52 protein-coding genes and 1 pseudogene (1 of these 53 running past the window's edge) are annotated in these 56,915 nt (G+C 58.5%); 25 read left to right on the top strand and 28 right to left on the bottom strand.

Annotated elements, in window-relative coordinates; genetic code table 11:
* The 3 genes in view from REA38_RS21475 to pstB are tightly spaced (at most 28 nt apart) and all read left to right on the top strand, a layout consistent with a single transcriptional unit that may run on beyond the window.
* Positions 1-1,536, top strand: partial view of an ABC transporter permease subunit gene (locus tag REA38_RS21475; RefSeq protein ID WP_033654570.1) — the 3' portion only. 636 nt of this gene lie to the left of the window's left edge; only the last 1,536 of its 2,172 coding nucleotides appear in the window; its start codon lies off the left edge, out of view; it ends in the stop codon at positions 1,534-1,536.
* Complete coding sequence (gene pstA, locus REA38_RS21470; protein WP_033648825.1) at positions 1,533-3,182, top strand: phosphate ABC transporter permease PstA; 1,650 nt, start codon at positions 1,533-1,535, stop codon at positions 3,180-3,182. Before REA38_RS21475 ends, pstA begins: the two co-directional genes overlap by 4 nt.
* Before the next feature lie 28 nt (positions 3,183-3,210).
* On the top strand, positions 3,211-4,023 hold the full coding sequence (gene pstB, locus REA38_RS21465; RefSeq protein ID WP_019452422.1) for a phosphate ABC transporter ATP-binding protein PstB: 813 nt from the start codon (positions 3,211-3,213) through the stop codon (positions 4,021-4,023).
* 69 nt (positions 4,024-4,092) lie between these two features.
* Here pstB and REA38_RS21460 read toward each other — a convergent pair whose 3' ends face one another.
* Positions 4,093-4,584, bottom strand: a complete 492-nt coding sequence (locus tag REA38_RS21460; RefSeq protein ID WP_033635524.1) for a TIR domain-containing protein — start codon at positions 4,582-4,584, stop codon at positions 4,093-4,095.
* On the bottom strand, positions 4,581-6,035 hold the full coding sequence (locus REA38_RS21455) for an SIR2 family protein (RefSeq protein ID WP_308886589.1): 1,455 nt from the start codon (positions 6,033-6,035) through the stop codon (positions 4,581-4,583). The genes REA38_RS21460 and REA38_RS21455 overlap by 4 nt, the downstream gene beginning before the upstream one ends.
* 376 nt (positions 6,036-6,411) lie before the next feature.
* Here REA38_RS21455 and REA38_RS21450 point away from each other — a divergent pair, with 376 nt between their 5' ends.
* From REA38_RS21450 to REA38_RS21440, 3 genes are read left to right on the top strand one after another with little or no spacing between them, the layout of a single operon-like run.
* Positions 6,412-8,079 carry a ShlB/FhaC/HecB family hemolysin secretion/activation protein gene (locus tag REA38_RS21450; RefSeq protein WP_308886587.1) on the top strand — a complete coding sequence of 556 codons (1,668 nt, stop codon included), beginning with the start codon at positions 6,412-6,414 and terminating at the stop codon, positions 8,077-8,079.
* Between the two features lie 60 nt (positions 8,080-8,139).
* The gene (locus tag REA38_RS21445; protein WP_308886586.1) at positions 8,140-14,112 is read left to right on the top strand and encodes a DUF637 domain-containing protein; all 5,973 of its coding nucleotides are present in this window, start codon (positions 8,140-8,142) and stop codon (positions 14,110-14,112) included.
* Between the two features lie 9 nt (positions 14,113-14,121).
* On the top strand, positions 14,122-14,487 hold the full coding sequence (locus tag REA38_RS21440) for a DUF596 domain-containing protein (RefSeq protein WP_033654575.1): 366 nt from the start codon (positions 14,122-14,124) through the stop codon (positions 14,485-14,487).
* 41 nt (positions 14,488-14,528) lie between these two features.
* Here REA38_RS21440 and REA38_RS21435 read toward each other — a convergent pair whose 3' ends face one another.
* From REA38_RS21435 to purM, 4 genes are all read right to left on the bottom strand, one after another.
* Entirely contained in the window at positions 14,529-14,744 is a 216-nt protein-coding gene (locus REA38_RS21435; protein ID WP_039568432.1) for a hypothetical protein, read from the bottom strand.
* A 202-nt stretch (positions 14,745-14,946) separates the two neighbouring features.
* Positions 14,947-15,498, bottom strand: a complete 552-nt coding sequence (speG, locus tag REA38_RS21430; protein WP_004941631.1) for a spermidine N1-acetyltransferase — start codon at positions 15,496-15,498, stop codon at positions 14,947-14,949.
* Positions 15,499-15,613: 115 nt separating this feature from the next.
* A complete protein-coding gene (gene purN / locus REA38_RS21425) occupies positions 15,614-16,252 on the bottom strand; it encodes a phosphoribosylglycinamide formyltransferase (protein ID WP_033654578.1) in 639 nt (212 codons plus the stop codon).
* Complete coding sequence (gene purM / locus REA38_RS21420) at positions 16,252-17,289, bottom strand: phosphoribosylformylglycinamidine cyclo-ligase (RefSeq protein ID WP_025303843.1); 1,038 nt, start codon at positions 17,287-17,289, stop codon at positions 16,252-16,254. The genes purN and purM overlap by 1 nt, the downstream gene beginning before the upstream one ends.
* A 255-nt stretch (positions 17,290-17,544) precedes the next feature.
* Between purM and upp the strand changes: the two genes are divergently transcribed.
* The 3 genes from upp to REA38_RS21405 all read left to right on the top strand — a co-directional run bounded on the left by upp (position 17,545) and on the right by REA38_RS21405 (position 20,285).
* Positions 17,545-18,171 carry a uracil phosphoribosyltransferase gene (gene upp / locus REA38_RS21415; RefSeq protein ID WP_004941642.1) on the top strand — a complete coding sequence of 209 codons (627 nt, stop codon included), beginning with the start codon at positions 17,545-17,547 and terminating at the stop codon, positions 18,169-18,171.
* 76 nt (positions 18,172-18,247) lie between these two features.
* Complete coding sequence (gene uraA, locus REA38_RS21410) at positions 18,248-19,537, top strand: uracil permease (protein ID WP_021504398.1); 1,290 nt, start codon at positions 18,248-18,250, stop codon at positions 19,535-19,537.
* Between the two features lie 97 nt (positions 19,538-19,634).
* On the top strand, positions 19,635-20,285 hold the full coding sequence (locus tag REA38_RS21405) for a DUF421 domain-containing protein (protein WP_033648818.1): 651 nt from the start codon (positions 19,635-19,637) through the stop codon (positions 20,283-20,285).
* Between the two features lie 36 nt (positions 20,286-20,321).
* On the opposite strand, the gene REA38_RS21400 is transcribed toward REA38_RS21405, so the two are convergent.
* The gene (locus tag REA38_RS21400; protein WP_033635514.1) at positions 20,322-20,570 is read right to left on the bottom strand and encodes a GlsB/YeaQ/YmgE family stress response membrane protein; all 249 of its coding nucleotides are present in this window, start codon (positions 20,568-20,570) and stop codon (positions 20,322-20,324) included.
* A gap of 33 nt (positions 20,571-20,603) precedes the next feature.
* The gene (locus REA38_RS21395) at positions 20,604-21,119 is read right to left on the bottom strand and encodes an E3 ubiquitin--protein ligase (protein WP_308886585.1); all 516 of its coding nucleotides are present in this window, start codon (positions 21,117-21,119) and stop codon (positions 20,604-20,606) included.
* 272 nt (positions 21,120-21,391) lie between these two features.
* Between REA38_RS21395 and hda the strand changes: the two genes are divergently transcribed.
* Positions 21,392-22,093, top strand: coding sequence for a DnaA inactivator Hda (gene hda / locus REA38_RS21390; RefSeq protein ID WP_025159568.1), 702 nt, complete (start codon positions 21,392-21,394; stop codon positions 22,091-22,093).
* 7 nt (positions 22,094-22,100) lie between these two features.
* Here hda and REA38_RS21385 read toward each other — a convergent pair whose 3' ends face one another.
* From REA38_RS21385 to REA38_RS21370, 4 genes are all read right to left on the bottom strand, one after another.
* Positions 22,101-22,646 carry a DNA-binding protein gene (locus REA38_RS21385; RefSeq protein WP_308886584.1) on the bottom strand — a complete coding sequence of 182 codons (546 nt, stop codon included), beginning with the start codon at positions 22,644-22,646 and terminating at the stop codon, positions 22,101-22,103.
* 13 nt (positions 22,647-22,659) lie between these two features.
* The gene (locus tag REA38_RS21380) at positions 22,660-22,890 is read right to left on the bottom strand and encodes a hypothetical protein (RefSeq protein WP_033644019.1); all 231 of its coding nucleotides are present in this window, start codon (positions 22,888-22,890) and stop codon (positions 22,660-22,662) included.
* A 200-nt stretch (positions 22,891-23,090) separates the two neighbouring features.
* Positions 23,091-23,444: an arsenate reductase (glutaredoxin) gene (gene arsC, locus REA38_RS21375; RefSeq protein ID WP_033648817.1), complete on the bottom strand. Its 354-nt coding sequence runs from the start codon at positions 23,442-23,444 to the stop codon at positions 23,091-23,093.
* Between the two features lie 20 nt (positions 23,445-23,464).
* Entirely contained in the window at positions 23,465-24,934 is a 1,470-nt protein-coding gene (locus REA38_RS21370) for a M48 family metallopeptidase (protein WP_033635508.1), read from the bottom strand.
* A gap of 340 nt (positions 24,935-25,274) precedes the next feature.
* On the opposite strand from REA38_RS21370, the gene REA38_RS21365 reads away from it, so the two are divergent.
* Positions 25,275-25,814, top strand: coding sequence for an Rrf2 family transcriptional regulator (locus REA38_RS21365; RefSeq protein WP_025303838.1), 540 nt, complete (start codon positions 25,275-25,277; stop codon positions 25,812-25,814).
* Between the two features lie 159 nt (positions 25,815-25,973).
* Positions 25,974-27,182 (top strand): FAD-dependent oxidoreductase, encoded by a 1,209-nt coding sequence (locus REA38_RS21360; RefSeq protein ID WP_308886583.1) that lies wholly within the window; start codon positions 25,974-25,976, stop codon positions 27,180-27,182.
* A 34-nt stretch (positions 27,183-27,216) separates the two neighbouring features.
* Here REA38_RS21360 and REA38_RS21355 read toward each other — a convergent pair.
* A pseudogene (locus REA38_RS21355) lies at positions 27,217-27,678 on the bottom strand (Lrp/AsnC family transcriptional regulator).
* 193 nt (positions 27,679-27,871) lie between these two features.
* On the opposite strand from REA38_RS21355, the gene REA38_RS21350 reads away from it, so the two are divergent.
* A complete protein-coding gene (locus REA38_RS21350) occupies positions 27,872-28,489 on the top strand; it encodes a LysE family translocator (protein ID WP_308886582.1) in 618 nt (205 codons plus the stop codon).
* A gap of 20 nt (positions 28,490-28,509) precedes the next feature.
* Here the strand turns inward: REA38_RS21350 and REA38_RS21345 are convergent, their stop codons facing one another.
* On the bottom strand, positions 28,510-28,962 hold the full coding sequence (locus REA38_RS21345; RefSeq protein ID WP_033635504.1) for a GNAT family N-acetyltransferase: 453 nt from the start codon (positions 28,960-28,962) through the stop codon (positions 28,510-28,512).
* Positions 28,963-29,354: 392 nt separating this feature from the next.
* Between REA38_RS21345 and REA38_RS21340 the strand changes: the two genes are divergently transcribed.
* A complete protein-coding gene (locus tag REA38_RS21340; protein ID WP_049233876.1) occupies positions 29,355-30,437 on the top strand; it encodes a YncE family protein in 1,083 nt (360 codons plus the stop codon).
* A 56-nt stretch (positions 30,438-30,493) separates the two neighbouring features.
* Positions 30,494-32,689, top strand: coding sequence for a TonB-dependent siderophore receptor (locus REA38_RS21335; RefSeq protein WP_033654586.1), 2,196 nt, complete (start codon positions 30,494-30,496; stop codon positions 32,687-32,689).
* Positions 32,690-32,761: 72 nt separating this feature from the next.
* Here REA38_RS21335 and REA38_RS21330 read toward each other — a convergent pair whose 3' ends face one another.
* Positions 32,762-32,974: a hypothetical protein gene (locus REA38_RS21330; RefSeq protein ID WP_033648813.1), complete on the bottom strand. Its 213-nt coding sequence runs from the start codon at positions 32,972-32,974 to the stop codon at positions 32,762-32,764.
* Between the two features lie 854 nt (positions 32,975-33,828).
* Between REA38_RS21330 and REA38_RS21325 the strand changes: the two genes are divergently transcribed.
* The gene (locus REA38_RS21325; RefSeq protein WP_033635501.1) at positions 33,829-34,905 is read left to right on the top strand and encodes an AI-2E family transporter; all 1,077 of its coding nucleotides are present in this window, start codon (positions 33,829-33,831) and stop codon (positions 34,903-34,905) included.
* A 43-nt stretch (positions 34,906-34,948) separates the two neighbouring features.
* Here REA38_RS21325 and bcp read toward each other — a convergent pair whose 3' ends face one another.
* Both bcp and REA38_RS21315 read right to left on the bottom strand, forming a co-directional pair.
* On the bottom strand, positions 34,949-35,413 hold the full coding sequence (bcp, locus tag REA38_RS21320; RefSeq protein WP_033635500.1) for a thioredoxin-dependent thiol peroxidase: 465 nt from the start codon (positions 35,411-35,413) through the stop codon (positions 34,949-34,951).
* Positions 35,414-35,415: 2 nt separating this feature from the next.
* Positions 35,416-36,021, bottom strand: a complete 606-nt coding sequence (locus REA38_RS21315; RefSeq protein ID WP_369783268.1) for a glycine cleavage system transcriptional repressor — start codon at positions 36,019-36,021, stop codon at positions 35,416-35,418.
* A 110-nt stretch (positions 36,022-36,131) separates the two neighbouring features.
* Between REA38_RS21315 and dapA the strand changes: the two genes are divergently transcribed.
* From dapA to ypfH, 6 genes are all read left to right on the top strand, one after another.
* Complete coding sequence (gene dapA / locus REA38_RS21310) at positions 36,132-37,013, top strand: 4-hydroxy-tetrahydrodipicolinate synthase (RefSeq protein WP_033635499.1); 882 nt, start codon at positions 36,132-36,134, stop codon at positions 37,011-37,013.
* Positions 37,014-37,029: 16 nt separating this feature from the next.
* Complete coding sequence (gene bamC / locus REA38_RS21305) at positions 37,030-38,082, top strand: outer membrane protein assembly factor BamC (protein ID WP_308886581.1); 1,053 nt, start codon at positions 37,030-37,032, stop codon at positions 38,080-38,082.
* 170 nt (positions 38,083-38,252) lie between these two features.
* A complete protein-coding gene (gene purC / locus REA38_RS21300; protein WP_033635498.1) occupies positions 38,253-38,966 on the top strand; it encodes a phosphoribosylaminoimidazolesuccinocarboxamide synthase in 714 nt (237 codons plus the stop codon).
* Positions 38,967-39,175: 209 nt separating this feature from the next.
* On the top strand, positions 39,176-40,039 hold the full coding sequence (locus REA38_RS21295) for a neutral zinc metallopeptidase (RefSeq protein ID WP_033635497.1): 864 nt from the start codon (positions 39,176-39,178) through the stop codon (positions 40,037-40,039).
* A 56-nt stretch (positions 40,040-40,095) separates the two neighbouring features.
* Entirely contained in the window at positions 40,096-42,108 is a 2,013-nt protein-coding gene (locus REA38_RS21290) for a GNAT family N-acetyltransferase (RefSeq protein ID WP_308886580.1), read from the top strand.
* Between the two features lie 120 nt (positions 42,109-42,228).
* Positions 42,229-42,918 carry an esterase gene (gene ypfH, locus REA38_RS21285; protein WP_103773004.1) on the top strand — a complete coding sequence of 230 codons (690 nt, stop codon included), beginning with the start codon at positions 42,229-42,231 and terminating at the stop codon, positions 42,916-42,918.
* A gap of 30 nt (positions 42,919-42,948) precedes the next feature.
* Here ypfH and REA38_RS21280 read toward each other — a convergent pair whose 3' ends face one another.
* The 6 genes from REA38_RS21280 to REA38_RS21255 all read right to left on the bottom strand — a co-directional run bounded on the left by REA38_RS21280 (position 42,949) and on the right by REA38_RS21255 (position 47,087).
* Positions 42,949-43,134, bottom strand: a complete 186-nt coding sequence (locus tag REA38_RS21280) for a YpfN family protein (RefSeq protein WP_004941720.1) — start codon at positions 43,132-43,134, stop codon at positions 42,949-42,951.
* Positions 43,135-43,136: 2 nt separating this feature from the next.
* Entirely contained in the window at positions 43,137-43,811 is a 675-nt protein-coding gene (locus REA38_RS21275) for a M15 family metallopeptidase (RefSeq protein WP_033648808.1), read from the bottom strand.
* A complete protein-coding gene (gene dapE, locus REA38_RS21270) occupies positions 43,808-44,935 on the bottom strand; it encodes a succinyl-diaminopimelate desuccinylase (RefSeq protein WP_033648807.1) in 1,128 nt (375 codons plus the stop codon). Before dapE ends, REA38_RS21275 begins: the two co-directional genes overlap by 4 nt.
* A complete protein-coding gene (locus REA38_RS21265) occupies positions 44,932-45,318 on the bottom strand; it encodes an ArsC family reductase (protein ID WP_033654592.1) in 387 nt (128 codons plus the stop codon). The genes dapE and REA38_RS21265 overlap by 4 nt, the downstream gene beginning before the upstream one ends.
* A gap of 254 nt (positions 45,319-45,572) precedes the next feature.
* Positions 45,573-46,124 (bottom strand): LuxR C-terminal-related transcriptional regulator, encoded by a 552-nt coding sequence (locus tag REA38_RS21260; protein ID WP_033648805.1) that lies wholly within the window; start codon positions 46,122-46,124, stop codon positions 45,573-45,575.
* A 531-nt stretch (positions 46,125-46,655) separates the two neighbouring features.
* A complete protein-coding gene (locus tag REA38_RS21255; protein ID WP_033635490.1) occupies positions 46,656-47,087 on the bottom strand; it encodes a GNAT family N-acetyltransferase in 432 nt (143 codons plus the stop codon).
* A 284-nt stretch (positions 47,088-47,371) separates the two neighbouring features.
* On the opposite strand from REA38_RS21255, the gene ypfM reads away from it, so the two are divergent.
* Positions 47,372-47,431 (top strand): protein YpfM, encoded by a 60-nt coding sequence (gene ypfM / locus REA38_RS21250; protein WP_100396732.1) that lies wholly within the window; start codon positions 47,372-47,374, stop codon positions 47,429-47,431.
* A gap of 126 nt (positions 47,432-47,557) precedes the next feature.
* Here ypfM and acrD read toward each other — a convergent pair whose 3' ends face one another.
* The gene (gene acrD, locus REA38_RS21245) at positions 47,558-50,695 is read right to left on the bottom strand and encodes a multidrug efflux RND transporter permease AcrD (protein ID WP_033635489.1); all 3,138 of its coding nucleotides are present in this window, start codon (positions 50,693-50,695) and stop codon (positions 47,558-47,560) included.
* A gap of 293 nt (positions 50,696-50,988) precedes the next feature.
* On the opposite strand from acrD, the gene REA38_RS21240 reads away from it, so the two are divergent.
* Positions 50,989-51,267 (top strand): helix-turn-helix domain-containing protein, encoded by a 279-nt coding sequence (locus REA38_RS21240; RefSeq protein ID WP_004941750.1) that lies wholly within the window; start codon positions 50,989-50,991, stop codon positions 51,265-51,267.
* Between the two features lie 32 nt (positions 51,268-51,299).
* Here the strand turns inward: REA38_RS21240 and REA38_RS21235 are convergent, their stop codons facing one another.
* The 3 genes from REA38_RS21235 to REA38_RS21225 form a co-directional block, all read right to left on the bottom strand.
* Complete coding sequence (locus REA38_RS21235; RefSeq protein WP_172905329.1) at positions 51,300-51,932, bottom strand: response regulator; 633 nt, start codon at positions 51,930-51,932, stop codon at positions 51,300-51,302.
* Between the two features lie 161 nt (positions 51,933-52,093).
* A complete protein-coding gene (gene narQ, locus REA38_RS21230; protein WP_308886579.1) occupies positions 52,094-53,770 on the bottom strand; it encodes a nitrate/nitrite two-component system sensor histidine kinase NarQ in 1,677 nt (558 codons plus the stop codon).
* Between the two features lie 259 nt (positions 53,771-54,029).
* Positions 54,030-55,676, bottom strand: coding sequence for a M60 family metallopeptidase (locus tag REA38_RS21225; RefSeq protein ID WP_308886578.1), 1,647 nt, complete (start codon positions 55,674-55,676; stop codon positions 54,030-54,032).
* A 234-nt stretch (positions 55,677-55,910) separates the two neighbouring features.
* On the opposite strand from REA38_RS21225, the gene nudK reads away from it, so the two are divergent.
* Positions 55,911-56,486, top strand: a complete 576-nt coding sequence (gene nudK / locus REA38_RS21220) for a GDP-mannose pyrophosphatase NudK (RefSeq protein ID WP_308886577.1) — start codon at positions 55,911-55,913, stop codon at positions 56,484-56,486.
* 50 nt (positions 56,487-56,536) lie between these two features.
* Here the strand turns inward: nudK and REA38_RS21215 are convergent.
* The coding region (locus tag REA38_RS21215; RefSeq protein ID WP_277350629.1) for a transketolase C-terminal domain-containing protein at positions 56,537-56,915 on the bottom strand (379 nt) is incomplete at its 5' end.

Below are 56,915 nucleotides of genomic sequence, written 5' to 3'. Positions count from 1 at the left end.
AGCGAGCGCCCGCTGGAACATGATGCTGAGCAACTGGTGCTGACGCCGGATGGCCGCCAGCTTTACCTGCTGACCGGCAACCGGCTGGCGCGTTATCAGATCGACGGCGCGCAGCTGCAGCTGCGTGAAACGCGTACCCTTGGCGAACATGCCCCGTATCAGATGACGGCGCTGCCTGGCGGCAGCGCGCTGCTGATCAAGGGCGCCGACGGCAATCTGCGCGAGTGGTTTGAGGTGGAAAAAGATCGGCGCTGGCGCCTGACGGCAGTGCAGCATTTCGACCACGGCGCCGACGGGCGGGAGCTGACGGTGGCCGAGCCTTACCGCCGGGTGTTCGCCACTCTGCGGCCCGACGGCGGTTTTTCGCTGTTCTCCGCCATTCAGCCGCAGCCGCTGCTGAATGCCCGTTTGGGTGCCGAGGTGCGGCAGATGGCGTTCGCGCCGCGCGGCGATGGCCTGCTGCTGGAGAGCGCGCAGGGCTGGCAGCGCTATGCGCTCGACAATCCGTATCCGGACGTCACCTGGCGTTCGCTGTGGGGCAAGGTGTGGTATGAGAACTACCCGCAGCCGGCCTACGTCTGGCAGTCCACCTCCGGTGAAGACAGCTACCAACCCAAATTCAGTTTGATGCCGGTAATCTTCGGCACCTTCAAGGCGGCGGCTTACGCGATGCTGTTCGCCATTCCCCTGGCGCTGGCCGGCGCTATCTATACCGCTTATTTTATGACGCCGGGGCTGCGGCGGGTGATCAAACCGGCTATCGAAGTGATGGGCGCGTTGCCGACGGTGGTGATCGGGCTGGTGGCCGGCATTTGGCTGGCGCCGATCATCGAGCAATACCTGTTGGCGGTGCTGGCGTTGCCGCTGCTGCTGGCGGCGGCGGTGCTGCTGTGTGGCGCATTGACCCACCGCTTTATGCCGCGTTGCCGGCCGGGTGTCGATCTGCTGTTGCTGTTGCCGCTGCTGGCGTTGACGGTGTGGCTGGCGCTCAGCCTCGGGCCGCGGCTGGAGGTGGCGCTGTTCGGTGAGCCGCTGCATTTCTGGCTGGGGGATAATTACGACCAACGCAATGCGCTGGTGGTGGGCGTGGCGATGGGCTTCGCGCTGGTGCCGATCATCTTCTCGCTGGCGGAGGATGCGCTGTTCAGCGTGCCGGCTACCCTGAGCCAGGGCTCTTTGGCGCTGGGTGCCACCCAATGGCAGACGGTGATCAAGGTGGTGCTGCCTTCCGCCAGCGCCGGGATTTTCTCCGCGCTGATGATCGGCTTTGGCCGCGCGGTGGGGGAAACCATGATCGTGCTGATGGCCACCGGCAATACGCCAATTATCGACGGCAGCCTGTTCCAGGGGCTGCGGGCGCTGGCGGCCAATATCGCCATTGAAATGCCGGAGGCGGTCTCCGGCAGCAGCCATTACCGCGTGCTGTTCCTGACCGCATTGGTGCTGTTTATCTTCACCTTCGTGTTCAACACGCTGGCGGAGGCGGTGCGCCTGCGGCTGCGCAAGCGTTACACGCCAAATCAGGAGGCGCCATGAAGAACTGGGTGAAGAGCGGGTCGCCGTGGATTTGGCTCACCGCCGGTTCGGTCGCCGTCAGCCTGTTGGCGCTGATCGGCATCCTGTTGCTGCTGGCCGGGCAGGGGATGCGCTATTTCTGGCCGAGCCCGGTTTATCAGTTCGAGCTGAATCAGAACGGCGCCGGGCCGGTGACGGTGATCGGCGAGCTGTACCAGCAGCAAAGCATTTCGCGCCGCCAGCTGACGGAGGCGGGTGTGACGCCGCCGGGCGAGGCGCAAAGCGTCGAACGTTATCTGATCAAGGTCGGTAACCGCGAGCGCGAGGGGCAGGATTTCCGCACGCTGCTGGCCAGCGACATCGGCAGCCAAAGCACGCCGCGCAGCCTGCTGGTGCTGGAGCGCGACAGCCACGGCACCGCTTACGGCTATCTGGCGGGGCTGCTGGAGGACGGGCAACCGCTGACCGGCCGCAATCTGGGGCAGGCGTTGCAGCAGCGGCTGCCGCAAATCGCCGCGCTCTCGCGCCAGGCGCACGACATTCAATTTCGCGATATGGCGCGCATCAATCAGCAGTTTGACGCGCTGCGGCTGCGGGAAAAGCGCCTGCAGCGCGACGATAAGCTGGACGCCCGCGCGCAGGACGCCATCAAGGCCGAGCGGCTGGAGTTGCAGCGGCAATACCAGCTGCTGTCCGAACGCCTGGCGGGGCTGAACCGCGATCGCCAGCGTGATGCGCTGCTGCTGCGCGATATGCATGGCCAGACGTTGACCATTCCGCTCAGCCAGGTACGCGATGCCTGGTACCCGAACGCCATGAACACCAGCGAGAAGTTGGCGCATTGGGGCGAGCAGGTGAAGAAGTTCCTCACCGACAGCCCGCGTGAGGCGAATACCGAAGGCGGGGTGTTCCCGGCCATTTTCGGCACGGTGTTGATGGTGATCCTGATGTCGATCGTGGTGATGCCGTTTGGCGTGATCGCGGCGGTATATCTGCACGAGTATGCCGGCAACAATCTGCTGACGCGGGTGATTCGCATCGCGGTGGTCAACCTGGCCGGCGTGCCCTCGATCGTCTACGGCGTCTTCGGCCTCGGCTTTTTCGTTTATATGATAGGCGGCACGCTCGACCAGCTGTTCTATCCTGAATCCTTGCCCAACCCGACCTTCGGCACGCCCGGCGTGCTGTGGGCGGCGCTGACGCTGGCGCTGCTGACGCTGCCGGTGGTGATCGTCGCCACTGAGGAAGGGCTGTCGCGCATTCCCACCTCGCTGCGGCAGGGCTCGATGGCGCTGGGCGCCAGCCGGGCCGAGACGCTGTGGCGCATCGTGCTGCCGATGGCGGCACCGGCGATGATGACCGGCCTGATTCTGGCGGTGGCGCGCGCCGCCGGGGAGACCGCGCCGCTGATGCTGGTGGGGGTAGTGAAATCGGTGCCGGTGCTGCCGGTGGACGAGATTTTCCCGTATCTGCACCTGGAGCGGAAGTTTATGCATTTGAGCTTCCAGATCTACGATATGGCATTCCAGAGCCCGAGCGTAGAGGCGGCGCGACCGCTGGTGTTCGCCACCGCCTTCCTGCTGGTGACGATCGTGGTGAGTTTGAATCTGGCGGCGATGGGTATCCGCCATTCGCTGAGGGAGCGGTACCGAGCATGGTCGCAGTAACAATGACGCTATTTTTGGGGAGTGCGTAATGGGTTTGATGACGCCAGGCAGTTTGCCCCGGCTGGATGTCCAGCATCTCGACGATGAACAGACCGCGCTGGCGGTCAACGGACTGAACCTGTTTTATGGTGACAAACAGGTGCTGCACGACATTTCGCTGCGCATTCCGAAGCACCGGGTGACGGCCCTGATCGGCCCTTCGGGCTGCGGCAAATCGACGCTGCTGCGCTGTTTCAACCGCATGAACGATCTGGTGGACAACTGCCGCATCGAGGGCGATCTGCAGCTGAACGGCGCGGCGATCTCCGGCGCGCAGATTGACGTGGCGGCGCTGCGGCGGCGGGTGGGCATGGTGTTCCAGCGGCCGAACCCGTTCCCGAAATCGATCTATGAAAACGTGGTGTACGGCCTGCGCTTGCAGGGCGTGCGCGACCGGCGCTTGCTGGATGAAGCGGTGGAGCGTTCGCTGCGCGCCGCCGCGCTGTGGCATGAGGTGAAGGATCGGCTGCGTGAAAATGCGTTCCGCTTGTCCAGCGGCCAGCAGCAGCGCCTGGTGATCGCGCGCGCCATCGCCATCGAGCCGGAAGTGTTGCTGCTCGACGAGCCGACCTCGGCGCTGGATCCGATCTCCACGCTGACCATCGAGGAGCTGATTTCTGCGCTGAAACAGCGTTACAGCGTGGTGCTGGTGACGCACAACATGCAGCAGGCAGCGCGCGTCTCCGACTACACCGCTTTTATTCATCAGGGGCGGCTGGTGGAGTACAACGATACCGACGCCATCTTCACCTCGCCGCGCCAGCGCCGCACCGAAGATTATATTACCGGGCGGTATGGGTGAGCGACGTGCCGCACCCCTAGCGAACGAAAGGCTGCAGGATAATGCAGCCTTTCGTCTTTAGGGCGGCCGTCAGTAATTTTCGCGAATGCGGATCGCTTCTTCTACCCACTCCGCCAGATTTTCCTTGATGTGATTATAGACATTGGCGCTGGTCAAATAAGGCGGGTCATAGGCTTTGGCGATTCCGGAAAGCTTTCTATCCCCCAGCTTGATATGATCCAACGGGTTGTTGCCTTTTCGGGCTTGTTCGCCGGCGCTGTCTTTCAGGTTATGGATATACACCACCAGCACGCCCATGCCTTTCTTCCAGGCTTCGCAGATTTCGAAGTTGATCCACTTGCGATTGGCGGTATCTTTACCCGCGAGAATCACGGCGCAGCTCCGATTGTCCAACTGGCCTTTGATCCAAGCGGCGATGGCGTCGTCACCGCCTTTTTTCACTTCCTCCCAATCGTTATCCGTGGCCGGCCGGTTACCTTCCAGCGAGCCCATTTCGCGTATCTGAGAAGCGCGCCAGTTGTCCGGCTCATAATGGAAACTGTAAAAACATTTTCTGGTCATCGAGGATTATCCTTAGTAATGATATCGATAAGTGCCAACAGGCATGTTTTCTTCTCCGCCAGGCTGCCCGGCTCGTTAAGTTGATCCAGCAGGTTCATGGCGACGGGATGGCGGTGATAGAGGGTGTCTTTCATCTCCTCCTTGATTTTTCGGTAGATCTCGGTGGATGCGCCGCCGGTACAACCGATAGGAATGCAGACGCAGCCTTGTTCCGCAGCGATGTGGAACTCTTTCAATAAACCGTCGGCCAGCACGCATTCGCCTTCGGCGTTACGCTTGTTGCCGAACAAAAAAACCGCGATGCCGCTGAGCGAAATCATGTTCTGGCGGTATTCGTGCCAAAGTGCCGGCAGCGTAATGCTCCCGCTGGCGAATTGGGGGAAAGGGCGCAATACCAGCTGGCTTTCGCTGATTTTCCCCCCGCTGGCGTAAATGGCTTCCAATGCGCCGTTGATCACCGCCGTGCCCACGCCCCAACCGAAGCCGTTGACGATGCGGTACTGTTTGCGGATAAGCAGGCGCGCCAGGCGGTGTATGAACTGGATGGACTCTTCACGGGCATAGGGGTGGTAGTTGTCGGCGCTGCCGGAGATAAACACCGTGCTTTTCTTGAATTGCGTTTCGATGGCATACAGCAGGTCGGTGATTTGCCGATAGTCCTCCACCAGCAGCGTTTGAATGCCGTAACGGCGCAGATCGTTGACCATCAGGCTTTGTTTTCGGCTGTTGTAATCATAAGACGCCTGATCCTCGCTGCCGCTGTCGCCAGGCTGAACGCGCCGCATGATGCAGTAGTGGTTTCTTTTCCCTTCGCCGTACTGCGCGTAAAGGCGACTCAATACGTATTGCAGGTTGGGGTCTTCAAAGCTGAAACCGATAAACAGGAAGGTTTTGGCGGTCAACTCCGCCATCAGCATGTTGATAAAAGGAAGGTGTGTACGGGAGTAAGTTTCGTATTGTTCGCGGGTGATAATCGCCTGGTTGGGGGTTCTATAATCACCATGCATTTTATATAAGACAACATCGCGTTTGTGAATATTGTTGGTCAGACTTTCCGGCGTGGTTTTAACGTCGCAGACGCGATTATAACGGGCATAGGTTTTTTCAATCAGATCGTCGTAGTTGGTTGTCCAGAGTGACGCTATCGGCAATCTGGCAATGATCCGATGATTTTCAGTTTCTTCCGCTTGCTCAGCGAATTCTGTAATTATTTTTTGATTTATCTTATGCCTGTTGCCTTTTTCATTGAGATGATATTGAGCCAGAGAAATAAGGTCGCTTTCTTTTTCTATATCCAGCCCCAATTCATAAGCGATATCACCGATAAGCTCTTTCCAGCTGACGAAACCGGCGGGTATGGACAGCCCGGCGCCGGCAAACAGCGCGGCGCTGCCGGCTTTGATATCATTAACGTAATCACGAATAAACAGTTCTATATCACGTACTGGCATTAGGAAATCCTGATATTTTCCGAGGTTCTTGATTGGTTAGTTATAAATTATGGCTTTCATGAATAATTGCATTAAACAAAATATCACGGTAAGACGGCGGGTTAATTTTGTAAACTTTATTTTTTATTTTTAGCGATATTGTGCGTGTTATTTAACTCTTGAATTTATTATTGGTAATTATTTGGGTTTTTAATTCATGTGTTAATAATATCCGCCATCAGGAAATGTGGCGGCAAGCTCGACAAAATATATTCCTGATGTTTAACCACGTTGTGAACCCGATCAAACAAAAACAATTCTCATTATCATTGATCGTCGACGTAAAATGTATATACTTCGATAATCTATGTAAACTAACGTAAATGGATGTGTTTAAATGTGTGCATGGAAGCCCGGGATTTGGCCTGCACTCTTGGCGCTCTGCGCTCCGGCGTGGTGTGCGGAGATCGCCAGCCCTGCTGACCGCGACAGCATTACCCAACAGCAGAAAACGTTGCTGGAACAGGCGCAACAACAGCGCGAGGCGCTGCAAAATAACGTTGAGTTGCCGGCCTTGCCGCTGCCTGTGTCGGCCGCCGCAGGGGCGGTTTGCCAACCGGTGCGGCAAATCGTTTTTCAGGGCGCCGAACATCTTTCCTGGTCGGTAAAAGAAAGCCTGGCGCGCCCGTATCAGGGGCGCTGCCTGACGCTAGAGCACATCAACCGTCTGGTGCGCGAAACCACCAATGCTTATCTGCAACGCGGCTATGTCACCTCGCAGGCCTGGCTACAGGAGCAGGATATCTCCCGCGGCGTGTTGACCGTGAGCGCCAGCGAAGGGCGAATCGAGTCCATCACGCAGAACGGCGAGCAGACGCTGGCGCTGAAAATGGCGTTTCCCGGCCTGGTTGGCGACGTATTGAATCTGCGCGATATTGAGCAGGGCATGGAGCAGCTCAACCGCCTGCCATCGCAACAGGTGGCTATCGATATTCAACCCGGCGAACAACCCGGCTTTTCCAACGTGGTTTTGCTGCGTGGCGCCCGGCGCGCGCCGGTCTCTTTCTCTTTCGGCGCCGATAACAGCGGCCAGAGAAGCACCGGCACCGGGCAGATGAACGCCGCCTTCACGCTGGATAACCCACTGCGCCTCGCCGATCAATGGTCGCTTTCCGCAGCGCGCAATAACGATTTCAGCCCGCATTACCGCAGCCGCAGCCTGAACGGCGGCGTCACCTTACCCTACGGCTATTGGCTGTTCAGTTACCAGTACGCCTGGAACGATTTTTTCCAGCGGGTGCCGTTCAACGGCGCGGCTTACCGCTATCAGGGCAACAACCAGACCCAGCGTCTGGGCGCCAACCGCACGTTGCTGCGGGATGGCAAACGCAAGCTGGCCGTCGATATCGGGCTGGCGCGGCGTACCACGGAAAATAAGCTGGCGGGGGAACGGTTGGGCGTCAGCAGCCCGACGCTCAGCGTCGCCAGCCTGGGCCTCAATTACAGTGCGGCTGCGGGCGGCGGCTATATGACGCTGAACCCGACGGTAAGCCGCGGGCTGCGCATGCTGGGCGCCACCGCCGACGATCCTGAGCGCGACGGGGCGCCGCGCAGCGAGTTCCGCAAGCTTGGCCTCAGCGCCAGCTACTTTTATCCGCTCGCCCTCTCTCTCTATTACCTGACCTCGGCCTATGGGCAAACCAGCGCAGACAACCTGTATGCCGGCGAGCGCATTTCCATTGGCGGGCAATACTCGGTGCGTGGCTTTAAAGAGCAGTACCTGACCGGAAATCGCGGCGCCTACTGGCGCAATGAACTCAACTGGCAATGGCAGACGTTGCCGGGGCTGGGAGAGCTTTCTTTCACCGGCGCGTTAGACGCCGGTTGGTTGCAGGGGCGCGCCGGTCTGATAGACGGCGGCAGCGTCGCCGGCGCGGCGCTGAGCGCGACGTTAAACGGCCGCTGGTTCAATCAGGCGGTCACCGTCGGTAAATCGCTGACGCACCCAGGCAGCCTGCAACCGGATCGTTGGGTGGCCTACTGGCAAGCCACCGTCACGTTATAACGCCAGCACACAGCAGGAGCGCCTCGGCGTTCAAAACAACATCCTTTCGAAGGAATGAATATGGATAAGTCCACTTCCCCTTTGGCGCGGGGCGCCAGCTATTTGCTGATCTACCTGACGGCTTTCCAGCCGTTGCACCCGGCGTTCGCCGCCGGCATTACCGCCGCTAACGGCAATACGCAGGTGGTTATCAAGCCGGGCAACGTACCGGTGGTGAATATCGCCACGCCGAACGGCGCGGGGATTTCACACAATACCTACAAGGACTTTAACGTCGGTACGCCCGGTGCGGTGCTGAATAATGCCATCCAGGGTGGCAAGACCCAACTGGGCGTGACTATTGAGAATGCAAAGGGCAACCCGAATCTGAAAGGGAAGCCAGCAGAACTTATCATCAACGAAGTCACCGGAGGCAGTCGTTCCGAGCTGCAGGGCAAGCTCGAGGTGTTCGGCAACAAAGCCAACGTGATGATCGCCAACCCGAATGGCATCACCTGCAACGGCTGCGGCTTTATCAACGCGCCGGGCGTGACGTTAACCACCGGCAAACCGCAGTTCGACAAGCAGGGCGCGCTGGAGGCGCTGGAGGTGAAAAAAGGCGGCGTCACCATCGGCGGTAAAGGGCTGGACGGCAGCGGCGCCGACTATGTTGACATCATCAGCCGCGCCACCGAGCTGAACGGCAAAATCAACGCGCAAAACCTGTCGCTGACCCAGGGCGCTAACCGCATCAGTTTTAAAGACGGCACCATCAAGCCGATCGCTGGCGAAGGCGCCAAACCAGTGTTGGCGGTGGACACCAAGGCACTGGGCGGCATGTACGCCAACAAAATCCGCCTGGTGGCCAATGAGGATGGGGTAGGGGTGAACCTGAAAGACCTCACCAGCAAACAGCGGGATATTACGCTGAGCGTTAGCGGGCGGATTGAGTTGGGCAATACACAGGCAGCGACAGACTTGAACGCCAGCGCCAGGGAAATTCATATCTCATCGGGCGTTAAGGTGCGCGGTGAACGTGACGTGACAATGGCTGCCGATACGCTCAATAACAACGGCAATGTTACGGCGCATCGCGATATGCGGGTGTTTGCCGATACGGTACGCAATGTGGCACTACGTGATGGCGACAACACCGCATTGCATAGCAACAATAATCTCTGGATTCAGAAAGACGCTCAGGGGAATAAAGCCAAACAGATAGAAAACCGCTCTGCACGCATTCAGACCAACAGCGGTGATTTGGTTATACGCACGGAGAATTTGAACAATGTCAGGCAAGAGGTTCAAGCCGTTTGGAAAAATACTCCCGCTAACTCTAAAGCGTTCAATAAATCCTTGGTAGGAAGTTATTACGACTCACGGCAAGGTGTTGACGCTATTGTGCTGCTGGAGCCTGAACTGAAGGACTTTGGCATCGGCAGTTGGTTTGGCGAAATCAACCTGTCGAAAGGCGACAAGGTTAATGTGGGGAAAGACGAGTATCTTCTGGTGAAATCGCAGGCGCCGGGGGTGATAAATTCAGGCAACAACGCTTATATCAACGCGACAACGTTATGGAACGATCAGTCGAATATCAGCGCGGCCAAAGATCTGATCCTGACGGGGAACGATTTTACCGTAAAGAGCATTCAACTCGGCCAGAAAGATCGGTACTGGCGTCTGGGAACGAACACGTTTGGCGTTGGGGCGTTTGCCCGTGACGAAGATGCGCCTCCCGGAGATTGGGATCTGCTGTATGTCACGGAAAAAGCGCCTTATACCAAGCAGCAGGAACTTGTCGTCTGGCGAGCAAAGGGGCAGCAAAAATCATCGATTACCGCCGGCAATAATCTCACTGCGGATTTTAAAAATAAGATAGAGATCAGTACGCCGACGCCTCATGAAAATCAGCTGAATGAAGTGGTCACCTCCGGCAGGCCAGAGTCGCTAAAGGCACGGAATGTTCTGCTGCATGCCAAAAACATCGTCGGTACTGATGCGATTCGTGCCGACGGCAATATCACCGCGATTGCCGAAGATCGGATTGTTCTTGGGCAAGGTATTTTGGCCGCCGGAAAAGAGCTGTCTCTGACGGCGGTCAACGCCATCGACGCCTGGCAAAGTGAGCTGAAAGGGCAGGACGTCACGCTAAACGCCAAAAACGGTGAGATAAAGATACATTCCAGCGAGAAACCTCACTACTTCCGCCCTGACGGTTCGCGTTGGTTGGGCAGCCTTGAGGCTTCACGCGATTTGTCTCTCACGGCTGGCAGTACCATTACGTTGCTGAATACGCTGCTGGCGCCGCAAAGTCGCAATATCGCCATGACGGCTAACGGCAGCATTGCAATCGTAAAAAACAGCGCGTTGTTGGAGGGGCCGCTATTGGGGGGGCCGGTTTCTCCGGCTAAACGGCAGGAATACTTCAACCAGCTGTTGGCCAGTGGCCAAATGAGGGCAACGGGTTCGGTTCTGCTCAATAGCGGTGGCTATCTGGCGCTCCGCGGCGCCAAGATTAATGCGGATAAGGACGTTACGCTGTTAGCCGCCCATAACGCCGATCTTAACTACCGTGAACTTGACGGCCGATTCAATGCGGTTTTCCCTGTGTCCCGCACGCCTGAACTGGGCAGCCGGGTACACGCCGGCGGCAATTTGCTGATTAACTCGGCCCGCGACATCGGCACCCAGGGCGGCGCGCTCTCCGCTAACGGCAATATCACGCTGCTGGCCGGGCAGAATCTATGGTTGTCGAACCTGGCCTATTCCGCCATTGATGCCGCCAACGACAACAACAAAGACGACCGCCATGTGGTCACTGCACTCAGCGCGGGTAAAAACCTGACCGCGTCGGCGAATAACCAACTGCTGACTTACGGCGCCAGGCTGACCTCCGGCGCCAACATGACGCTGACCTCCGGCGGCGATATGCGTTTCGAGGCGGTGCAAAATCACACTTACCGCGAGGGCGGCAACGAGTTCACCGAAACTCGCACCCAGCAAGGCACCGAGCTGAATGCCGGCGGTCTGATGACGGTGATTTCCGGCGGCAGCATTCTGTTCCAGGCGACCAAGCTGGTGGTTAAAGGATTAGGGGCGAACTGGAAACCGTCGGTGGCGGTGACGGATTGGGGAAGCCGGATAGCGGCGGCGGAGCAGGCGGTTAGAAATGCAGAGCAAAATGTTAATCAAAAACAGAATGTACTGAACAACGTTAGAAATACGCCTGAAGGTTTGTTACTCGATAATCCTGCTCAGCATCCTATTTCATACAAGCACAGTAGTTCTGTAATGATACCGGGTACGGGGACTTATCACCTCGATATGGGGAATATTGAAATAAAAACCCGTTCAGATCTGGATAGATTGCTTAATGAGGGAGGGAAGGCATTTGACCCATTCCCTTATGGTGTCGATCCTGCGGAAACATCCGGTGATGGTTATGAGATTGCGCTGGCAATTCGAAAAAAGACGATAGATGAATATGAAAATTTGCGTCAACGCATAATCAAAAAAAAGAATGAGATACACGCCGCCCAACAAGCGTTGAATTCTGTTGATAGTGAAAAGGTAAACGCAAATAGGAAATTAGTTAGCGTCCGACAGGAAGCCCAAGCTAAACATGCGGAAGAAACAAGGCTGAAAGCCCAGGTCGATGCCCACAACCAGGCAGAGGCCATGCGTGTCGGCAATATGGATATTGCCGCCAAGGGCGGCTATCTCTACGCCCAGGCGATGGAAGAGTCCAGCCATTACGAGAAAAAGGAAACCAAGCGCAAATGGTGGGGCAAGAAAACCGAGGTTAAGCAGACCCGCCACGACGTGACCAACAAGGTTACCGAGTTTACCGCCGCCGGCAATATCACGCTGATGAGCCGCGACGACAGCACCTATGAAGCCAGCAAAATCGCCGCTGGACAAAACGCACGCCTGACCAGCTCCCGTGGCCAGGTTAACTTCCGCGCGGTGAAAAACACCTCTTTCGAACAGACCGTCAGCAATTCGAAAGGCTTCTTTATCAAGCAGGCCAATAAAGGGTACGAAGACAATAAGTGGGTGCTGCCGAGCATTCATACCGGTGGCGCCTTGACCGTAGAGGCCGCCAAGGGCGTCAGCGCCGATGTGAAGGTGAAAAACGGCCAGGCGCTGCAAAGCGCCATCGACGCCCTGGGCAATACGCCGGGCACCACCTGGGTCAAAGATCTGAACAAGCGCAACGACGTGCAGTGGAGCAAGGTCAAAGACGCTTACGACAGCTGGGATTACAAGAGCCAGCACCTGAACCCGGCGGTGGCGGCGGTGATCGCCATCGCGGCAGCGGCGGTGACCGCAGGCAGTTCACTGGCGGCCTCGGCGGCCTCCAGCGTTTCCGGCGCCGTGGGCGGCGGGGCGGTAACCAGCGGCGCGGTCACCGCCGGGATGTCTTCGCTGGCCTCCCAGGCGGCGGTGGCGTTGGTGGAGAACCAGGGCAACCTGTCGAAAACCCTGCAGGCGCTGGGTAGCAATGAGAACGTCAAGGCGACCGCCACGGCGATGGCGATCGGCGGCGCGCTCAACGGTTTCGACAGCGCGATGGGCTGGAGCAAGGACGCGGCGGGCAAACCGCTTAATCCAAACAACGTCAAACTGCCGCAGCTGAGCAACGGCGACTGGAGCAAGGTGGCGCAGCGGGTGGCCGGGCAATCGGTCATCAGCTCCAGCCTGAATACCGCCATTAACGGTGGCAGCTTCAAGGACAACCTGACCAATGCGCTGTTGGCGAACATCGGCAGCCAGGTTCAGGCCGAGGGCGCCAATCTGATCGGGGATAACGGCGACGTTCTGGGTACCGCCGGGAAGTCAGTCAGCCATGCGGTTGTGGCGGGCATCGCCGCGGAAATCGGGCGCGGTGACGGTAAAGGGGCTGCTGCAGGAGCGCTGGCGGCGGAGCTGGCCGGGGTCGTGATGCAGAGCACGCTGTTCGAACCGGCCAATCTCAACGAAAAGGAACGCCAGCTCTACCGTTTGCAGGAAGCGCTAAACGGCAATGAAGTAAAAGAGCAAACGGCACGAGTGATCGGGGCTTTGACCGGGGCGTTGACAACGCATACGCCGGAAGGCGCCTACAGTGCTGCGGACAGCGCGCAGTCGATTTATCGCTACAACATGACCGAACATATGTTGATGCAGTATGCGCTGGATAATCAGAAAGACATTTTGGCCGCTGATAAAGGTGATGTTGCTGCGGCAAAACGTGTTGTGGCTCGCCGAGAAGCTGCCGCAATAGTGGCGACCGTAGGTGGCGGCGGTCTGGTACTTACTGCGGGGGGAATGACGCTGGTGGGAGCTGCGCCAGAATTGGTTCTGGCTGCACGATTGGCAATTGCCGGTTGCAAAACTAACCCCGCGCTTTGCCTGAACCAAGCCGGTATTTATGCGGCAGACATTGTGGCTCCAGAGGCGATTATTGGTACTGGCGCCATAACGACCGGCAGCACATTGATTTTGGGTAAGACTGAAGACAGCGTGAGGAAGTTGAGCCGACAGCTGGTGAACGCTTCCGATGAATTATACAAAACAAAAACGCTCAACACTCAGCCGGTTGCCGATTTTATCAAAGGAGAAACAGCAGCCGGGGCGAATTTGTCGACTAAAACGGCAGATTATTTGCGGGCCATGCAGAAAGCTAACACTAACCAGTTGGTCAAGGTGTTTGACCCGAAACAGAACGAAAGTAAGCTGAACGTGTTTGGTCAGCAGTTTGAGCCGGTGTTAGGTGAGGGTGGCGGCAACAAGTCCGGAACAACAAAAGTATTTGCGACGGGTAAGCTCTCTGATCGAGAGATCATCGACTATGCCCAATCGCTGGCTGGTGCGGTGCCATTGGAAGAGAAAAAGACTCCCTTAGGCATGGTTTATTATGCAAAAAAAGATGGTGTAACTATCAATCTGAGGAAGTATTCAAGTAGCGATGAGAAGACAAAAGCTCGTTGGACTATTGATATTATTGGCAACGATAGCCTAGAGGCTCTGCAAGGAAAGGTTAAAAAGAGAATTGAAATAAAGTTTCGATGAGGATTTCACATGCTGTATAGCGATGAAGAATACAAGTTGTTTAGTTATGAGCTAGAAGGAACATCTATTGGTACGGTGTGGTCAGCCATGAGAGCTGATAACTTTGAAAAAGCTGTGATGTCGTATGAAGAGAGAGAGGCTTATTTTTTAGAGCTCCTACATCGACTTATGCAAGATGGGAAAATAAAGTTAGCTAGCAGAGGCAAATTCCTGGAGGGAAGTGTCGATGAGCAGATTGCACTGTATCGCGAAAAGTTCCCAAAAAATCAAGAGGAAATGGATGCCGATGCTTTCGACGGATTCTGGTTTCTGACAGAGGAATGCCCCGGCGGCATCGTCTGGATCCATGATAGCGGCTATGAAGATTGGACCTGACCCACACACAGAAACGGCTCTTCGGAGCCGTTTTTGTTTTTTTATCGTCCCCGCCCCGAAACCCGCAGCACCAACCCCACCAGCAACAACACACCGCCCGAGGCGTAGAGCGGGAACCAGCGCGTCCACCAGAGCGGGGAAAACAGCGGGGCGCTATTGGGATCTGCAGGCGCGTAGCCGCTATAGGTATTCAGGCCGGCGGTTATGGCGAACATGACCAGACCGATAAAAAGCAGCAGGTTTGAGATGGTCGTCATTATATTTTTCCTTTGTAGAGGCAGAGGGTAACTCTTACTATCACCATTAATTATTGTTCGATTAATTATCTCGGGAAATATTATTTATTTCCGTATTCATCAGGCTATTTCCTGACGATAAAATAGCATCCATTAATACTAGCCACTTATTTCCCAATAAAAAACCCGCCTGGGCGGGTTTTCTCTTTTTTCTCGCTAAGCGTCACTTCACCAGCGGCTTATCATTGGGCGTTTTGAACTTCGCCAGGTATTGCGGCTGGAAGATGCACATGCGCAGCACGGTGCGGTATTCGCCGTTGACGAAGAACTCGTCGATCAGCTCGCCTTCCACGTTGAAGCCCAGCTTGCTGTAGATGTGGATCGCCTTCGGGTTCTCTTTGTCGACGATCAGGTACAGCTTGTACAGGTTCAGCACCGAGAAGCCGTAGTCCATCGCCAGGCGGGCGGCGGTGCTGGCATAGCCTTTGCCCTGGTGGGCGGGATCGATGATGATCTGGAACTCTGCGCGGCGGTGGATGTGATCGATCTCCACCAGCTCTACCAGGCCGACCTTGGCGCCTTCGTGCTCGATGATAAAGCGGCGCTCGCTCTGATCGTGGATGTGTTTGTCGTAGAGATCGGAAAGCTCGACAAAGGCTTCGTAGGGTTCTTCAAACCAATAGCGCATAACGCTGGCATTGTTGTCCATCTGGTGGACGAACGACAGATCGTCCCGTTCCAATGGGCGTAACCTGACGCTGGCAGTGCTGGACATGTGGGCTCCTCTGTGCCGTGAAATTGTGCAAAGTATAACTTCACAGAATGGATGAAGGCGAAAAAAAAAACGGCGCCGCGTGGGCGCCGTTTAGGCAAGGTTCAGGCTGCGCGCATCAGTCGGCGGCGTGGCCCTGCTCAGGCAGGCGTTCGCCGTCCAGCCAGGCGGCGCCATCGCGCATCGCCAGGCGGCCGTCGACGAACCAGCTCACCACCAGCGGATAGATCGTGTGTTCCTGGGTTTGCACCCGTTCAACCACGTCATCCTCTTCGTCGTCAGCGAAAATCGGCACCTTGGCCTGCAAAATCACCGGGCCGCCGTCGAGCTGTTCGGTCACGAAGTGCACCGAGGTTCCGTGTTCGCTGTCGCCGTTGTCGATGGCCTGACGGTGAGTATGCAGCCCCGGGTATTTCGGCAGCAGGGAAGGGTGGATGTTCAGCATGCGGCCGGCATAACGCTGCACGAACTGCGGGCTGAGGATGCGCATGTAGCCGGCCAGCACCACCAGATCGGGCTGGTGCTGGTCGATGGCGTCCGCCAACGCGGCGTCGAACGCCGTGCGATCGGCATAGGCCTTGGCATCCAGCGCCTGGGTGGCGATGCCCGCCGCCTCGGCGCGCTGCAGGCCGTAAGCCTGCGCCTTGTTGCTGAACACCGCCACGATCTCGGCGGCGATGCGGTCCTGCTGGCAGGCGTCAATCAGCGCCTGGAGATTGCTCCCCTGGCCGGAGACCAACACCACGATCTTTTTCATCAGTTGATGACCACTTGTTGTTCGTCGGAAGAGGCGGTCAGTTTACCGATTTTCCACGCTTTTTCACCTGCCGCGGTCAGCAGCGCGATGGCCGCTTCCACTTCGGCTTCTGGCAGGGCGATGACCATGCCTACGCCGCAGTTGAAGGTGCGGTACATTTCATGGCGGCTGACGTTGCCGGCCTGCTGCAGCCAGGTGAACACCGCCGGCCACTGCCAGCTGGCTTCGTCGATCACCGCCTGCATGCCTTCCGGCAGCACGCGTGGAATGTTTTCCCAGAAGCCGCCGCCGGTGAGGTGAGCGATGGCGTGTACGTCCGCCTTCTCGATCAGCTCCAGCACGGACTTCACGTAAATCTTGGTCGGCGCCAGCAGGTGGTCGGCCAGCGGTTTGCCTTCCAGCTGGGTGGCGGTCGGATCGGTGTTGCTCACTTCCAGGATCTTGCGCACCAGCGAGTAGCCGTTGGAGTGCGGGCCGGAAGCGCCCAGGGCGATCAGCGCGTCGCCGGACTGCACTTTGCTGCCGTCGATGATCTCGGATTTTTCGACTACGCCGACGCAGAAACCGGCCACGTCGTAATCTTCGCCGTGGTACATGCCCGGCATTTCAGCGGTTTCGCCGCCCACCAGCGCACAGCCGGACTGTTTGCAGCCTTCGGCGATGCCGGTGATCACGCTGGCCGCGGTGTCCACATCCAGCTTGCCGGTCGCGTAGTAGTCGAGGAAGAACAGCGGCTCGGCGCCCTGAACCACCAGATCGTTGACGCACATCGCCACCAGATCGATGCCGATGGTGTCGTGGCGTTTCAGATCCATCGCCAGACGCAGCTTGGTGCCCACGCCGTCGGTACCGGAAACCAGCACCGGCTCGCGGTATTTCTGCGGCAACGCACACAGGGCACCAAACCCGCCCAGACCGCCCATCACTTCCGGGCGACGGGTCTGTTTAACTACACCTTTGATGCGATCTACCAATGCGTTGCCTGCATCGATATCGACACCTGCGTCTTTATAGCTGAGAGAGGTTTTGTCGGTCACTGCGCGATTCCCCACGACGGTTTGCGGTTTGAAAACTGTGCTTCCGATGTTGATTCCGGAATAAGGCGCGGCAATTCTAACAGCGCAGGCAAACGTTTGCGAGCGGCTTGTGAACCGGCTCCGCTTTTTCGTCATCTATACTGATATTCAAACTTTTGTTGATCCCGATCGGGCTATTGTGGGTGGCGCGGCGAAAAAAAGGAGGTATAATCCCGCGATTTTTTTGGCCGCAACCACCTTAATAGGAGAAAAATGATGAAGATCGTTGAGGTGAAACACCCGCTGGTAAAACACAAGCTTGGCCTGATGCGCGAAAATGACATCAGCACCAAACGCTTCCGTGAGCTGGCCTCAGAAGTGGGTAGTTTACTGACCTATGAAGCGACCGCCGATCTGGAGACGGAAAAAGTCACCATCGAAGGCTGGTGCGGGCCAGTTGAAGTGGATCAGATCAAAGGGAAAAAGATTACCGTAGTGCCGATCCTGCGCGCAGGCCTGGGCATGATGGAAGGGGTGCTGGAGCATGTGCCGAGCGCGCGCATCAGCGTGGTGGGCGTATACCGCGACGAAGAAACCCTGGAGCCGGTGCCGTACTTCCAGAAGCTGGTTTCCAACATCGAAGAGCGCATGGCGCTGGTCGTCGACCCGATGCTGGCCACCGGCGGTTCGATGATCGCCACTATCGATCTGCTGAAGAAAGCCGGCTGCCACAGCATCAAGGTGCTGGTTCTGGTGGCGGCGCCGGAAGGCATTGCCGCGCTGGAGAAAGCGCACCCGGACGTTGAGCTGTACACCGCCTCCATCGATCAGTGCCTGAACGACAAGGGCTACATCGTGCCTGGCCTGGGCGATGCGGGCGACAAGATATTTGGTACCAAGTAAACATTTGAGCCGACTTAACGAGTCGGCTTTTTTTTGACTAAAACCTATAAAACCAATAAACCGAGGAAAAGCACACATGACCCGTCGCGCCATCGGCGTCAGCGAGCGCCCGCCGCTGCTCCAGACCATTCCGCTCAGCTTCCAGCACCTGTTCGCCATGTTCGGCGCCACCGTGCTGGTGCCTATTCTGTTCAAGATCAACCCGGCGACCGTGCTGCTGTTCAACGGCATTGGCACGCTGCTGTATCTGTTCATCTGTAAAGGCAAGATCCCGGCCTACCTCGGTTCCAGCTTCGCGTTTATCTCGCCGGTGCTGCTGCTGTTGCCGCTCGGTTACGAAGTGGCGTTGGGCGGTTTCATCATGTGCGGCGTGCTGTTCTGCCTGGTGGCGCTGATCGTGAAAAAGGCCGGCACCGGCTGGCTGGACGTGATGTTCCCGCCGGCGGCGATGGGGGCGATCGTCGCCGTCATCGGGCTGGAGTTGGCGGGCGTGGCGGCCAACATGGCGGGGCTGCTGCCGGCGGAAGGCACCAGCGCTGATTCGACTACCATCACCATTTCGCTGGTGACGCTGGCGGTCACGGTGCTCGGCTCGGTGCTGTTCCGCGGCTTCCTGGCGATTATCCCGATCCTGATCGGCGTGCTGGTGGGCTATGCGCTGTCGTTCTTCATGGGCGTGGTGGATTTGACTCCGATTCGCGAGGCGCACTGGTTCGCGCTGCCGACCTTCTACACTCCGCGCTTTGAGTGGTTCGCCATCTTCACCATTCTGCCGGCGGCGCTGGTGGTGATCGCCGAGCACGTCGGCCACCTGGTGGTGACCGCCAACATCGTGAAGAAAGATCTGATCCGCGATCCCGGGCTGCACCGCTCGATGTTCGCCAACGGCATTTCGACGGTGTTCTCCGGCTTCTTCGGCTCTACGCCGAACACCACCTACGGTGAGAACATCGGCGTGATGGCCATCACCAAGGTCTACAGCACCTGGGTGATCGGTGGCGCGGCGGTGTTGGCGATCCTGCTGTCCTGCATCGGTAAGCTGGCGGCGGCGATCCAGGCGGTGCCGGTGCCGGTGATGGGCGGCGTTTCCCTGCTGCTGTACGGCGTGATCGGCGCCTCGGGCATTCGCGTGCTGATCGAGTCCAAAGTGGATTACAACAAAGCGCAAAACCTGATTTTGACCTCGGTGATCCTGATCATCGGCGTGAGCGGCGCCAAGGTGCATATCGGCGCGGCGGAGCTGAAAGGCATGGCGCTGGCGACCATCGTGGGTATCGGCCTGAGCCTGCTGTTCAAGGTCATCAGCCTGTTCCGCAAGGAAGAAGAGGTGCTCGACGCGCCGGACGAACCGGCGGAGCAGAAGTAACGAAAAGGGCAGCCCTTTTTACTCGTATTTCTGCCTTTACATCCGTTGGGATAAAGTAGCTGATAGCATTAACAACATCGATTAAAAGGAAAAGGATATGGAGTACTACGGATATATTTTGCTCAAATTTGTTATTGGCTTTGTCATTGTTATCACCCACTTGAACTTGTCCGGAAAGACCCAGCTATCGCAAATGACCCCTGTGGATTTTATCGGCAACTTTGTGCTCGGGGGCATTATTGGGGGCGTTATCTATAGCGACAGCATCCCCTTGTACCAGTATGTCGTTGTACTGCTTATCGGGGTAGGGCTAATTTCTCTGTTGAATGCAATCAGTAAACACTGCAACTTCTTTCGTTCGGTCACTATCGGCAACCCGATACCAATTATAAAAAACGGCCGCTTTTTGATGGAAAATATTTTAGCCAAGAAAAATAAAATCGACATCTTGAACGTTTCCTCACAGCTGCATGCGCAGGGGATTCACGCCTTTCAGGAGATTGTCTATGCGCAAATTGAGCCGGGCGGTCAGATCACCGCGGTATGTGAGGGAAATGAGCTGCCTTCGATTATCATTATGAAAAATGGCAGGGCCAGGCCTTATGAGCTGCAGGAGATTAATAAAGATGAGGAGTGGTTGAGCCAAACTATCCGTGAACACGGTATAGAGCCGAAAGATATTTTTATTGCTGAGTTTTGGGACGGTAGAACTGCGTTCATTCTTAATGACGGACGCATGGTCAAATAGTGAAAAAGGGGGAGCCTCAGCCCCCCCAATATCATATTAGCTGCGAATTTTGCGGTACACGAACAGCACCACGATAGCGCCGATGACCGCCACCACAAAGCTGCCGAAGTTGAAGCCGTCAACCTTGCCGTAGCCGAAGAAGGTGCTGATATAGCCGCCGACCACGGCGCCGATGATCCCCAGCACGATGGTCAGGATAAAGCCGCCGCCGTCTTTGCCGGGCATGATCCACTTAGCCAAAATACCGGCGATCAGGCCGAAAATAATCCAGGAAATAATCCCCATTTACTGCTCCTTTCTTTTGTGGCTGAGAATAGCTTACTGCTGGGTGGCCGGCTGCGTATTGCCGTTCACCGCCGTATCGGTCTCTTGTTTCAACTCTTGCGCTTTGTTTTCGGCGCTGTTCTTGATGGCTTCGGTCTTCGCCTTGGCCTGCTCGGTCAGATCGTTAGCGCCGTTGATGGCGTCGTTTTTGATGGCCTTGGCCTGATCCACCAGCTGCTGGCTTTGTTTGCCTGCGTCATCCTTGATCGCGGCGGCCTTGGCCTTGGCGTCGTTGGTGATGGCGTCCGCCTGTTTGGCAGCTTCATCTTTAATCGCCGAGGCTTTGTCTTTCAGCTGGTCAGCCTGGGTGGCGGCCTCTTTTTTGATTTCATCCGCCGTTGCTTTCGCTTTGTCCGTCAGATCGTCCGCTTTTTTCTGGGCGGCGTCTTTCATCTGCTCGGCGCTGTCTTTGGCTTTATCCAGGTTGGCGTCAACCTTGGACGAGTCATCACAGCCGGCAACCAACAACCCGATAAAGGAGGCCAACAGCACTTTATTCCATACTTTCATCGTCTATATCCTTGCAGAAACCTTGTTGATGGTGATTGCATTTAGCCTACCTATACTAGGTCAGATTTTACTTAAATTACAAATTTAACCTGCGCAGGCATGGAGTTAGGGAATGATATCGGACAATTCTTGCCTTGGCGGACACCGCAGCCGATCAAGCGGCGCTTAGGCATTGCTCACTATTGCGGCATAAGATCCTGCCGGTTCAACAGCGCCCGTTTTCTGTGTTAAACTGCCTACGTTTTTCTGCCAGTTTTGGTTGAGGTGCTTCTCTGAATACGCCGGCACAGCTTTCACTGCCACTTTATCTTCCCGATGATGAAACTTTCGCCAGTTTTTATCCGGGCGAGAACCCATCCCTATTAGCCGCGATCCAATCCGCCGTCCGTCAGGAACATGGCAGCTATATCTATTTTTGGTCGCGTGAAGGCGGCGGGCGCAGCCATCTGCTGCATGCGGCCTGTGCCGAGCTTTCGCAGAAGGGCGAGGCGGTGGGCTATGTGCCGCTCGACAAGCGCGCCTACTTCGTGCCTGAAGTGTTGGACGGCATGGAGCAGTTGGCGCTGGTTTGCATCGACAATATTGAATGCATCGCCGGCGACGAAGAGTGGGAGATGGCGATCTTCAACCTCTACAACCGCATTCTGGAAACCGGCCGCACCCGTTTGTTCATCACCGGAGATCGCCCGCCGCGCCAGCTGAACCTGCGTTTGCCGGATCTGGCTTCGCGCCTGGACTGGGGGCAGATCTACAAGCTGCAGCCGCTGTCGGACGAAGAGAAACTGCTGGCGCTGCAGCTGCGTGGCAAACTGCGCGGCTTCGAGCTGCCGGAAGACGTGGGCCGCTTCCTGTTGAAACGGCTGGATCGCGAGATGCGCACGCTGTTTATGACCCTCGATCAACTCGATCGCGCCTCGATCACCGCCCAGCGCAAGCTGACCATCCCGTTCGTTAAAGAGATCCTGGGGCTGTAGCGAGCCATCAAACCTGTTTTTCTGCATGTTCCAGCAGGGAGCTGTAGTGCTCAACCTGCTGGCGTTGCCGATCGCTTCGCAGTTGCAAAGCGAGATTGATATGTTCCAGACACTGCGCATTGTCTGCAAGCCGTGGGTCGATTTTCCCTTGTTGCGCCAACCAGGCCGCCACGTCAGCCCAGCGCCATAACGGTGAGGTGCCGCCGAGCCGTTGAATGGGGGAAGGGAAGCCGCCGGGGCCGCGAGTCCCGTCTTTTAGCATCGCGATCGCCTGACGCGACAGTTCAGTGAGCTCGGCAATATCGCTTAATCCCACCAGGCTGGAGTCTACCGATATCACCTTGGCGCCAATATTTGCAGACTCAATATCACTGATGGCGCTGCAAATCGCGTGCGCAAAGTTATCGCTTTCTCGATCGAACTCCAGGTAGACGGTTTTACCGTAGAAACAGATCAGCGCGTCATCGCATCCCGCTACATGCAGCGCATCCTCCAACCCGGTGGTATCGGCGGTCACTCCATCTAGCGTCAATGAGAAATGAAAGAGCGTCATGGTGATTCTCCGGTTATTTTTTCTGCGACAGCGCCAGGCAGTGATCGACTTTGCGCCGAATCTGTTTGGCATGTACCTCTGGATTTTTCGGCGTGCTCCAGATGCTCATCATATGTTCTTGATGTCCGGCAAAGGCGCAATGCAGTCGTCCAAATGCGTGCCCTTTGCTGGGGCGAAAATGCCACCCCTGAGAAAGGGCGTAAGCTAATGCCGCCTGGATATGCTTGTCTGGGTGTTTTTTCATCGCTCGTCCAGTGATGCGATTAGGGTAGTGGGGGTGTTGACGGTTGTCAACGTCTGTCTTGCCGTGAGGCTCGGCATTTGTGCAGCATAGCAACAGGAGAAGTTGAGGATGATGAAAAGTATTTATATAACAAACAATTAAAAATAGCCCTGTTCAGGGCTATTGGTATGTTACGGCTCAATAAGAGGCGGGTTGACCGTTTACAAAATCTCCAGCACCTGCTCCGGCGGCCGGCCGATGCGCGCCTTGCTGCCTTTCACCACGATCGGGCGTTCGATCAGTTTCGGGTTCGCCGTCATCGCCGCCAGCAGTTGTTCTTCGCTCAGGCTGTCGTCCGCCAGCTTCAATTCCTTGTACAGGTCTTCTTTCTTGCGCATCAGATCGCGCGCCGATGTGAAGCCCAGTTCCTTCAACAGCTTTTTCAGCTCATCGGCCGACGGGGGCGTTTCAAGGTACAGCACCACCTTGGGATCGACGCCGTGCTGTTCCAGCAGCGCCAGGGTTTCACGGCTCTTGGAGCAGCGCGGGTTGTGGTAAATCGTGACGTTTTTCATGGCGTTCATTCCTTGTTGCATCAGCTGCGCTGGTATTGGCGGAAGCGCTGTTGCAGTTGGCGCAGCTGGTCGATGCGCGCATCGTAGCGCGCCTGTTTCAGGCTGCCGAGTTTCTGCAGCGAGCTGGCATTGCTGAGAAGGCCGATGGCCTGATCGAGCCGGCCGGTCAGCGCCAGGCTTTCGGCGCGGGCCGACAGTTCTTCATCGCGCAGCCCTTGGGCGGCGCTGGCCTGCGCCAGCAGATCCCAGCCGTTCGGATCGTCCGGATGGGCAAAGGTGTAGCGGTTCAGGATCTTCGAGGCCTGCGCCGGCTGGTTGCCTTCGACATAGGCGTTGGCCAGGTTGAGCTGCAGCACCGGGTTGTTGCTCTGGGCGGCGTTGGCCGCCTGCAGCCGGGCGATGGCCTGCGGCGCGCGTTTCTGGCCGAGATCGATGTCGGTCATCAGGTCGATCAGCCAGACGTTTTTCGCATCCTGCGCCAGCATCGGTTGAATGATGTTGCGTGCGTCGTCGTATTTTTTCGCTTCATAGAACAGGATGGCGCGGCCGTATTTGGCGGCCGCCTGTTCGCGCACATTGCCCTTGCTGAGCGAGCCGAGCAGCTCTTCGTTCAGGCCATAGCCCTCCGAACTGTACATGCCCAGTGCGCGCACCTTGGCCATCAGGTAATCCTGCGAAGACTGCACGATGTGTTTCGGCATCTGGTTGGCGCGGTTGCGCGCGTCGGAAAGGCGGCTGTCCGGCAACGGGTGCGTCAGCAGCATTTCCGGCGGTTTAGAGGCGTAGCGTGACTGATCCGAGAGCTTCTGCAGGAAGTCGGGCATCGCTTCCGGATCGAATCCGGCGCGCTGCAGCACCTGAATGCCGATGCGGTCGGCTTCCTGTTCGTTCGACTGGGTAAAGCTGATCATGCCCTGCTGGGTGCCGGCCAGGGTGCCGCTCAGCGCCGCCATGCCCATGGTCGGGTTGGCCATCGCCAGCAGGATGGAGCCGAGCGCGCCCACCCAGGTCAGCGGGGCGTTGCGCTGCTGATCTTCCATTGCGCGCGCCAGGTGGCGCTGGGTGACGTGCGAGATTTCGTGTGCCAGCACCGAAGCCAGCTGGCTTTCGTTGTCGCTGACGCGCAGCAGCGCGGAGTGCAGCACCACGTTGCCGCCGAAGAAGGCGAAGGCGTTGATCTCGTCGTTGCGCACCAGATAGAAATGGAACGGCGTGCGCACCGAATAGGCGCTGGCCACCAGCCGGTTGCCCAACTGGTTGATGTACTGGCTCAGCAGCGGATCGTTGATCAGCGGGGCGCTGGCGCGCAGTTGGCGCACGTAGAAATCGCCCATCGCCAGCTCTTGTCCGATGCTCAGGGTGCCGCCGGCGGAGGTGCCCATATCCGGCAACTGATCCTGGCTTTCCGCCTGTGCTGGCGCCAGGGCGGTGGCGTTCAGCGTGCCGAGCAGCAGCACCGCTAACGCGGTTTTGGTCAACCGGTTGGTCATAGTCAGGCGTTTCCCTTAAATAATCATTTCTAAGACGTCAGCAGCAGACAAGAGTTCTTTATTCCCACGGCGCAATCCGCGTGAAAGTGCGGCGGCTCACAAACCGCGGCGGCGGCACCCATCACATCATAGTCAGCCGCAGGCGACAAGGAAACGTTAGCCGGGCGCGGATCGGGCAAAAAAGTTTTATTTTTCATTTTGAAGGGCGTTTTTTCGTCGCTGGCGGCATGCATTTCGAATAAAAACACGGATCAATTTTGTCCGTGTTTTATTGACAAGAGAAACGCAGACTCATATAGTCTGCGTTATTGAAGATTCATTGACGGTCGAAAACGGACACATGGCGTACATCACAACCAGCGTTGAATATGGCATCCACTGCCTGCTGTGGCTGGTCGGCGATAACCAGCGCGCGCTCAGCAGCCGCGAGCTCGCTGAACTGCAGGGCATCTCCCCCAGCTTTCTGGCCAAGATTTTCCCCAAGCTGGAAAAGGCAGGGATCGTCGCCGCCAGTGAAGGGGTGCGCGGTGGTTATCGTCTGGCGCGCCCGGCGGACGAGATCAGCTTCCTGGCGATCATCGACGCCATTGAAGGGCACAAGCCGCTGTTCGATTGCCAGGAGGTGCGCGGGCGCTGTGCGGTGTTCGACGATTCCCCGCCGGATTGGGCGGTTTCCGGCAAATGTGCCATCCACGCGGTGATGCTGCAGGCGGAGAAAGCGATGCGCGACGCGCTGGCGGCGCAGACCCTCGGCGCCGTCGCGGCCCGCTTTGGCCGCAAGGCGCCGCAGGGCTTCTTCGGTGAGGTCAACCTCTGGCTCGACGAGCGCATGACGGAACGCACCGCGCGCAGCGGCAAAACGGCGCGCGCCAAGACCTAACCACCGCCTTTCCTTAAAGCGAAACACACTTTTTCCCGCCTCTTCGGAAGGGGCGGGCGGGCCTTCTGCACCCTGTTACGGGAGCGGAACGGCATCGTTCATCCGAAAACTTGCGGGCAGCCTTATCGCCCGGTTAACCCTGTATGAAGGAGTCATCCCATGACGCAGAAAATAGTGATTGCCGGTTCCGGTTTTGCCGGTTTTTGGGCCGCCGTGTCCGCCATGCGCGCCATTAACATCGCCGGTAAGCATGACGAGATCGAGGTGCTCATGGTTTCGCCGACGCCCACGGTCACCATCCGGCCGCGCCTGTATGAAGCGGTGCTGGAAAACATGAACCCGGACATTTCCGCGCAGCTCGCCGCCGTCGGCGTGCGCCACCTGGCCGGGACGGTAGAACGCATCGACGCCGCCGCCAAAACGCTCACGGTGGCGCAGGCGACGGGGGGATCTCTTGAGCTGGTCTACGACCGCCTGGTGTGGGCCACCGGCAGTCGGCTCTCCGTGCCTGCGGTGCCGGGCTTTGCCGAATACGGTTTCAACGTCGATACGCTGGAAAGCGCGCAGCGTTTGGATGCCCATATCAAAGCGCTGGCGGCCAAACCCTCGACGCCCGCGCGCAACACCGCCGTGGTGGTGGGCGCGGGGCTGACCGGGCTGGAGAGCGCGGCGGAGATGCCGCAGCGGCTGCGGGATGCGCTGGGCAAAGACGAGAACGTGCGCGTGGTGATCGTCGATACCGCGCCGGAAGTGGGCGCCGGGATGGGGGCGGAGCCGGGGGCAGTGATACGCCAGGCGCTGGCGGAGTGCGGCGTGGAAGCGCGGGCCGGTCTGCGCGTCTCGGCCATCGACGCCGAGGGGGTGATGTTGTCGAACGGTGAGCGCATCGCTGCCAACACGGTGATCCTGGCGGCGGGCGTGCGGGCGCATCCGCTGACCGAGCAGATCCCCGGCGAGCGCGACGGCAGCGGCCGGGTGATCGGCGACGCCTTCCTGCGCGCGCCGGCGACGACGGGCATTTTCGTGACCGGGGATACGGTGAAGGCGGCGACCGACGATCTCGGCAACCACAACCTGATGACCTGCCAGCATGCGATGAGCCTTGGCCGCGTGGCCGGCCACAATGCGGCGGCGGAGCTGGCGGGATTGCCGACGCACCCGTACAGCCAGCCGAAGTATGTGACCTGTCTGGATCTGGGGCCCTGGGGCGCGCTGTATACCGAAGGCTGGGATCGCCAGGTGCGTTTTACCCGTCAGGAAGGCAAAAAGATTAAGCAGGAGATCAATACGCAGTGGATTTATCCACCGGCGGCGGATCGCGAGGCGCTGTTCGCCATCGCCAATCCGGATTTCGTGATTGTGCCTTAAAGAAGTCAAAACGGGAGCGGCAACGCTCCCATCGTCATTTTCCCAGCGGCAGGAACGAGCGCTCCGGCACCACGGTCTTCATCACCAGGGTGGAGCTCAGGCGCTGCACGCCCGGCAGAGCGGAGAGTTTCTCGTCGTAAAGCTGTTGAAAGGCGGGCAGATCGCGGGCGATCACGTGCAGCAGGTAGTCGGGATCGCCGAACAGCCGCTGCGCCTGCACCACCTGCGGAATGTCCATCATGGCGTTTTCGAAGGTTTCAACGGCGCGGCGATCGCCTTCGCGCATGGTGACGAACACCAGGGCGGAAAAGTTATAGCCCAGGCTGCCGGGATCGAGCTGGGCGCGGTAACCTCTGATCACCCCGGATTCCTCTAACGCCCGCACCCGGCGGTGGCAGGGGGATACGCTCAACCCGATCCGCTAGGCCAGCTCGGTCACCGACAAACGGCCGTCGGCCTGCAGTTCAGCAAGAATCTTGCGATCAATCTTATCCATTTAGAAGAATTTCCCCTCTTATGCCGATTTCAGGCAAGTAATTGAAAGCACATTTTAATCCCTTGAGGATATTCTTGCCATCTGTTGAACGGTTTTGACGGCCGCCGCGGCAGGCGGGGCCGTTCTTCTTCCACGAGGAAAGCGCAATGGTTCTCTGTTCAGTGTGGCGCAGCGCGTTTGAGAGGGCGGCGGTATGACGCTCGCTCTGTTCGCCGCTTTTTGGGCGGTATCGATTTTGTTGGTGATCACGCCGGGTATGGATTGGGCCTATGTGATCTCGGCGGGCATTCGCGGCCGGGTGGTGGTGCCCGCCGTCGCCGGCTTGCTGTGTGGCCATTTGTTGATGATTGCGATCGTGGTGGCGGGCGTCGGCGCGCTGCTGGTCGGCAACCCGCTGGCGCTGACGGCGCTTACCTTGCTGGGAGCGGCTTACCTCTTGTGGATCGGTTGCAACATGCTGCTGCACCCGCCGGTGCCCGGCGCCGGTGAAGATCAGCGTTCCGATTCCTGGCTGTGCTGGGCCGGCAAGGGCGTGTGCGTCAGCGGCCTGAACCCCAAGGTGTTTCTGCTGTTTTTGGCGCTGCTGCCGCAGTTTACCGACGCCCGGGCCGAATGGTCGGTGCCGATGCAGATGCTGGCGTTGGGCGTCGTGCATTTGATCAGCTGCGGCCTGGTGTATCTGCTGGTGGGATTCGGATCGCAGTCGGTACTGCGCACGCGCCCACAGGCCGCGAAGGTGGTGGGGCGCATCTCCGGCGCGGCGATGATCGTCATCGCCCTCGGGCTGCTGGCCGAGCAGGCGCTGAAATAGCGCCTGGTCAGCGAAAACACCTATCGTCGGTAGATGTCCGGCCGGGCGATCTGCCAGACAAAGTCGGGGCGGTTGATGGCGCTATAGCCCACTTTTTCATAGAGCCAGGGGGCGGTGCTGGTGACCAGCATGACTCGCCGCAGCGTCGCCATCAGCGGATGGGCCTGGCAGCATTCCGCCAGCCACAGACCCAGCCCGCTTTTTTGGTACGTTTCCAGCACGTACACGTCACACAGATAGCCGAAAGTGGCGTAATCGGTAACCAGCCGGGCGAACCCGATTTGCCTGGCGCCGTGATACAAACCGAAACACAGGCTGTGGGCGAGGGACTGGCGGACGGTCTCTTTATCAATGCCTTCCGCCCATGACGAACGGGTCAGAAATGCATGGATGGCATCGAGATCCAGCAGAGCGGGATCGGTGCTGACGAGATAGTCCGCACGCTGCCACTCCCGTGGGGCAGGGGTTGTCATGAGGGGGCTTCTCCTGTTGTCTGTTCGTTCGTTGTTAAGTGCCTGTACGCAGGGTGAGGCCGTTTATCGACGGTGTAAGGCGAGATAACCATGCACGGCACCGGGATCGATAGCTGGCGGATTGGTTTTGATAATACGAGATGTCGCCATGACTTTTAGAGAAGGAAGGAAAATAATTACGCTTGATTGCGTAAATAATAATGAGTATGTTTCTCATTCTCTTTGTTGTTCGCGGGCGCACGAAGGAGTTATTAGCCTGCATTAGCGTGATAGTTGATTCACAGGGAAACACTGAGACGCGCGGTGGCGCTCATTTCTCGTGATGAGAAAGCTCAAAACTAAACTGCAGAGCCCGCCGTAAACACCGTTTTGAATGGTCAAGGATTTCCCCGATGAAAATGAAAACCTCTGTGCTCGCCCTGCTGACGGGGATGGCGCTCAGCGGCTGCACGCCGCACCAAACCTCTTCCTCTTCCCCTGCCGTGCAACCTCTGGCGCAAGCGGCGCAATCCGACAGCATCGTCAAACGCCAACTGGCTTATGGCTTGTATGAAATGGCGCTGACGCCAGGGGGAGATGCGCTGTACGTCGCCAGTGCCGAAAGTTTTAAAGATGTACAGGGTGGCGTGGTCTATAAGCTGGACGCCAAGACCCTGAAAACCCTTGGCACGACGCATACCGATCTGAAAAATTTCGCCATGCAGGCCTCTGCGGATGGGAAAACCCTTTATGTCAGCAATTCGCTGGACGGCGGTATCAGCGCAATCGGCGCCGCCGACGGTAAGGTGAAAGGGCGTTTGCTGTTCAGCGAGCGCAATGAGAAAGGGTTGCCGTATGGTGCGCGCCAAATTCTGGCTCACGACAACACGCTGTATGTGGGGGCGGTGGCCGACCCGGCGCAAATTTGGGTGGTTGACGCTGAATCGCTCAAGCTGAAAACGCGCATTAAAAATACCGGCAAATGGATGACCGGCCTGCATTACTCCGAACAGACCCAACGCGTGTATGCCGCCAATGGCAGCGGCGAGATCCTGGTGATCAACCCGCGTTCCAACCGCATCGAAAAACGCTGGAAACCGTTGGGAGACCAACCCGCACTGCTGCTCAATATGGCGGAGGACGAGGCTACCGGTCGTTTGTTCGTCACCGACAACTCCAAAGCGAAGACCACGCTGGTCTTGGATATTCACACCGGGAAGTTATTGAAGCGGCTTGATGTGGGCGACTCTTTGGCTGTCGTTTTCAATCCACGGCGCAACGAAATTTACATCTCGCAGCGTGAATCCGGCAATGTGCTGAGCCTGGATGCGACGACCTATGCGGTGAAACAGCGCTGGCCGCTGCCGCCGAATCCAAACAGCTTGCTGCTGTCGGCAGACGGCCAGACATTGTTCGTTACGGTCAAACAGCCGTTTAACAAAGATCATTCCACTCAGGGGCCGGACAGCGTGGTTCGCATCGCGTTGAATAAATAAGCCCCATCGGCCCGGCGACGGGCCATTTAACTTTTATCCTCATTCATGAGTGAATTATGCACAACACCAGTACAACGAATTTCCCTTTACGTAAAACGCTGCTGGCGCTGACTATTGGCGCGCTGAGCCAGGGGGCGCTGGCCGCAGACGGCGGCGCCAAGAAAAACCAGGAGGACACCCTGGTTGTCCGGGCCGAAAAACACGGCGATTTCAACTCCGGCGGCAATGATTTGGTTCCCGCCTACCTGGATGGACAGGTCGCCCACGGCGGCCGCCTGGGAATGTTGGGCGAACAGAAAGCGATGGACGTTCCGTTCAACGTCATAGGTTATACCGCGAAGCTGGTACAGGATCAGCAGGCGAAGACCATCGCCGACGTGGTCAGCAACGACGCGGGTGTACAGGCGGTGCAAGGGTACGGTAACTTCGCCGAAACCTATCGTATCCGCGGTTTCCAACTGGACGGCGACGACATGACGATGGGCGGGCTGCCGGGCGTGGTGCCGCGCCAGGTGATGGATACCCAGATGCTGGAGCGGGTGGAGATCTTCAAAGGGGCGAACGCCCTATTGAACGGCCTGGCTTCCAGCGGCGTTGGCGGCATGATCAATCTTGAACCGAAGCGGGCGGAAGAAACGCCGACCACCCAGATCGGCCTCGACTACACCTCCGATTCTCAGGTGGGCGGCACGCTGGATCTGGGCCGCCGTTTTGGTGACGACAACCAGTTTGGCGCTCGCGTCAACCTGGTGCACCGTGAGGGTGAAACGGCGGTTGAGGATGATAAGCGGCGCACGACGCTGGCATCGGTTGGGCTGGACTATCGCGGCGATCGTTTCCGTTCATCGTTGGACTTCGGTTATCAGAAAAAGACTTTCCATGGGGGAACGATGGGGGTCAACATCAGCGGCATCGATGTGATACCCGCGGTGCCTGACACCCGTAAAAATTACAGTCAGCAGTGGGGCTACAGCGATATCGAGAACGAATTCGGCATGGCGAAAGCGGAATATGATTTAACCCGCGACTGGAAGGCCTATGCCGGCTTGGGCGCGCAGCACGGCCATGAAACCGGTGTTTACAGCGCACCGAAACTCATCAACGCCAACGGCGACGCCACGGTTGGGCGCCTGGACACCAACCGCATTATCGACGCTTTCAGCGGCATGGCGGGGCTTGAGGGCAAGTTCACGACCTGGGCGGTTTCGCATCGGGTCAACGTCGGCTATTCCGCGCAGATTAAACGCGACAAAACCGCGTGGCGCATGTCCGCCAACAATCCGACGACCAATATCTACGATAACCATGATGTCGCAATACCGGACAATGCCTATTTCGGCGGCAACTACAGCGATCCGCTGACCACGGCGCGCAACCGGACGCAGGGCTGGTTGTTCAGCGATACGTTGGGCTTTTTCGGCGACCGGGTGTTGTTAACGGCGGCGGCGCGCCATCAGAAAGTGGTGGTGCGTAATTACAGCAACGCCACCGGCCTGGAGGATACCGCCTCCCGTTATACGCAAAGCCGCTGGATGCCGACGTTCGGGCTGGTCTACAAGCCGTGGGAAACGGTGTCGCTTTATGCCAACCATACCGAGGCGTTGCAGCCTGGCGGCATTGCGCCGAAAGAGGCGGCTAACTTCGGGCAGAGTACCGGTATCGCCCGTTCCAAGCAAAATGAAGTGGGCGTGAAAGTTGATTTCGAACGCGTGGGCGGCTCGTTGGCGCTGTTTGAAATCAAAAAGCCGGCCACCATGATCGACAGCAACAACTACTACACGTTGAACGGCGAGCAACGTAACCGCGGCGTGGAGTTGAATGTATTTGGCGAACCGGCCTTCGGCCTGCGCCTTAACGGCAGCGCTACCTGGCTTTCGCCCGAGCTGACCAAAACCCAGGGCGGCCGTAACGATGGCAAAGACGCTATCGGCGTAGCGCACTTCTACGCGGTGCTGGGGGCGGAATACGATATCAGGCCGGTCGATGGCCTGACGGCGACGGCGAAAGTGCGGCATACCGGTTCGCAATATGCCGACTCCGCCAATACCAAAAAGCTCGATAGTTTCACGACCCTGGATCTCGGCCTTCGCTATCGCATGCGTTTGAATGAGGATCAAAATACGCTGGTATGGCGTGTGGGGTTGGACAACGTCACGAACGAGAAGTATTGGTCCGGCGTAGAAAGCAATGGCACTTACGTCTTCCAGGGACAGGCGAGAACGCTGAAAGCGTCGGTAACTTACGACTTCTAAGCGATACAGAAACGACGGCGGCCCACATGTGATGGGCCGTCGGTTTCTTCGTCACCGGGGGATCGTTTTTCACTATGACCGATGGGTGAGCACGCTGATCAGATCCAGCGCGTCGTCCGCCGCCGCGATTTCGCTTTCGCTGAGCGCCTGCCGTTCGATGAAGCTCTCGATGGCTTCCAGCAGGGAGAAGACGCTGATTTCATCCCCTATCTTCACGACTTCGCAAACGCCACGCCCGATCGCCAGACAGATGGCTTCATCAAATTCACACGGTTTGCTGTTCATCTTTTTTCCCCTACGGCGTTTGGGATGATATCGGCCATGCTACCGGTTTTTGCCCGGCGGCTGTCTGACGAAAATCTCATTTTTTCGTTGATACTGGCGGGCCCACGATCGCGTGCAGTGGCGAAATTCTGATTTCCTCACCGTGGCCAAATTTCCCTTGTGACCGCCGTGCCGGCGCGGTATTGTCGCCAAATGACGACAATACCGCCTCATTGTCCGCATAAAAAATTCATGACGTTATCATCCCTTCATCCCGCTGCCGTGCGGGATTTTTTTATGAGGTTTATCTCAAAGTGCGGATAACCTCGACGCGATCGCTTGCCATGTTCTGGGAATAATCCTAGCTTGAAATAGTCATTTAGGGTTAGCAATCCCTCATGACCTCCTTGTAACACTTGATGCACCAGAACGTTTTCTCCCCCGCTGCGGCGGGGGTTTTTAATGACGTGCATCAGAAAAGGCCGCAACGCAAGAACCGACAGAGTTCGTGACGATAATCAGTTTAAGCATCAGGGGATGGGAAAATGAAAAATGATCTGGCGGCGGCGATCGCGATTGGCTGTGTGCTGTTGTTCGCATTGGCGGTCGGTTCGCCCCTTTCTATCGGTACCTCGCTGTAATCTTCCGCGGCCCCGTTCGGGGCCGCTCACCGCGCCTGTCACCGCGTCTGCGGATTTTTGCGCCGATCGCCTGCCCACGCGATAAAATCAGCCAAATTGCGGTTGATGTATGGCGAACTTTGAGTACTCTGAGTGCTTTGCACACCTCGCGTGCGCCCGTTCTATCTATGCTTTAATCACGCCCATCACAGGAATCGCCATGCCCGCCCGTCAAACCTCGAGGAGCCCGCTCTGATGCTGGAGATGTTATTACAGTGGTACCGCCGCCGCTTCACCGATCCGCAGGCTATCGCGCTGCTGGTGATCCTGGTTGCCGGCTTCCTCATTCTCTATTTTCTGCACGGCATTCTGACCCCGTTGCTGGTCGCCATCGTGCTGGCCTATCTGCTGGAGTGGCCGACCGCGCGCCTGCAGCGCATCGGCTGTTCGCGCACCTGGGCGGCGAGCATCATGCTGCTGGTGTTCGCGGGCGTCGCGATGCTGCTGGTGTTCGTCGTCGCGCCAACCGCCTGGCAACAGGGCATCAATCTGATGAGCGATCTGCCGGGCATGCTCAACCAGTTCTATAACTTCGCCGCGACGCTGCCGAAGCGTTACCCGGCGCTGGTGGATGCCGGCATCATCGACATGATGGCGGAAAACCTGCGCAGCCGGCTGTCCGGCATGGGCGAGTCGGTGGTGAAATTCTCGCTGGCGTCGCTGGTCGGCCTGCTGACGTTGGCTATCTACCTGATCCTCGTGCCGATGATGATGTTCTTCCTGCTGAAAGACAAAGAGCAGCTGCTGAACGCGGTGCGCCGCGTGCTGCCGCGCAATCGCGGCCTGGCGGGGCAGGTCTGGAACGAGATGAATCAGCAGATCACCAACTATATTCGCGGCAAGGTGCTGGAGATGGTGATTGTCGGCGTGGCGACCTACCTGGTGTTCGCCGTGCTGGACATGCGCTATTCGCTGCTGCTGGCGGTGCTGGTGGGCTTCTCGGTGCTGATCCCCTACATCGGCGCGGTGCTGGTCACCATACCGGTAGTGGTGGTGGCGCTGTTCCAGTGGGGCGTCGGCGCCGATTTCTGGACGCTGATCGTCGCCTATCTGGTGGTGCAGGGGCTGGACGGCAACCTGCTGGTGCCGATCCTGTTCTCCGAAGCGGTCAACCTGCATCCGCTGGTGATTATCCTTTCTGTGATCGTGTTCGGCGGGATGTGGGGCTTTTGGGGGGTGTTTTTCGCCATACCGCTGGCGACGCTGGTGAAGGCGGTGATTCACGCCTGGCCGGATGAACTGCGGGTCGAGGTGGAAGACGAGGCCGGCTGAGAGGGAATAACGAAGCGCAGCAGGCCGCTGCGCTTCGTGAGATTTACTGCTGCAGGTAGTTCAAAACGATGTCGTGGTGATTGGTGGTTTTGAAATCATCAAACACTTTTTCAATCTTGCCTTTGGCGTCGATCAGGAAACTGATGCGGTGAATACCGTCGTAGGTCTTGCCCATGAAGGTTTTCTCGCCCCACACGCCAAACTGTTGCGACACCTGATGATCTTCATCAGACAACAGCGTGAAGTTGAGCAGCTCCTTTTCGGCGAAGCGCGACAGTTTTTCCGGTTTGTCGGTGCTGATGCCCAGCACTTCGACGCCGGCCTTTTTCAATTCGTCCATGTTGTCCCGCAGGCCGCAGGCTTGCACGGTGCAGCCCGGCGTCATTGCCTTCGGATAGAAGTAAACCAAAACTCGCTGTCCCTGGAAGTCGGCCAAATTAATTTCCTCACCGTCCTGGTCAGGCAAACTAAATTTCGGCGCTGTGTCACCGGCTTTCAATGGGCTCATCACTACTCTCCATCTTTCTCGTCATGCTGTGGATAGTTCACCACGCTAATACTGCCTTGCGCGTTCAATTCTGTACATAGGCGATGGAAGGCTTGCTCAATATTTGAGGCGTCCCGATCGCCGGAGCTGTGGGCGGTGATTTGGATATACAGCTGCGGCGGCAGGTCGCCGTCCGCCGGCTGCGTGCGCGAGACCAGTTCGGCGATATTCATCTGGCTGGAGTCGAACAGATCGGTAAAGCGTTCGATGATGTGCGGCGAGTCCTTCACTTCCACCTGCACCCACACCGTGGCCGGCATCGGCGGCCTTTCGTGCGAGTTTGTGCGTTTCATCACGATCAGCAGATCCAGCTCCGCGCCTTTTTGCGGCAGGGTGGATTCGATCAGGGTGATGGCGTTCCAGCTGCCGGACAGCAGCATGATGAACGTGAACTCCTCTCCCAGCATGGCCAGACGGCTATCTTCGATATTGCATCCGCAACTGCTGACGTGGCGGGTGATGGTATTGACGATTCCGGGGCGGTCGGCGCCGAGCGCGGTAATCACGAGATAGTGTTCGTCTGACTGAGGCAAAATAGCGCTTCCTGTCGTGCTTAATGGGGTTACCATGGTAAACATAAAAAAAACCGCCTGCCAAGCGCTTACAACGCGGTTGTGCGCTTGCTTTTGGATAGGCAGCAAAAGTACCATGAGTGACTTGTTTGTGGAGGGGACGGCCAATGTTTACGGGAAGTATTGTTGCACTGGTTACGCCGATGGACGACAAAGGTGCTGTCGATCGCGCGAGCCTGAAAAAATTGATCGATTATCATGTAGCCAGTGGCACCGCGGCGATCGTTTCCGTAGGGACCACCGGCGAGTCCGCAACGCTTGCCCATGACGAGCACGTTGACGTGGTGCTGCAGACGCTGGAGCTGGCTGACGGCCGCATTCCGGTGATCGCCGGCACCGGCGCCAACGCCACCGCCGAAGCCATCGCGCTCACCACCCGCTTCGCCAACACCGGCGTGGTGGGCTGCCTGACGGTGACGCCGTACTACAATAAGCCGACGCAGGAAGGGCTGTATCAGCACTTCAAGGCGATCGCCGAGAGCACCGAGCTGCCGCAGATCCTGTACAACGTGCCTTCGCGCACCGGCTGCGACATGCTGCCGCCGACCATCGCTCGGCTGGCGAAAATCAAGAATATTGTTGCTGTAAAAGAAGCGACGGGGAACTTAAGTCGCGTTAGTCAGATCCAAGTGCTGGTTGACGATGAAGATTTCATTTTGCTGAGCGGCGACGACGCCAGCGGGCTGGACTTCATGCAACTGGGCGGCAAAGGGGTGATTTCCGTGACGGCCAACGTGGCCGCGCGCGAGATGGCGGAACTTTGCGCGCTGGCGGCGCAGGGCAAGTTTGCGCAGGCGCGCCGCTTAAATCAGCGCTTGATGCCGTTGCATCAGGATCTATTTGTAGAAGCAAACCCAATTCCGGTGAAGTGGGCCTGTAAGGCGTTGGGATTGATGGCAACCGATACGCTGCGTCTGCCGATGACGCCGTTGAGCGAAGCCGCCCGCCCGGTGGTGGAGCGCGCGCTGAAAAGCGTCGGTTTGCTGTAACTCTAAGGGAAATTTGATGGCTTATTCATTGCAAAAGTCGACGGTAGCAAAAGTAGTGGGCATCTCTTTGGTGATGATGCTGGCGGCCTGCAGCAGCGATCAGCGCTACAAGCGCCAGGTCAGCGGCGACGAGGCCTACCTCGACGCGGCTCCGCTCAAGGCGCTGAACGCGCCGTCCGGCATGATCCTGCCGGTGCAGAGCGGCAACTATGACGTTCCCGCCACGACGCTGCAAGGCAACGTCGGCAAGCAGTTGGACATTCGTCCGCCGGTGCAGCCGTTGGCGCTGCTGAGCGGTTCTCGCGCGCAATACGCCGGCGACAGCGGCACGCTGCTGCTGGAAAACAGCCCGCAGAACCAGAACCTGTGGTCGCGCGTGGTCAGCCTGCTGCAGGCGAAGAACATCGCGATCGCTTCGCGCCAGGACGCCGGTCAGACCCTGACCACCGACTGGGTGAAGTGGAACCGTCTGGACGAAGACAACCAGTACGAAGGCCGTTATCAGATCAGCGTGCAGCAACAGGGCTACCAGCAGGCGCTGGTGGTGAAAAGCGTTGGCCTGCAGCAGCAGGACAAGACCGAGCAGGTGACCGATCAGTCTGAAATCCAGCGCTACAACGGCATGATGATCAACACCCTGATCGAAGGCCTGGACAAGCAGGACAACCTGGCGAGCAGCCAGACCGCCAGCCGCTTCGGCGCGCTGGACGTGCAGAGCGGCGCCGATGACACCGGCCTGCCAATGCTGGTGGTGCGCGGCCCGTACACCGTGGTGTGGGATCGCCTGCCGCCGGCGCTCGAAAAACTGGGGATGAAAGTGGGTGACCGCAGCCGTCCGCAGGGCACCGTCGCCGTGACCTACAAGTCCCTGAGCAGCAGCGATTGGGATGCGTTGGGCGTCAAGGATCCTGAACTGGCGGAAGGGGATTACAAGCTGCAGGTCGGCGATCTCAACAACCGCACCAGCCTGCAATTCATCGATCCGAAAGGCAAACCGCTGACCCAGTCGAAAAACGACGCACTGGTGGCGGCATTCCAGTCTGCCTTCAGTAAAACCAGCGTTAACTAATCGAAAAGGGGCTGCGGCCCCTTTTTGTTTTGTCTATACGGTATCGTTTGCGTCGCAGGTTTGGCACAATAGTGCCCGGCACGCCAAAGAATTCATTAGGTCAATTCTATACCCCCTAATTTCGGGCCGCGCTCGGGAGACATCGGGGATACATCACTGGAGTAAGTAAGATGCAAAAGCTAGCTGAGCTGTATCGCGGAAAGGCAAAAACCGTTTACACCACCGAGAATCCCGATCTGTTGGTGTTGGAGTTCCGCAACGATACGTCAGCACTGGATGGTCAGCGCATTGAGCAGTTCGATCGCAAAGGCATGGTGAACAACAAGTTCAACCATTTCATCATGAGCAAACTGGAAGAAGCCGGCATCCCGACCCAGATGGAGCGTCTGCTGTCCGACAACGAAGTGCTGGTGAAAAAGCTGGACATGGTGCCGGTGGAATGCGTGATCCGCAATCGCGCCGCCGGTTCGCTGGTGAAGCGTCTGGGCATCGAAGAAGGCCTGGTGCTGAACCCGCCGCTGTTCGATCTGTTCCTGAAAAACGACGCCATGCACGATCCGATGGTCAACGAATCCTACTGCGAAACCTTCGGCTGGGTGAGCAAAGCGCATCTGGCGCGCATGCGTGAGCTGAGCTACCGCGCCAACGACGTGTTGACCCAGCTGTTCGACGACGCCGGCCTGATCCTGGTCGACTTCAAGCTGGAGTTCGGCCTGTTCAACGGCGAAGTGGTGCTGGGCGATGAGTTCTCGCCGGACGGCAGCCGCCTGTGGGACAAAAACACCCTGGACAAGATGGACAAAGACCGTTTCCGTCAAAGCCTGGGCGGCCTGATCGAAGCCTATGAAGAAGTGGCGCGCCGCATCGGCGTGAAGCTCGACTAAGCGTCGGCACCGCCATTCGGGGCGATCCGGCCGGATCGTCCCGCTATTCTGCGTTTTTCCAGAAAATTTCTACATTTCCTCTGCGGCAGACCATTTATAATAATGGATGCGAGATGACTAAAACCTATCCCACTCAGGCTTGAAGCTGCCTTTGCGCTTACCATCGCGGCGCAACTTCAACGAGCAGGGGAAATATCTGGAGTATATTTATGCGTTGGCAAGGGCGTCGGGAAAGTGACAATGTTGAGGATCGTCGCGGGCAATCTTCAGGTTTGGGCGGCGGCGGCTTCCGCGTGCCGGTGCGCGGCAAGGGCGGCATCGTCATTCTGGTGGTGGTGCTGGTGGCCGGCTATTACGGCATCGATCTGTCGCCGCTATTGAACGGCGGTAACGTTGCGCCGCAGGGGCAACAACAGAGCGCCAACATCAGTCCGAAAGATGATGAGCTGGCCAAATTCACCTCGGTGGTGCTGGCCTCGACCGAGGACAACTGGAAAGAGATTTTCCAGCGCATGGGCAAAACCTATCAACCGCCGAAGCTGGTGATGTATCGCGGCGTGACGCGCACCAGCTGCGGCACCGGTCAGGCGGCAATGGGGCCGTTCTACTGCCCGGGTGACAGAACGGTGTATATCGATCTGTCTTTCTATCAGGACATGAAAACCAAGCTGGGCGCCGGCGGTGATTTCGCTCAGGCCTATGTGGTGGCGCACGAAGTCGGCCACCACGTGCAGAACCTGTTGGGCATCGAGCCCAAGGTGCGCCAGATGCAGCAGGGTGCCAGCCAGGCGGAAGTGAACCGTCTGTCGGTGAAAATGGAGCTGCAGGCTGACTGTTTCGCCGGGGTGTGGGGCAAATACGCCGAGAAGCAGCAGATGCTGGAAGAGGGCGATCTGCAGGCGGCGCTGAACGCCGCGCAGGCGATTGGCGACGATCGGTTGCAGCAGCAGAGTCAGGGCCGCGTTGTGCCGGACAGCTTCACTCACGGCACCTCGCAGCAGCGCTACACCTGGTTTAAACAGGGCTTCGACAGCGGCGATCCCAATACCTGCAACACCTTTGCATCCCGTTAACGCCTCAAGTGCCGGAGCCTGACTCCGGCATTTTTTTCGGATTGAGATACAGCCTTATGTTACAGGCAGCGCAACAACTCATGCGGCGGCAGGGCATCCGGCGCCTGCTGGTGCTCAGCGGTGAACCCGGCTGGTGCCGCGAACAGGCACAGCGGCTGGCGGCGACGCTGCCGGGCGACTGGCCGTGGGTGGGGGAAAACCCGCCGCCCGGCCTGACGGCGTTGGCGAGCGGCGCGGTGCGCCAACTGCTGGGGCAGGAACGGCTGCACGCGGTGTTCGACGCCGGCCAATCGCTGGACGTGGAGGCATTGGCGGCGCTGTGCGGCGCACTGCGCGCCGGCAGCTGGCTGCTGCTGCTGACGCCGCCCTGGCGGCAATGGCCTCAGCTGCCGGACGGCGACAGCCTGCGCTGGAGCGATTGCCCACAGCCGATCACCACCCCGCATTTCATTCACCATCTGCAGCAGCACCTGGCCGACGACCGAGAAGTGACGATCTGGCGGCAGGATGAGCCTCTGACGCTGGCCGCGCTGCCGGCGCGCGAGGGTTGGCTGCCGCCGGATGGCCGGCCGACCGGGGAGCAACAGGCGATCTTGACGGTGCTGCTGCAGGCCGAATCCGGCGTGTGGGTGCTGACCGCCGCCCGCGGCCGCGGCAAATCGACGCTGGCCGGCATGCTGGTGGCGCAGTCGCCGCTGACCTGTTGGATCACCGGGCCGAGCCGCGCCGCCACGGAGGTGGCCGGGGAATGGGCGCAGGGGCGCGCGCAGTTTTGGGCGCCCGATGCCTTGCTGGCGCAGTGTCGGGAGGGGGACGTCAGCGCCGTGGGCTGGCTGCTGGTGGATGAAGCGGCGGCGATCCCCGCGCCGCTGTTGCAGCAGCTGATCGGTTATTTCCCGCGCGTGCTGCTGACCACTACGGTGCAGGGGTATGAGGGCACCGGCCGCGGTTTTCTGCTGAAGTTTTGCGCCGGGCTGCCGTCTTATCAGGCGTTGAGCCTGCAACAGCCGATGCGCTGGGCACAGGGCGATGCGCTGGAACGGATAACGGACAATGCGCTGTTGTTCAATGAGCTGCCTGCCTGGCCGGCGGATGGCCAGGCGATCGATTACAGCCAGGCAGAGCAGCGTGAGCTGTGCGCCGATCCGCAGCGGCTGGCGCGTTTCTACGCCCTGCTGAGCAGCGCGCATTACCGCACCTCGCCGCTGGACTTGCGCAGGCTGATGGATGCGCCCGGCATGCATTACGGGCTGGCGCAGGCCGGGCCAGAGGTGGTCGGCGCCGTGTGGCTGGTGGACGAAGGCGGCTTGAGCACCGAGTTGGCGCACGATGTGTGGGCCGGCCGCCGTCGGCCGCGCGGCAACCTGGTGGCGCAGTCGCTGGCGGCGCACGGAGGCCAATGGTGGGCGCCGACGCTGCGTTCACGGCGCATTACCCGCATCGCGACGCTGCCGGCGCTGCGGCGGCAGGGTATCGCGCGTCAGCTGATCGAACGGCAACGCCGCCAGGCGCAGGGGCTGGATTTCCTGTCGGTCAGCTTCGGCTATACCGAGCCGCTGTGGCGCTTTTGGCAATCCTGCGGTTTCGAGCTGGTGCGTATCGGCAGCAAACCGGAGGCCAGCAGCGGCTGCTATACCGCGATGGCTATTTTGCCCTTGAGCGAGCAAGGGGAGGCGCTGCGGCACGCGGCGCACAAGCATCTGGCGCGCGACTGGCCCTGGCTGCGGCAGCGCATCGAACTCGCGCTGGCGATCCCGGGCGACGACGGCGATACGTCGCTCGGCGAAGAGGACTGGCGTGAGCTGGCCGGGTTCGCTTTCGCCCACCGGCCGCTGGAGGCCAGCCTGGGGGCATTGCAGCGTTTGCTGTTGGCCAGCAATCTGCCGCTGCCCGCGCTGCGCGGCCATCTGCAGCGGCGGCAATCCCCGGCGGCCTGCGCGGAGCAGGCGGGCGTCAGCGGCCAGAAAGCCTTGCTGCGCCACTGGCGGCATGAAACGGCGCAGGCGCTGGAACAGCTGAATGCGCAGCACTGCCGCTACTGGCGCGACTGGGCGCAGTCGTTGCAATAAATTGAACAACTCGCTCAATAAAACCCGATTTTCCCGCTTTCTCAACGGCGTATAGTCACTGTCAGCGGTGCGGCGGCGACTGTCCTCGCACCAGGTTTGGTTACTATTAAGGAGTCATCGATGAAACATGAGCATTTCGTTGTCCAAAGTCCGGCGACCCCGGCGGCGCAGCTGATCTTGCTGTTTCACGGTGTCGGCGACAACCCGGTGGCGATGGGGGAGATCGGCAGCTACTTCGCCAAAGAGTTTCCTCAGGCGCAGGTGGTGAGCATCGGTGGCCCCGAAGCGTTTGGCAACGGCGCCGGGCGCCAGTGGTTTTCGGTGCAGGACGTGACCGAAGAGAACCGCGCGGTCCGTATTGCAGACGTGATGCCGCAGTTTGTGGCGGTGGTGCGCCATTGGCAGCAACTGAGCGGCGTGGGCTATGCCGGCACGGCGCTGGTGGGGTTCTCGCAAGGGGCCATTATGGCGCTGGAAGCGCTAAAAGCGGAAACCCGACTGGCCGGGCGCGTGGTGGCGTTCAGCGGGCGTTTCGCCCAGCTGCCTGAGCAGGCTTTCGGCGACAGCGTGGTGCATTTGATCCACGGTGCAGAGGACGCGGTGATCGCGGTGCAACACGCTCACGCGGCGGCGGAAGCGCTTCGGGCCGGCGGCGCCGATTTCACGCTGGACGTGGAGGAAAACGTCGGGCACGCGATCAACCAGGGCATGATGAACGCCGCGCTGGAAAGGCTGCATTATTATGTGCCGCAGCGCTACTGGGACGAAGCATTGTCCGGCAAGCGCGGCGAGCTGATCGCCTTTCGCTAAAAACTCAGGGCGCCGATAAGCGCCCTGGTGTCATTTCTTTTTCGGCCAGTCGTCTTCGTCATCCCACTGGGCATTATTGTCGCGGTGCGGCGGTATCTCCGGCTTGTTGGCCAGATAGCTTTTCACGTCGACGCGGCGCAGTTCCTTGATGCCGCTGACGACCATTCCCACCAGAACCAGCAGGATAATCCACCAGTAATCAGCTAACCATTGCATAGCTACTCCTTTACTTCACTGCGTATAAAACGCGAAAAAATCGAGGGCAGATGGCGTTCGAGCCATTCGGCACCGGCGACCTCCTTGTCTTGCCAGGCCGCCAGCAACAGCGCCGGGGTCAGCAAGCGTTCGGCCTCTTGCGCCAGCGGCCGGTAGCTCAGATGCCACGGCTCTACCGCCACGCCACCGCTGTCTTCGGTAAAGGGGCGGTAGAAACCGAACTCGGCCATATGTGCCGTCAGCCACTGGTTGAGCGGCGCAAAGTAACCGCCTTCTTCATATTCCCACGGCTCCAGCTGCAGCTTTTTCCCTTCCGGCAGCAGCGACGGATCGTACACATCCAGATCGCTGCCCCAGTGATGGCGGCTGGCGCCCGGCAGGGCCGACCAGCGCAGGATCGCCTCACAGCGCTCGGCGGCGGGCAGCGGCGCGACGTCGATTGGGCGGCTGTCCTTATCTAATACTGGCCGCTGGCCGCAGAATTTGCCATTCCAGATCGCTAACTGCCGGTCGAAATCGCGGAAGGTGCTGGCGGGCTGGAGATCGAATCCCGCCTCACGCGCCGCTTGCTGCATCGCCAGGAAGGCGTTGACCGCCTGCGGCTGCAGCCGATGGTTCCCGCTCAGCGGCGCCAGGTGTTCGGTTGAGCGGCCGGTGAGCATCTCTGCGTTGATCATGCGACCAATTGCTCCATGATGCGTTGATACATGCGGCTCAGCAGCTGCAGATCTGCGGCGTTGACGCATTCGTTGACCTTGTGGATGGTGGCGTTGACCGGCCCCAGCTCCACCACCTGCGCGCCCATCTGCGCGATAAAGCGGCCGTCGGAGGTGCCGCCGGTGGTCAGCAACTGCGGCGTCAGTTCAGAATAGTGCTCGACGGCGTTGACCACCGCATCCACCAGCGCGCCGCGCGAGGTGAGGAACGGTTGGCCGGACAGCCGCCACTCGATGCTGTAGTTCAGCTGGTGGCGTTCCAGCAGCTCTTCCACGCGCTGCTTGATCATCGCATCGGTCAGCTCGGTGCTGAAACGGAAGTTGAACTGGACATAAAGATCGCCCGGGATCACGTTGTTGCTGCCGGTGCCGGCCTGCACGTTGGCGATCTGCATGCTGGTCGGCGGGAAGAACTCGTTGCCGCGATCCCATTCGATCGCCACCAGTTCATTCAGCGCCGGCATGGCGCGGTGCACCGGGTTGTCCGCCAGGTGCGGATAGGCGACGTGCCCCTGTACGCCGTGGATATGCAGGTTGGCGGTGATGGAGCCGCGTCGGCCGTTTTTCACCACGTCGCCGACGCGCTCGGTGCTGGACGGCTCGCCGACCAGGCAGTAATCCAGCCTCTCGTTGCGCGCCATCAGCGCTTCGACCACCTTAACCGTGCCGTGGGTGGCGCTGGCCTCTTCATCCGAGGTGATCAGAAATGCCAGGCGGCCCCGGTGATCCGGGTTAGCGGCGACAAATCGCTCGGCGGCCACCACCATTGCGGCCAATGAACCTTTCATGTCCGCCGCGCCGCGGCCATACAGCATGCCGTCGCGGATCGCCGGTTCAAACGGCGGGTTGTCCCAACGCTTTTCATCGCCGGTCGGCACCACGTCGGTGTGCCCGGCAAACGCCAGGGTTTGCCCTTCGCCGCGCCAGGCCCAGAAATTCTGGGTGTCTTCGAAGTCCATCGCTTCGACGGTGAAGCCGATTGCCTGCAGACGATCGATCATCAGTTGCTGGCAGCCTTCGTCATTCGGGCTGAGGGAAGGGCGCTTGATAAGCTGCTGGGCCAGTTCGATAACCGGGCAAGTCATACGGCGACCTCGGCGATAAATTGCTGGTAAGTGTCGGCGTTAAAACCGAGCAGGGCGCGGCCGTTGCCGTCGTCCAGCAGCGGGCGTTTAATGATTGCCGGCTGCGCCAGCATCAGCGCGATGGCGGCGTCGGCGTTATCGCAGGCGTTGCGCTGCGCTTCATCCAGCTTGCGCCAGGTGGTGCCGCGGGTATTGAGCAGCGGCTCCCAACCCAGTTGCGCGACGAAACCGCGCAGCTGCTGTTCGGTCAGGCCGTCGGCGCGGTAGTCGTGAAAATGATAGGCCACGCCCTGATCTTCCAGCCAGCGGCGGGCTTTCTTGATGGTGTCGCAGTTTTTGATGCCGTACATCGTCAGCGTTGTCTGTTGCGGTTTGTTTGCCATGGCGTAAAGCTACCTGTCTCGTCGAGTCGATACTGGGCGGCGGGCGCGGTCTTAGGCCTTCTCGCCGCCCGGCGATAGCAGAGATAATGCCAGTAAAGCGGCGGCGAGATCCAGACAACGATGCGCGCGAGATGCGATTGAGCACCAGGGAGAGAAGTTGGCAATGTGGTTGAACGGCAGACTTCGCCGACGGTGCTTGTAAAAGACGTCGGCGAACGCGTTCAGCCGCCAATGCGGATCTGGGCTCAGAGGAACTATTCTTTATTAATTTTTATATTTAAACGATCGGTTAAACACCGTACGCGGGTAATATGCAACAGCGGTTTTATTCTGCTGGCGCCAAGCTTTTTCATGATTCTCGATTTGTAATGATTGGCGGTTTTGTTTCTTATATTCATAGCGTTGCTGATATCGGTCAGCGATTTTCCCGTCGACCACTCCGACAGGAAAAGGGACTCGCGCCGGGAGAGCTGCGGCGGCTCGGTATAGTGACTGTAGCGCGTATATAAATCGCCGATCAGGTGGCTGAAACGGCTTAAAGATATAAGGTTTGATAATATAATGGTCTTATTGTCGACAATCACCATCTCATGCGGGCAGTCGGTAATAATGACTATTTTGTAGGTTTTGGGGTTGGCATATTCATCGCGGTAACGCGCTTCAAAATTGGCGAGGGTGACATCGATAAAACAGACCCTTCTGCGGTTAAAGTCGGCTGGCGTGTTTTTTTCTGACCATGTTTGATTTATCAGTTGTCTGATACCGATAATGGTATAGGTACATTCGCTGAAAATATCGATCTTCATATTATTATAATCCTTTATTTTTTATTCCCGGTGGCGACGGTTATCTTAAAGTATAAAAATAGAAATAATCGAAATAATTAAATGTTGAATTATTTCCGATGATGAATCTCAACATTTACCTATACCGCTGGTTTAGTCAGTTTGTTTTTTATTTGATTGATAATCAAGAGATAAATAGGAGTAATAAAAAGTGCCGCAAGAGGGGGAGAGGTTTTTAAATAGATGCCAGCTATCAATCAAGGAGAATTAAAAGGAAATATCATAGATTATTCCTATCGTAAATTAATATTCGATCGTTTTTACCGATCTTTTGGTTCGTGATATCTTTGTAAGAGGTCTAATGACTAAGAAATATCTCTGACAGGAAGTTCAAACGTTTTCTCATTCATGGTTGCAGAGGTGAATAATAGTGAAAATAAAAAGTTAAAAGAGAGTGTGTATTTTTTCCGGGGCATTTTGGCTAAGCGTTTTATCTGTCTCAAGCATATCGTCAGCTGTATTCTGCTGAGAAAAGTATTTTGATCAAGATGATCAGCGGATATAACCGCCGTTTTGCAACCGTTGCAGTGAGGCGCCGTCCGCATACACCATGCCGGTGGTCAAATCATGAAAGCCGTACTTTTTATAGAAGGCCAGTTTTTCCGGCACGGAATAGATGAAAATCTTGCCGAGCGGCGCCAAATCTTGCATCACCCGATCCATCAACCGGCGCCCCAGCCCTTGCCCCTGAAAGCGCGGATCGATCGCCACGTCGGCCAGATAAGCGACCGAGGTCAGGTCGCTGATGGCGTGCGCGGTGGCGATCAGCTCGTCGCCGATAAACCCCCAATAGCAAAACTGGCTGTGTTGGTAAACGCGCCGCAGGGTGTGCGGATCGCGCTTGCCCAGCCCGGCGGCCTCCAGCAATTCACACAGCCGCTGCCAGTCGATGGCGCGGCGGTTCGGGTCGGTGATAATTTCCATCGTTTTCCTCTAACCAATAAGACTGAGGTCGGCGGCATAGTGCCGAATGGCGCGCTGATACCCGCGGATGTCGGCGCTCCATTGTCGTATTTTTATACCTTTTACACGCTACCGCGGAGAAATTGATATCACAAGGGAATAGCAGCACTGAGTATTGATCAGATAAATACGAAAATGTGCGCTAAGCCCGGTTTCCGGGCCCGGCATCGTTCCCGTTTCCCTTCACATGGTCAAAAAACAGGCGTAGAATCCGCTTCGTCAAATAATTGAGGTTGTAAAGTATTATGGTTGATCGTGAATTAGGAAACTGGAAAGACTTCATTGATGAGATGTTGGGCAACTGACACAGCGTTGAAGCAGATGGCAAGGTTGAGTCATTGGAAAGTCACTGAAACACCTTGGGAACGAGATTATCGTTCGAAATAAAGCAGCATCGGTAACCCGACGCTGCTTTTTTTATGCCCAGGCTATCACTCCCCGGCGGCCGTCGTATTGCCTGCCGGATGCGCTTTGCCCGGGAAGCGGCGGCGCACCAGCACGAAGAACAGCGGCACGAAGAAAATCGCCAGCAGGGTGGCGGAGATCATGCCGCCCATCACCCCGGTGCCGACCGCATGCTGGCTGCCGGAACCGGCGCCGCTGCTGGTGGCCATCGGCAGCACGCCGAAGATGAACGCCAGCGAAGTCATCAGGATCGGCCGCAGACGCATGCGTGATGCGTCGAGCGTCGCGGACATCAGATCCTGCCCTTTGTGGTTCAGCTCGTTGGCGAATTCGACGATCAGAATGGCGTTTTTCGCCGACAGCCCAATGATGGTCAACAGGCCGACCTGGAAATAAACGTCGTTCTCCAGGCCGCGCAGCCAGGTGGCGGCGACCGCGCCGATCACCCCCAGCGGCACCACCAGCATCACCGAGAACGGTATCGACCAGCTTTCATACAGCGCCGCCAGGCACAGGAACACCACCAGCAGCGAGATGGCGTACAGCGCCGGCGCCTGCGAGCCGGACAAGCGTTCCTGGTAGGAGAGCGCCGTCCATTCCAGCCCGAAGCCGGTCGGTAACTGGCTGACCAGTTTTTCCATTTCCGCCATGGCGGTGCCGGTGCTGACGCCGTTGGCCGCCTCGCCGACGATTTCCAGCGCCGAGTTGCCGTTATAGCGTTCCAGCCGCGGCGAGCCGTATTCCCAGTGTGAACTGGCGAAGGCCGAGAATGGCACCATGCCGCCCGCGCTGTTGCGCACATACCATTTGTTGATGTCTTCCGGCAGCATGCGGAACGGCGCGGCGGCCTGCACGTAAACTCTCTTCACCCGGCCGCGATCGACGAAGTCGTTGACGTAGGTCGAACCCCAGGCGGTGGAGAGGGTATTGTTGATGTCGTCGATAGATACGCCCAGCGCCTGCGCCTTGCGCTGATCGATATCGATCTGCAGCTGCGGGCTGTCGTCCAGGCCGTTGTGGCGCACGCGCGACAGCAGCGGATTTTGCGCCGCCAGCTGTAACAGTTGGTCGCGAGCCGCCATCAGTTTGGCGTGCCCCAACCCGGCGTGATCTTCCAGTTCCATGTCGAAGCCGGAGGAGTTGCCGAGGCCGGTGATCGCCGGCGGGCTGCTGGCGATCACCCGCGCTTCGTTAATCTTGTTGAATGCCAGCGTGGCGCGATCGATGATGTCGAACGAGCTGTTGGCGCCCGAGGTGCGCAGATCCCAGTCTTTCAGCCGAACGAACAGACGCGCCACGTTTTGGCCGTTGCCCCCCGGCCCGGAGCCGATGATGGCGAACACCGACAACACGTCCTGTTTCTCTTCGGTGAGGAAATACTGCTCAACCTTTTCCACCACTTTAGAGGTTTGCTGCAGGGTCGAGCCCGCCGGCAGCTGTACCTGTACGGTGAAGATGCCGCGGTCTTCCTGCGGCAGGAACGAGGTCGGCAGCTTGATGAACAGCAGCGCCATGCCGCCGAGCAACAGCAGATAAATCACCATGTAGCGGCCGCTGGCGTGCAGAATGCGCCCCACGCCGCGCTCATAGCGTTCGGCGTTGCGGTTGAACATGCGGTTGAACCAGCCGAAGAAGCCGCGCTTGCCGTGATGGTGCCCCTTGGCGATCGGTTTGAGCAGCGTGGCGCACAGGGCCGGGGTCAGGATCATCGCCACCAGCACCGACAACACCATGGCGGAAACGATGGTGATGGAGAACTGGCGATAGATGGCGCCGGTGGTGCCGCCGAAGAACGCCATCGGCACGAACACCGCCGACAGCACCAGGGCGATGCCGACCAGCGCGCTCTGGATTTGCCCCATGGATTTGCGCGTGGCTTCACGCGGCGGCAGGCCTTCTTCGCTCATCACGCGTTCGACGTTTTCCACCACCACGATGGCGTCGTCCACCAGCAGGCCGATCGCCAGCACCATGGCGAACATGGTAAGGGTATTGATGCTGAAGCCACAGGCGGAAAGGATGGCGAAGGTGCCCAGCAGCACCACCGGCACGGCGATGGTGGGGATCAGCGTGGCGCGGAAGTTCTGCAGGAACAGATACATCACCAGGAACACCAGCAGGATGGCTTCCAGCAGCGTTTTCACCACGTCCTTGATCGAGGCTTTGACGAAGGGGGTGGTTTCATAGGCCACTTTGGCCTCCAGCCCGTGCGGGAAGTATTGCGACAGCTCGGCGATCTTGTCTTTCACCAACTGGTCGGTCTGCAGTTCGTTGGCGCCGGAGGCCAGCTTGATGTTCATGCCCGCGGCCTGCATGCCGTTGTAGCGGCTGAGGTAGTTGTAGTTCTCGCCGCCCAGTTCGACGGTGGCGACGTTGCCCAGCGTCACCAGCGAACCGTCCTGATTGACCCGCAGGGTGATTTGGCGGAACTGTTCCGGCGTCTGGAGCTGCGACTGGGCGTTAATGGTGGCGTTCAGCGCCTGCTTATCGACCGATGGCGTGCCGCCCAACTGGCCGACCGCGACCTGGGCGTTCTGCGACTGAATGGCGCTGACCACATCCTGGGTGGTCAACTGATAGCTGTTGAGCTTGTTGGGATCGAGCCAGATGCGCATGGCGTATTGCGAGCCGTACACGTCCATGCTGCCGACCCCGTTGATGCGGCTGAGCGGATCCTGCAGGTTGGAGACGATGTAATCGGCGATGTCCTGCCTGTCCATGCTGCCATCGGTGGAGACGAACGCCACCATCATCAGCGTGGTGTCGCCGGATTTCGAGACCGTCACCCCCTGATTTTGCACCGCCTGCGGCAGGCGTTTGATCGCGGCCTGCAGCTGGTTTTGCACCTGCTGCATCGCCTCGTTGGGATCGGTACCGGCTTCGAACGTCAACGTCACGGTCGCCTGGCCGGTATTGGTGCTCTGCGACGACATGTACATCATGTTGTCGAGGCCGGTCATATTCTGTTCAATGATTTGGGTAACGGTGTTTTCCAGCGTTTGCGCCGAAGCACCTGGGTAAGTTGCGCTGATGCGCACGTTCGGCGGCGCCAAATTCGGGTATTGTTCTACCGGTAAAGAAAAAATCGCCAACGCCCCGGTCAGGCAAAGAATAATTGCCAGCACCCAGGCGAAAATCGGGCGATCAATAAAAAAATTGGCCATGCAGCGCGAACCTCGTTATGACTTGTTCTATCTTTAAAACGCATCGGAAATATGCATTTCAGCGGCAGGGAAGGATTCCGGCGCTATTGCACTTTACTCGGGATAGCCGAGGAAAGCGTGGAGAAAAAAAGGAGATAGTGTAAATAACGGTAGCGGAAAACGGCGTGGGCGTATCGGCGTCGGTAATTGTACGCTATTAAGACATTTTTATTACTATCAAAGGCCTTGCGCATTTTTTCGCCGCAGGGAATCGAAAAGTAAAAACTGGCCTCACCTTACAGCAGGAGCTTGGCATGGGAATTAACCCGGTATTTGCCCGTCGGCTTTATTTATGCTGGCTGATCAGCCACAGTGAGCGGCCCAATGTGCCGCGGTTGATGGCGCTGACCGGCTGGCCGCGCCGTACGTTGCAGGATGTGCTGAAGGCGCTGCCCGGCATGGGCGTCGAGCTGCAGTTCGTGCAGCAGGGCGTGCGCAACAACGACGGTTTCTATCAGTTGGAAAGCTGGGGGCCGTTCAACAAGAGCTGGGTACACCAGCATCATCAGGCGCTGCTCAGCGCCATCGAGTAAGCGGCCCCGGCGGATCGGCCGGGGCGGGGCGATCAGTGGCTTTTGTACTCCAGGTACATCACCGTCGCCGCCACGCGAGAACGCACGTCCAGCTTGCGCAGTATGTTGCGGATGTGCACCTTCACGGTTTCTTCAGAGATATGCAACTGCGCCGCCACCTGCTTGTTGGACAGGCCGCGCGCCACCTCTTGCAGGACGTCCAGTTCGCGTTCGGTCAAGGCGGCGAAGGGGTCGTGCTGCTCGCTGCGCGCCAGCAAATAGTCGGCCATGGCGTCGCTGATCACGTTCTGGCCCTCGGCGGCGGCGCTGATGTGTTCCAGCAGTTGTTCGGGTTCGCTGTCTTTTAGCAGATAGCCGTCGGCGCCGGCGTCGATCAGCGCATACAGATCGCTGCGCGCGTCGGAGACCGTCAGCACGATGATGCGCGCGTCCACGCCTTCGTCGCGCAGGGCCCGCAGCGTATCCAGCCCCGACATGCCCTTCATGTTCAGATCCAACAAGATCACGTCCGGAGCGTGCTGCAGCGCCAGCGCAACCGCCTCGCTGCCGTTGCCGGCCTCTGCCACCACGCCAAATCGCGCATCCAGTCCCAGCAGTTGTTTGATGCCGCGCCGCATCAACGGATGATCGTCAACGATCATGACTCGGTATTGCTTCATCACCATGAAATATGCTCCCTGTAGCAAGTAAAGCCACTCAAACGCGCCCGGAGGCGTGCTTCACAGTGGGACTGTCTCTTCAAAAATAGCGGCATTCTGCACCGCAAACCTCTCCGGGCGGCCTTCAGGCCGGCGGCAACCGTAACGCAGAGTGAACAGCCGCAAGGTCAGGGCGAGAATGTCAGGCAGACCGCCGTGCCGCCGCCGCTTCTGCGCCGGATGCGCAGCGTTCCTCCCAGTCGCGCCGCGCGTTCGCTCATGATGGTCAAGCCGTAATGCCCTTCCGGTTCTTCCAGACTGGCGATGCCGCAACCGTCGTCGGTAATGCTGAATACGTTGTCGCCTGCGGCGTTGACCTCGCAACATACCGCGATCTCGTTCGCTCCGGCGTGCTTGACGGCATTGAGCACCGCCTCGCGCACGATCTGCAGCGCGTGCACCTGCTGCTGGGCGTTGAGCGCCTGCGAGGGCAGCCGACAGTGTAACTGAATCCGCGCCGGGGTTAGCGCCTTTAATGGCTGCAACAGTTGCTCCAGCGCGGCATTCAGATCCGCCTCCTGAATGTTGAGGCGGAAGGTGGCCAGCAATTCTCTCAGCTGGCGATAGGCATCGGCCAGCGTGCGCTCGAAATCGTCGATAATCGCCTGCGCCGCCGGATCGTCGGCGGCGCGCCGGAGCAGCGTCAGCTGGATGCGCAGGAACGACAGCGTCTGCGCCAGCGAATCGTGCAGCTCGCGTGCGATGGTTCCACGCTCTTCCATCAACAGCAGATATTGGTGCTGCTTTTGCGCCCGGTTGAAGTAGACGCCGCGCCCCAGCATGTTGGCCAGGCTCTGCATCAGGTGAGGATGCGGCGGCTGTGCTTCGGGCTGCCATCGCAACTCGCCCAGCAGTTTATCGCCTTGGGTGATCGGCAGCGTGCTCCAGGTTTGCGCCGGCGCCGGCTCTCCTTCGTTCAGTTGCCACTGGCCATGATCGTCCGCCACGTTCAACCGGATGCAGCGCAGTCGTTCGCTTTGGCGCACGATGCGCAGCGCATTTTCGAACGCCTGCTGATCGATCTGACGCACGCTCAGCGCCTGCGAGCAGCGATAGAGCACCTCCAGCGTGTCGTTGGCCTGCTGCAGGCGCTGGGTCTTTTCCTGCACTTTCAGCTCCAGCGACTGATAGAGGCGGGCCAGCTCGTCAGACATGGCGCTGAAGGTTTGCGACAGCACGCCGAGCTCGTTCGGCAGCGCCACGTCCAGCTGCGGATGGCGAAAGTCGCGCTGTTGCACGCGCTGGCTGGCGTCGACCAGATGCTGCAGCGGCGTGACCACCTGGCGGCGCATAAAGCGGATGCAGAACAGCACCAGACCGATGATGGCGGCGTAGCCCAGTACGCTGACGGCGGCCACCAGGGTGAGTTTCAACTCGGAATAACGCTGCAGAGCGGAAACGAAATGATCGACGCGGTTGACGTAGCCGGCGACCTCAGCCCGGTAGGCGGCCGCCTGCCCGTCGCGGATCTGCCGCTCCATCGTTTGCCATGTTCGTTGCAGCGCCAGATAGTGGTTGCGCACCTCGGCCGGGACGTAAAAGCGAGTCAGCTTTTGCAACGCGGGCGCCTGCAAAGATTGCCGGTACTGCTGCAGGTGCAGCTCCAGCTCCGGGCTCTGCCGCTCGAGATCGAAGGCCAAGCGGTAGCTTTGCATGCGCAGCGAACCGGCAATGTTGATCGCCTCGGCATCGCTCTGGCTGCCGGCGACGGTCGTCAACGCCAACCCGGTGGCGAGCACCGACAGTATCACGATGCCGAACAGCGCTCTGGCCAGGCTGCCGGTCACGGAACGTTTAACAAGCAATCACGGAATCCTTTTCTCTCAGGTGAGGCGCTTCGCCAGTTTCATTCGAAAGCAAAACTATAACTTTTGCAACTAAATTGCACCGCGATTTGTATCAAGTTGTCAACAAAACGGGAACAATTGTCGTTGTGTAATCAAATGAATAGCGAAATGCCCGCCGATGTTCAGCGGCGGGCCGGTTTTCTCTGAAGATTTGCCTTTAGCGCGGATGAAATCAGGCAGAAGGCCCCCTGTTCTGGGGGCGCTTTATTGCCGCGCTTCAGGGCGTCGGCAGATTCATCACGACCACCTGTTTCGCTGCGTGGTCGCTGAAGCGCAGCCCCCAGCGGGTGAAGTACTCGCGCAGATCCTGCCCCGCCTCCCGGCTGTAGACGACCACGCTGAAGTCGATGACCTTCTGCGGCGTGCCGAAAACGTATTTATATTTATCCTGCATGGTGTTACCCGGTGCCGCGAAAGTCTGCTTCAGCCGTTCCTGATTAATCCGCGGGAAGAAGGATTCATCATAAGCGTGCAACAGATGGGTAAAAAACCCCAGCGCGACATCATGCTGCTTCTTCGGGAATTCGTCATAGCGCACTTCTGATGCGAGGAACTTACGCACCGCATCCCGATCCCACTCCTTGTCGGCGCCCAGTTTGCAGGTTGGGCCATAGTCGAAATCGTTGCGTTCCGACAACAGGCGGCAAGCCAGTACCGAATAACGGTTGACCTGCACTTCGGGGAATACGTTGTATTCCCACTGCGGTTCGTTCTCATGCCCCAGTTCGTGCCAGAGTCCCCAGTGGGCGGCGTTGGCGCGGGTGGTCTTGTCGGCGAAGAAACCGACGTTGACCGCACCCTCGCGGTATTCGGCGCTGCAGCATTTGCTGTAGTTGAGGAACAGGGAACCCTGTGATGCCGTGAACATCTCGTGGGTGCCGTCCATGCCGTTCACCGCTTCATACAGCGCGGCGATGCTGAGGCTTTCCCCCAGCGATTTATTGATGATCTCCTGCGTTTTGTCGGTGATTTTCTTCGGTACGAAGTGATTGGATTTACCGTCATACAACACGGCGCCGCCCAGGATGCCGGCGCCGGCCTTCTGTTGCTCCCAGTCGCCTTGCGTATTCTGACCGAGAATGTGCAGGTTGCTGTCGCCACCGCCGCTCACATCTAACCGGACAAATTCGCCGTTTTGCTGTTTTTGCGGATGGCTGCAGCCTAAGGCCAGGACGCCGGTTTGCGCGAAGGTATAAGTGGTCTCCTTGTTGGCATCAAGCTTTCGTTTGTTCGAGTAGATGTTGTCAACGTTATCGAAACGGGCGCTGGTCGCCGCAAAACATGAGCTGCCTGCCGGAATCGTTCCGGCCTTTATCGTGACGCTGTCGCCCTGATTCCCCAGCGTGCGGGTGTAGAAGAAAATTCCGCGCGCCATGCTGCCATACAAGGAGTTGTACCAACTGGCGGCGTGAACGATCGGCAGCCGGTAGACATTTGGCGTGTCTGACGGGTACATCTGCATGGTGCGTTTGAGCCAATACAGCGGCGTGCGGGCATCTTGCGAGTCCGCCAGCGCCTGTTCGGCGTCCTGATTCAGCGCATCCAGGCTGGTGCCGATGTAACGCAGCGCATCGTTGAATCCCTCCTGCTCGGCATAGGCTTGCCACCAGGAAGTCTCCTGGGCGGCACACTGGCCGAGGTTTTGCCAGGGTTCGCCGACCCAACCGGCTACGCCGGGGATATGGTGTTTTTCTGCCCACCATTTATTGGCGAACAGCGTATTGTCCTTTATGACCTGCGTGCCTTTGATGGCGTAGGTTTTAGCCGCCCATTCCGGCACGTTGGCGCAGTCCGCCGCCTGAGCGCCGGCGCTGGCCATCAATAAAAGGCTTAATGGTAACAAGCAGCGATGAGTCAGTTTCACGTTGGTTTTCCCTAAAGAGGCGTTGAAAAATAAAATAGGCGCGTGTTATTAGGATGATGTGGCGCTATCCCTTATGGTTTTTTTTCAGGGTTTCCGCTACTTAGATGTGCTTACTTTAAGATGATTTAAGGTCGGGCCGCCGCCGGGACCGATGATGTTTTGTTGCAAATCGTCTGCCGCGGCGCGGCGTAATCGCGGTATGATCTTCAGGTTGCAACTCAAGGAAAAAGGGTCATGTCGTCGAAAATTGAGAATGTGAAGAAAGAGCTGCTGTCGGACAACTGGTATGTGCTGCATAAGTACACGTTCGATCTGAAACGCAAAAACGGCGGTTCGGTGCAACAGATGCGCGAGGTCTACGATCGCGGCAACGGCGCCACCATTTTGCTGTACAACCGCGCCAAGGGCACGGTGGTGCTGACCAACCAGTTCCGCATGCCGACTTATGTCAACGGCAACGAGAGCGGCATGCTGCTCGAGGCCTGCGCCGGCCTGCTGGACGCCGATTCTCCGGAGCAGTGCGCGCGCCGCGAAGCGGTGGAAGAGACCGGTTTTCAGGTGGGCGAGGTCAAGAAAATCTTCGAAGCCTACATGTCGCCGGGCGGCGTGACCGAGATCGTGCACTTCTTTATCGCCGAATACCATGACGATGAGCGGCGCGCGGCCGGCGGCGGCATTGAAGATGAAGATATTGAAGTGATCGAACTGCCGTTCAGCGAAGCGGTGGCGATGATCGTCGACGGCCGCATTAAAGACGGCAAGACCATCATGCTGCTGCAGTATTTGCAGATCCATCGGGTGATGGCATAAAAAAAGCCGGTCACGATGACCGGCTTTCTTATTGGCTGGCGCCAGGCCGCTTACTTCAGCAGCGCCTGCGCCTTGGCCACCACGTTGTCCACGGTGAAGCCGAACTCGGCGAACAGTTGCTCCGCCGGCGCCGACTCACCGAAGGTGGTCATGCCCACGATGGCGCCGTTCAGCCCCACGTACTTGTACCAGTAGTCCGCGATACCCGCTTCCACCGCCACGCGCGCCGTTACCGCCGCCGGCAGCACCGACTCGCGGTACGCCGCATCCTGCTTGTCGAACGCGTCGGTCGACGGCATCGACACCACGCGCACCTTGCGGCCCGCCGCGGTCAGCTTGTCCGCCGCTTCCACCGTGATGCCCACTTCGGAGCCGGTGGCAATCAGGATGACGTCCGGCGTGCCCGCGCAGTCTTTCAGCACGTAGCCG

The organism is Serratia sp. MF1(2023), from assembly GCF_030954545.1.
Taxonomy (GTDB): Bacteria; Pseudomonadota; Gammaproteobacteria; order Enterobacterales; family Enterobacteriaceae; genus Serratia; species Serratia sarumanii.
The sequence above is the reverse complement of the archived record's forward strand: the minus strand, read 5'-3'. Positions and strand labels throughout refer to the sequence as shown.

What these genes read in the sequence shown, in the direction of transcription:
- pstA (WP_033648825.1), top strand. Translation starts at nt 1,533, where the DNA reads ATGAAGAACTGGGTGAAGAGCGGGTCGCCGTGGATTTGGCTCACCGCC.
- pstB (WP_019452422.1), top strand. Translation starts at nt 3,211, where the DNA reads ATGGGTTTGATGACGCCAGGCAGTTTGCCCCGGCTGGATGTCCAGCAT.
- REA38_RS21460 (WP_033635524.1), bottom strand. Translation starts at nt 4,584, where the DNA reads ATGACCAGAAAATGTTTTTACAGTTTCCATTATGAGCCGGACAACTGG.
- REA38_RS21455 (WP_308886589.1), bottom strand. Translation starts at nt 6,035, where the DNA reads ATGCCAGTACGTGATATAGAACTGTTTATTCGTGATTACGTTAATGAT.
- REA38_RS21450 (WP_308886587.1), top strand. Translation starts at nt 6,412, where the DNA reads ATGTGTGCATGGAAGCCCGGGATTTGGCCTGCACTCTTGGCGCTCTGC.
- REA38_RS21445 (WP_308886586.1), top strand. Translation starts at nt 8,140, where the DNA reads ATGGATAAGTCCACTTCCCCTTTGGCGCGGGGCGCCAGCTATTTGCTG.
- REA38_RS21440 (WP_033654575.1), top strand. Translation starts at nt 14,122, where the DNA reads ATGCTGTATAGCGATGAAGAATACAAGTTGTTTAGTTATGAGCTAGAA.
- REA38_RS21435 (WP_039568432.1), bottom strand. Translation starts at nt 14,744, where the DNA reads ATGACGACCATCTCAAACCTGCTGCTTTTTATCGGTCTGGTCATGTTC.
- speG (WP_004941631.1), bottom strand. Translation starts at nt 15,498, where the DNA reads ATGTCCAGCACTGCCAGCGTCAGGTTACGCCCATTGGAACGGGACGAT.
- purN (WP_033654578.1), bottom strand. Translation starts at nt 16,252, where the DNA reads ATGAAAAAGATCGTGGTGTTGGTCTCCGGCCAGGGGAGCAATCTCCAG.
- upp (WP_004941642.1), top strand. Translation starts at nt 17,545, where the DNA reads ATGAAGATCGTTGAGGTGAAACACCCGCTGGTAAAACACAAGCTTGGC.
- uraA (WP_021504398.1), top strand. Translation starts at nt 18,248, where the DNA reads ATGACCCGTCGCGCCATCGGCGTCAGCGAGCGCCCGCCGCTGCTCCAG.
- REA38_RS21405 (WP_033648818.1), top strand. Translation starts at nt 19,635, where the DNA reads ATGGAGTACTACGGATATATTTTGCTCAAATTTGTTATTGGCTTTGTC.
- REA38_RS21400 (WP_033635514.1), bottom strand. Translation starts at nt 20,570, where the DNA reads ATGGGGATTATTTCCTGGATTATTTTCGGCCTGATCGCCGGTATTTTG.
- REA38_RS21395 (WP_308886585.1), bottom strand. Translation starts at nt 21,119, where the DNA reads ATGAAAGTATGGAATAAAGTGCTGTTGGCCTCCTTTATCGGGTTGTTG.
- REA38_RS21385 (WP_308886584.1), bottom strand. Translation starts at nt 22,646, where the DNA reads ATGACGCTCTTTCATTTCTCATTGACGCTAGATGGAGTGACCGCCGAT.
- REA38_RS21380 (WP_033644019.1), bottom strand. Translation starts at nt 22,890, where the DNA reads ATGAAAAAACACCCAGACAAGCATATCCAGGCGGCATTAGCTTACGCC.
- arsC (WP_033648817.1), bottom strand. Translation starts at nt 23,444, where the DNA reads ATGAAAAACGTCACGATTTACCACAACCCGCGCTGCTCCAAGAGCCGT.
- REA38_RS21370 (WP_033635508.1), bottom strand. Translation starts at nt 24,934, where the DNA reads ATGACCAACCGGTTGACCAAAACCGCGTTAGCGGTGCTGCTGCTCGGC.
- REA38_RS21365 (WP_025303838.1), top strand. Translation starts at nt 25,275, where the DNA reads ATGGCGTACATCACAACCAGCGTTGAATATGGCATCCACTGCCTGCTG.
- REA38_RS21360 (WP_308886583.1), top strand. Translation starts at nt 25,974, where the DNA reads ATGACGCAGAAAATAGTGATTGCCGGTTCCGGTTTTGCCGGTTTTTGG.
- REA38_RS21350 (WP_308886582.1), top strand. Translation starts at nt 27,872, where the DNA reads ATGACGCTCGCTCTGTTCGCCGCTTTTTGGGCGGTATCGATTTTGTTG.
- REA38_RS21345 (WP_033635504.1), bottom strand. Translation starts at nt 28,962, where the DNA reads ATGACAACCCCTGCCCCACGGGAGTGGCAGCGTGCGGACTATCTCGTC.
- REA38_RS21340 (WP_049233876.1), top strand. Translation starts at nt 29,355, where the DNA reads ATGAAAATGAAAACCTCTGTGCTCGCCCTGCTGACGGGGATGGCGCTC.
- REA38_RS21335 (WP_033654586.1), top strand. Translation starts at nt 30,494, where the DNA reads ATGCACAACACCAGTACAACGAATTTCCCTTTACGTAAAACGCTGCTG.
- REA38_RS21330 (WP_033648813.1), bottom strand. Translation starts at nt 32,974, where the DNA reads ATGAACAGCAAACCGTGTGAATTTGATGAAGCCATCTGTCTGGCGATC.
- REA38_RS21325 (WP_033635501.1), top strand. Translation starts at nt 33,829, where the DNA reads ATGCTGGAGATGTTATTACAGTGGTACCGCCGCCGCTTCACCGATCCG.
- bcp (WP_033635500.1), bottom strand. Translation starts at nt 35,413, where the DNA reads ATGAGCCCATTGAAAGCCGGTGACACAGCGCCGAAATTTAGTTTGCCT.
- REA38_RS21315 (WP_369783268.1), bottom strand. Translation starts at nt 36,021, where the DNA reads ATGGTAACCCCATTAAGCACGACAGGAAGCGCTATTTTGCCTCAGTCA.
- dapA (WP_033635499.1), top strand. Translation starts at nt 36,132, where the DNA reads ATGTTTACGGGAAGTATTGTTGCACTGGTTACGCCGATGGACGACAAA.
- bamC (WP_308886581.1), top strand. Translation starts at nt 37,030, where the DNA reads ATGGCTTATTCATTGCAAAAGTCGACGGTAGCAAAAGTAGTGGGCATC.
- purC (WP_033635498.1), top strand. Translation starts at nt 38,253, where the DNA reads ATGCAAAAGCTAGCTGAGCTGTATCGCGGAAAGGCAAAAACCGTTTAC.
- REA38_RS21295 (WP_033635497.1), top strand. Translation starts at nt 39,176, where the DNA reads ATGCGTTGGCAAGGGCGTCGGGAAAGTGACAATGTTGAGGATCGTCGC.
- REA38_RS21290 (WP_308886580.1), top strand. Translation starts at nt 40,096, where the DNA reads ATGTTACAGGCAGCGCAACAACTCATGCGGCGGCAGGGCATCCGGCGC.
- ypfH (WP_103773004.1), top strand. Translation starts at nt 42,229, where the DNA reads ATGAAACATGAGCATTTCGTTGTCCAAAGTCCGGCGACCCCGGCGGCG.
- REA38_RS21280 (WP_004941720.1), bottom strand. Translation starts at nt 43,134, where the DNA reads ATGCAATGGTTAGCTGATTACTGGTGGATTATCCTGCTGGTTCTGGTG.
- REA38_RS21275 (WP_033648808.1), bottom strand. Translation starts at nt 43,811, where the DNA reads ATGATCAACGCAGAGATGCTCACCGGCCGCTCAACCGAACACCTGGCG.
- dapE (WP_033648807.1), bottom strand. Translation starts at nt 44,935, where the DNA reads ATGACTTGCCCGGTTATCGAACTGGCCCAGCAGCTTATCAAGCGCCCT.
- REA38_RS21265 (WP_033654592.1), bottom strand. Translation starts at nt 45,318, where the DNA reads ATGGCAAACAAACCGCAACAGACAACGCTGACGATGTACGGCATCAAA.
- REA38_RS21260 (WP_033648805.1), bottom strand. Translation starts at nt 46,124, where the DNA reads ATGAAGATCGATATTTTCAGCGAATGTACCTATACCATTATCGGTATC.
- REA38_RS21255 (WP_033635490.1), bottom strand. Translation starts at nt 47,087, where the DNA reads ATGGAAATTATCACCGACCCGAACCGCCGCGCCATCGACTGGCAGCGG.
- acrD (WP_033635489.1), bottom strand. Translation starts at nt 50,695, where the DNA reads ATGGCCAATTTTTTTATTGATCGCCCGATTTTCGCCTGGGTGCTGGCA.
- REA38_RS21240 (WP_004941750.1), top strand. Translation starts at nt 50,989, where the DNA reads ATGGGAATTAACCCGGTATTTGCCCGTCGGCTTTATTTATGCTGGCTG.
- REA38_RS21235 (WP_172905329.1), bottom strand. Translation starts at nt 51,932, where the DNA reads ATGGTGATGAAGCAATACCGAGTCATGATCGTTGACGATCATCCGTTG.
- nudK (WP_308886577.1), top strand. Translation starts at nt 55,911, where the DNA reads ATGTCGTCGAAAATTGAGAATGTGAAGAAAGAGCTGCTGTCGGACAAC.